This window comes from Streptomyces sp. NPDC050164 (assembly GCF_044459945.1).
Lineage (GTDB): Bacteria > Actinomycetota > Actinomycetes > Streptomycetales > Streptomycetaceae > Streptomyces > Streptomyces coeruleorubidus_A.
Genome location: NZ_JBITJK010000024.1, coordinates 1 through 55,385 on the forward strand (window position 1 = coordinate 1; position 55,385 = coordinate 55,385).

The window sequence follows — 55,385 nt, forward strand, 5'->3', positions numbered from 1 at the left end:
AAACGCCCGGTTACATTCCGAACCCGGAAGCTAAGCCTTACAGCGCCGATGGTACTGCAGGGGGGACCCTGTGGGAGAGTAGGACGCCGCCGAACTCCTTTTAGAGCTCTGGTTCTTGGGCGCACAGCCCGAGAGCCAGAGCTTTTTTGCGTTGAGGTAAGGTCAGGGAGCATCGTTAGAACGTTTCCCACAGGAGGCCCCCGGGTGGAGGTTCAGGAGACTCGCGTCCAGACGGACCGTGTGCTCACCATCCCGAACATCCTCAGCATGGCGCGCCTCGTCGGCGTGCCCCTCTTCCTGTGGCTGATTCTGCGGCCTGAGTTCGGAGGGCCCCAGAGTGACGGCTGGGCCCTTCTGGTACTGGCCCTGAGCGGCATCAGTGACTACCTGGACGGCAAGCTCGCGCGGCGCTGGAACCAGATCAGCAGCCTGGGGCGGCTCCTCGATCCCGCGGCCGACCGGCTCTACATTCTTTCGACTTTGGTCGGCCTCACCTGGCGCGAGATTCTGCCTCTCTGGTTGACCGCTGTACTTCTGGCGCGGGAGCTGGTTCTGCTGGTGATGGTGGGCATCCTCCGCCGGCACGGCTATCCGCCGCCCCAGGTGAACTTCCTCGGCAAGGCCGCCACCTTCAACTTGATGTATGCCTTCCCGCTGCTCCTGCTCAGTGACGGGAGCGGTTGGATCTCGTCACTGGCTGCTATTTTCGGATGGGCGTTCGCCGGGTGGGGTACAACGCTGTACTGGTGGGCAGGAGTCCTCTACGTGGTACAAGTCCGCCGCCTGGTCCGTGCGGACACCATGGCCGATTGAACTCGCGGATTGGTCCCACTGATGCGGCCCGATGGCCCGACGTGGAAAAGTGCGGGACAATCCTGGCGGGGGAAGTCGGCTAGACCGTCGTCTCTTAGAGGAGGACGCTTCCGACATGAAGGCCGTCGTGATGGCCGGAGGCGAAGGCACGCGCCTTCGCCCCATGACCTCAAGCATGCCCAAGCCGCTCCTGCCCGTGGCCAACCGCCCGATCATGGAGCATGTGCTGCGGCTGCTGAAAAGGCATGGGCTCAACGAAACAGTCGTAACTGTCCAGTTCCTGGCCTCGCTCGTCAAGAACTACTTCGGTGACGGCGAAGAGCTCGGTATGGAGCTCACCTATGCCAATGAGGAGAAGCCACTCGGTACCGCCGGAAGCGTCAAGAATGCCGAAGAGGCGTTGAAGGACGATGCCTTCCTTGTCATCTCCGGCGATGCACTGACGGACTTCGACCTCACCGAGCTCATCAATTTCCACAAGGAAAAGGGCGCCCTGGTCACGGTCTGTCTGACGCGTGTGCCCAATCCGTTGGAATTCGGCATCACCATTGTCGACGAGGAAGGCAAGGTGGAGCGCTTCCTCGAGAAGCCCACTTGGGGCCAGGTCTTCTCCGACACCGTGAACACCGGCATCTACGTGATGGAGCCCGAGGTCTTCGACTACGTCGAACCCGACGTGCCCGTCGACTGGTCCGGCGATGTCTTCCCGCAGTTGATGAAGGAAGGCAAGCCGATCTACGGCTACGTCGCCGAGGGGTACTGGGAGGACGTCGGCACCCACGAGAGCTATGTGAAGGCGCAGGCCGACGTCCTGGAGGGCAAGGTCGACGTCGACATCGACGGGTTCGAGATCTCCGCCGGGGTGTGGGTCGCCGAAGGGGCCGAGGTCCATCCCGACGCCGTGCTCCGCGGTCCGCTTTACATCGGGGACTACGCCAAGGTCGAGGCCGGCGCCGAAATCCGTGAGCACACCGTCGTGGGCTCCAACGTGGTCGTCAAGAGCGGCGCTTTTCTGCACAAGGCCGTCGTCCACGACAACGTCTACGTGGGGCCGCAAAGCAATCTGCGCGGCTGCGTCGTCGGAAAGAACACCGACATCATGCGTGCGGCGCGGATCGAGGACGGGGCGGTCATCGGTGATGAGTGCCTGATCGGTGAAGAATCGATCGTTCAGGGCAATGTGCGGGTCTATCCGTTCAAGACCATCGAAGCCGGCGCCTTCGTCAACACCTCGGTCATCTGGGAATCCAGGGGACAGGCGCACCTCTTCGGCGCCCGGGGTGTGTCCGGAATCCTGAATGTGGAGATCACGCCGGAGTTGGCGGTACGGCTGGCCGGTGCCTATGCGACCACCCTGAAAAAGGGTTCGACCGTCACCACGGCCCGCGACCACTCGCGTGGTGCCCGCGCGCTGAAGCGGGCGGTGATCTCCGCGTTGCAGGCCAGCGCCATCGACGTACGGGACCTGGAGAACGTGCCGCTGCCGGTGGCCCGGCAGCAGACGGCGCGTGGCAGTGCCGGCGGGATCATGATCCGTACCACGCCCGGGGTGCAGGATTCCGTCGACATCATGTTCTTCGACGGGCAGGGCGCGGACCTGTCCCAGGGCAGCCAACGGAAGCTGGACCGGGTGTTCGCGCGGCAGGAGTACCGGCGTGCGTTTCCCGGGGAGATCGGTGATCTGCACTTCCCGGCGAGTGTCTTCGACTCGTACACCGGGTCGCTGCTGCGGAACGTCGACACGACCGGGATCGCGGAGTCCGGCCTGAAGGTGGTCGTGGACGCGTCCAACGGAAGTGCGGGACTCGTGCTGCCCAGTCTGCTGGGGAAGCTTGGTGTCGACTCGCTGACGATCAACCCGGGTCTCGACGAGTCCAGGCCGACGGAGACGGCCGACATGCGGCGGTCGGGGATGGTGCGTCTCGGGGAGATCGTGGCGTCCTCGGGGGCCGCGTTCGGCGTGCGGTTCGATCCCGTCGGTGAGCGGCTGTCCCTCGTCGACGAGAAGGGGCGCATCATCGAGGACGACCGGGCGCTGCTCGTGATGCTGGATCTCGTCGCCGCCGAGCGGCGCAGCGGCCGGGTCGCGCTGCCGGTGACCACGACCAGGATCGCCGAGCAGGTGGCGGCGTACCACGGGACCCAGGTCGAGTGGACGACCACGTCTCCCGACGACCTCACGCGCGTTGGTGGTGAGGAAGGGACGATCTTCGGCGGCGACGGCAAGGGCGGCTTCATCGTCCCCGAGTTCAGCAGCGTGTACGACGCCACGGCGGCCTTCGTACGGCTCATCGGGCTCGTGGGGCGGACGCAGCTCACGCTCAGCCAGATCGACGCGCGGATTCCGCGGGCGCACGTACTCAAGCGGGACCTGGCGACTCCGTGGGCCGTCAAGGGGCTCGTGATGCGGCGGGTCGTCGAGGCGGCCGGAGACCGGTTCGTGGACACCACGGACGGCGTGCGTGTGGTGGAGACGGACGGCCGTTGGGTGATGGTGCTGCCCGACCCGGCCGAGGCCGTCACCCACCTGTGGGCGGAGGGGCCGGACGACGCCTCCGCGCAGGCCCTGCTGGACGAGTGGTCGGCGGTCGTGGACAGCGCCGGCCGGTAGAACGGACTGCACGCGTGCGTGCCGGACAAGTGTCCCCAAGGGGGCCTGTCCGGCACGCCGGTGGGGCCGTTCGGAGGTAGTGGCCGCGACGTGCGACGATGTGCGGCATGCCGCAGCAACCCCCCATTCGGAGCACACCGACGCGGCCCAGGCGCCCGGACGCGTCCATGTCGTTGATCACCAACGTCATGGACCACAGCCTCGACGACGGATACGCCGAGGCCGCCGCGCGGAAGAAGGCCGCGGGCGACGGTGGCATGCCGAAGACGCTCAGGGCGAAGTTGGGGCTTGCCGCCGGCCTGGTGCTCGCGGCCCTCGTCGTGACCGTGGGAGCAGCGCAGGCGCGGGTCGCCGCTCCGGTCGTCGCCAAGGAGCGCGAGGAGCTGGTCGACCGGATCGACCGGGAGGCCGAGGCGGCGGACAAGCTGGAGGACTCCGTCGACCGGCTGCGCGAGGACGTGAGCGCGCGACAGCGGGAGGCGCTGAAGCACAGCGGTGGCAGCGCCGAGTCCGAGATCGTGGGCATCCTGTCGGGCGCCACAGCGGTGCACGGCCCCGGTGTGAAGCTCGTGGTGAACGACGCCAAGGACGTCGGCACGGGCGGTGACGGCGACCCGCGCGATACCACCGGCTTCGCCGACACCGGCCGGGTGCGCGACCGGGACATGCAGCGCGTGGTCAACGGGCTGTGGGAGTCGGGAGCCGAGGCCGTCTCGATCAACGGGCAGCGGCTGACCGCACTGTCCGCGATCAGGGCCGCGGGGGACGCGATACTGGTCGACAACAAGCCGCTGGTGCCGCCGTACACGGTGCTCGCGGTGGGGGACGGGCAGGGGCTGAGCACTCGGTTCCAGAACAGCGCGGACGGGCTGTATCTGAACGCGCTCCAGGAGAGCTACGGCATCAGGACAGGCATTTCCGTGGAGGAGGACCTCCGGCTGCCTGCCGCACCGAGTGTGATCGTACGTATAGCACAGCCGAGCATTGACAAGAGCGAGAAGGGCACATCGTGATCGCCGTACTGGGCCTCGTCGTGGGAGTCGTGGCCGGCCTGTTGGTCCGGCCTGAGGTTCCGGCGGTGGTCGAGCCGTATTTGCCGATCGCTGTCGTGGCGGCACTCGACGCCGTCTTCGGCGGCCTGCGGGCCATGCTCGACGGCATCTTCGACGACAAGGTCTTCGTGGTGTCGTTCCTGTCGAACGTGGTGGTGGCCGCGTTGATCGTGTTCCTGGGTGACAAGCTGGGCGTGGGTGCCCAGCTGTCCACCGGTGTGGTGGTCGTCCTCGGTATCCGGATCTTTTCCAACGCCGCGGCGATCCGCCGGCACGTGTTCCGGGCGTGAGGCCGATGAGCGAGCACGACGACAAGCGCCCCGAGGAGAACGGCGACTCGCCCGCGGACCAGCGCGACGGGAGCGGCGAGTCCGGCAGCAGGCTGCGCAAGGAACTGCCCCAAGAGGTGTCCGCGCCGGTGCCCGCCGCCCAGGACACCCCGGAACCGGAACCGGAACCCGAACCGGAGGCGGCCTCCGAGCCTGATCCTGAGGCCGAGCCGCAGCTGACCGGTCGGCAGCGGCTGGTGCAGGGGCTGTGGCCGCCGCGGGTCTCACGGGCCCAACTCATCGTCGCGCTGTTGCTGTTCGGCCTCGGGTTCGGGCTGGCCGTGCAGGTGGCCTCGAACAGCGACAGTGACAGCGCGCTGCGCGGGGCGCGTCAGGAAGATCTTGTCCGCATCCTCGATGAACTGGATGACCGTACGCAGCGTCTTGAGGACGAGAAGCAGGGCCTCGAGAAGCAGCGCGACGAGCTGGAGAACAGCTCGGACCAGGCCGAGGAGGCCCGGAGGCAGACCATCGAGAAGGAGAGGCAACTCGGCATCCTGGCGGGCACCGTGGCCGCGCAGGGGCCCGGCATCACCATGACCATCGAGGACACGAAGGGGACGGTCGAGGCGGACATGCTGCTCGACGCGATCCAGGAGCTGCGCGCGGCGGGTGCCGAGGCGATACAGGTGAACGGCGTGCGGGTCGTCGCAGGCACGTATCTGACGGACTCCGGCAAGGGTGTGAGCGTCGACGGGAACAAGATCAACGCGCCCTATCGTTTCAAGGTCATCGGCAAGCCGCAGGACCTCGAGCCGGCGCTCAACATCCCCGGAGGCGTGGTGCAGACTCTCGAGAAGGAACAGGCCACGGTCACCATCGAGCGGTCGACCAAGATCGTTGTGGACGCCTTGCGGGCGGTGAAGCGGCCTGACTACGCTCGGTCGTCCTCCCAGTGAACCGGGGGTGCATGGGCGGCGTTCGGCGAGGGCATGAGGTTGCGGGGGGTCGGCGCACCGAATGGGTGGTGCGTGGTGGAAACTGTCTGGTGCAGACGGACGTTGTCAGGATGTCCGGGTCGGCCAGAGTGTTCAGTCAGGGTTCGTCCTGCCCCACGGGCGGGTCTGTTTCGGTCAAGGGGAATCGCCCGTGAAGTTGTTTGCGAAGTTGTTCGGCAAGAGCGCGCGAGAGGGTAGCGACAACGCGACCGCTCGCCATCGCGCACAGCCTGACGCGGAGGGCCAGCGGCCGCTGTTCCGGGACCAGGTCGGTGGTCCGGGCGGTGACGTTTCCGGTGGTCAGGGCGCGCCGTCGGTTGACCCTGCGCAGCCCGGCGGCATAGGTTTCGGGCAACCGTCAACCTCAAGTGCGGGTGGAGGGTTTCCCGACCCGTATGCGTCCAATGCCCCCGGTGGGCAGCCGCGGCAGGAGGATCCGATGTCGGCCCTGGTATGTACGAGGTGCGGTAACCGCAACGCGGAGAACAGCCGCTTCTGCTCCAACTGTGGCGCGCCGCTGCGGGCCGGGGCGGCGGCGGAGCGTCCGTCCGAGACGACCTCCACGATCTCCATCTCCGGTCTCGAGGCCTACGACAGCGAGACCACCGGCCAGACGCCGATGCCGACGCTGTCCCCCGAGGCGCAGGCTGCCGTCGACGCGCTGCCGCTGGGCTCCGCGCTCCTGGTCGTGCGCCGCGGGCCGAACTCTGGCAGCCGCTTCCTGCTGGACGGCGATCTGACCACGGCCGGGCGTCATCCGCAGAGCGACATCTTCCTGGACGACGTGACGGTCTCCCGGCGGCATGTGGAGTTCCGTCGCGGCCAGGACGGCTCGTTCACCGTGGCCGACGTGGGCAGCCTGAACGGCACGTACGTGAACCGCGAGCGGATCGACCAGGTCGCCCTGAACAACGGTGACGAGGTGCAGATCGGCAAGTACCGGCTGGTCTTCTACGCCAGCCAGCGGGGCTACTGACCGGAGTCCGTCCGGGGACCCCCGCGCAGGTCCGTCCGTCAGGGAAGGTCCATGCTTCAAACACCGAGCGGCGGTGCCGGGCACGGCGCCGCCGCCACGGACAGGCTGATGAGCATCGGCACGGTGCTGAACGTGCTGCGCGACGAGTTTCCCGAAGTCACCATCTCCAAGATCCGTTTCCTGGAGGCGGAGGGGCTGATCGAGCCGCAGCGGACCCCGTCGGGGTATCGCAAGTTCAGCGCGCACGACGTCGAGCGTCTCGGCCACGTCCTGAGGATGCAGCGAGACCACTATCTGCCCCTGAAGGTGATCCGCGAGCACCTGGAGGCCATGGAGCGCGGCGAGGCAGTCCAACTGCCGGCGCTGAGCCGTCATCGTGACGGCGACACGGTGCCCGAGTCCCCCGAGGCGCCCACGGCGGCCAGGATCGGGCGCGAGGAGCTGCTCGCCGCCGCCGGTGCCGGCGAGGAGGAGCTCAGGGAGTGGGAGTCGTACGGGCTCGTCACCCCACTGGAGGACGGGGTGTACGACGCGGAGGCGGTCACGGTGGCCTCGCTGATCGCCGAGCTGGGGCGGTTCGGGATCGAGCCGCGCCACCTGCGGGTGATGAAGGCCGCCGCCGATCGCGAGGCCGGGCTCGTGGACCAGGTGGTGGCCCCGCTGAAGCGGCACCGGAACCCGCAGACCAGGGCTCATGCACAGGCCCGTACGAAGGAGCTCGCGGGGCTCACCGTGAAGCTGCATGCCGCGCTGGTGCAGACGGCGCTCGGCGTGCGGCTGCCCTGAGACGGGGCCGTTCGCAGGGCCGGATCAGGCGCCCGATCCCGGCCCGACTACCCAAACGTCCCGGGCACGGCCTAGGGTTGCTGTGTGAACGAGCTCGATGTCGTAGGTGTCCGGGTGGAAATGCCCTCCAACCAACCGATCGTGCTACTGCGTGAAGTGGGGGGCGACCGTTACCTCCCGATCTGGATCGGACCGGGGGAGGCGACGGCGATCGCCTTCGCCCAGCAGGGCATGGCTCCTGCGCGGCCGCTGACCCACGACCTGTTCAAGGACGTGCTGGAGGCCGTCGGTCAGGAGCTCACGGAAGTGCGCATCACGGACCTGCGTGAGGGCGTCTTCTACGCGGAGCTGGTCTTCGCCAGCGGCGTCGAGGTGAGCGCCCGCCCGTCCGACGCCATAGCGCTGGCCCTGCGCACCGGGACGCCGATCTACGGCAGTGACACGGTGCTCGACGACGCCGGAATCGCGATCCCGGACGAGCAGGAGGACGAGGTGGAGAAATTCCGCGAGTTCCTCGACCAGATCTCCCCGGAGGACTTCGGCAGCAGCAGCCAGTGAGCCCCGGATTACGGTCAGAGCCGGATGGCCGGGGCATCAGCGGTCGGTGAGGCCTGTGGGCGGCCCGGCGGACGAAGTGGTCCGCGGCAGGGTCGCCCGCCGCATGTGTGACGGGCGAAATGCCCGTATGTGCGGGAGGCGAGTGAGAGCGTCACGCGGCCCGACTCGAAGGCATTCGGCTAGCCTTTCCCCGCGGTGGGGCACGGGAAACCACTCTTAGGGTGATTATCACTCGGCGTGGCGAGTGTGGCGATCGTTGACGCACCCCTGGTGACTGCCTACCGTCGAGAAGGCAGGTCAAGGACGGAGGTCGGCGTGAGAAGCAGCGGCGACGGTACGGCTGGGGGCGGCCCCGAGCGCAGTCTCAGGGCGAGCGGTCCGTACCCTCCCCCGGGCTCACGGCTCCGCGCGAGCGGGGCGTGTCCCCAGCCCGGCGGCGCGGCTGATCACGCTCCGCAGCGACCGACGGCCGTGCCGAGCAGCGGAGGGACGACGTCCATGGCGTCCGAGCAGATCGGCTATCGCGGCCCCACGGCCTGCGCGGCCGCCGGTATCACCTACCGGCAGCTGGACTACTGGGCCCGCACCGGCCTCGTCGAGCCGAGCGTGCGCCCCGCCTACGGGTCGGGGACGCAGCGGCTCTACAGCTTCCGGGACGTCGTCGTCCTGAAGATCGTCAAGCGGTTCCTCGACACCGGGGTGTCGCTCCAGAACATCCGAACGGCCGTCCAGCACCTCAGGGAACGCGGTTTCCGCGACCTGGAGCGGATGACGCTGATGAGCGACGGAGCCACGGTCTACGAGTGCACCTCGCCGGACGAGGTCCACGCCCTGCTCCAGGGGGGCCAGGGGGTCTTCGGGATCGCCGTGGGCGTGGTGTGGCGGGATGTCGAGAGCGCGCTGTCCCAGCTGCACGGGGAGCGGATCGACACCGGCGAGACGCTGGTCGGGTCCAACCCGGCGGACGAGCTGGCGCGACGGCGGAACAGGGCCGTCTGAGTCGTCCGGCAGTGTGGTGCCCCTGTGACCGTTGCAGGCGGGACGTTTCCGCGCCGGGCTGCAAGCGGTTTCTCCCGGGGGCGTCAGGGCGGTTGTCCGAGGCGTTGTCAGTGGCGTAGGGCAGCATCGGAATCGTGAGAACCGCGCCCACGATCCTGCATCTCGACATGGATGCCTTCTTCGCCTCGGTGGAGCAGGCGTCCAAGCCGAGTCTGCGCGGGAAAGCCGTCGTCGTCGGCGGGCTGGGGCCGCGTGGCGTCGTGGCCACGGCGTCGTACGAGGCGAGGGTCTTCGGGGTGCATTCGGCGATGCCCATGGGACAGGCCCGGCGGCTCGCGCCCAACGCCGCGTATCTCGTGCCGCGCTTCGGGTTCTACAAGGCGATCAGCGAGCGGGTGATGGAGCTACTGCAGGCCTTGTCGCCGCTGGTGGAGCCGCTGAGCCTGGACGAGGCGTTCGTGGACCTGGAGGCCGGGGGAGCGGCCTGGGACGAGCAGTCGGCGCGGCTGGTCGGGGCGCAGCTGCGCGCGGACATACGGGCCGTCACCGGACTGACGGGGTCGGTCGGGCTGGCCGCCTCCAAGATGCTCGCGAAGATCGCCTCGGAGCAGGCCAAGCCCGACGGGCTGGTGGTGATCGAGCCGGGCACCGAGCGGGCGCTGCTCGGGCCCATGTCGGTGCGGACACTGCCGGGGGTCGGGCCGGCGACGGGCGACCATCTGCGGCGGGCCGGGATCACCACGATCGAGGAGATCGTCGAGGCGGGCGAGGACGAGATGGTCCGGCTGCTGGGAAAGTCGCACGGGCACGGGCTCTACGCCATGGCGCTGGCGCGGGACGACCGGCCTGTCGTGGCGGAGCGGGAGGCGAAGTCGGTGTCGGTCGAGGACACCTACGACGTGGACATTCACGACCGGGTGCGGGTCGGTCTCGAGGTGCAGCGGCTCGCTGACCGGTGCGTGCGGCGGCTGCGCGGGGCCGGGCTGTCCGGGCGGACCATCGTGCTGAAGGTGCGGCGGTACGACTTCTCGACGCTCACCCGGTCCGAGACGCTGCGCGGGCCGACGGACGATCCCGGGGTGATCCGTGAGGCGGCGGCCCGGTTGCTGGACTCGGTCGACACCACGGGCGGTGTGCGGCTGCTCGGGGTGGGTGTCAGCGGGCTCGCCGACTACACGCAGGAGGATCTCTTCGCGCAGGCGGCGGGGGAGCGGGCGCAGGCGCAGGGGCCGGTCGAGGAGCCTGCCGCGGCGCCCGTCGAGGAGCAGCCGGCGCTCGCCGAGCGGCGGTGGCCCGCCGGGCACGACGTACGGCATGCGGAGTTCGGGCACGGGTGGGTGCAGGGGAGCGGTCTGGGGCGGGTCACGGTGCGGTTCGAGACGCCCGGGTCGGAGCCCGGGCGGGTGCGGACCTTCCGGGTCGACGATCCGGATCTGGAGCCGGCGGATCCGTTGCCGCTGGTGTTAGCGAGACCGGAGGAGAGCCGCGAGCCGGAGGGTGGGTCGGGAGCTGTGGGGCTGCGGTCCGCTGCCCCTTAGACGGCACGACGGCAAGACAGCTGGACGGGTTGTCGGGCTTCAGGCCGTCTCGTCCGTGCCTGCCAGTCTGCCGAGGTCCTGGTCGTCGAGCGGGGGAGGCGCGGCGACGTCCAGGCCGTAGTGGTGGTAGAGCTGGAGTTCCTGTTCCGGGGAGAGGTGGCGGCCCACGCCGAAGTCGGGGGCGTCCTTGATCAGGGCTCGGTCGAAGGGCACGTGGAGGGCGCCGTCGATCAGTTCGCTCGGCTCGAGGGGGACGAAAGCGTCCCTGCTGAACAGGCCGGTCCGTATGGCCGCCCACTCCGGCTCGCCGGTGGCGTCGTCGAGGTAGACCTCGTCGATCGTGCCGATCCTGGTTCCGTTGCGGTCGAACGCCTTGCGGCCGATCAGGTTGCGCGGATCGATATCGGTTCGCACGGGCCCTCCACATGGTCGCAACTCATCCGTAGGCACTACAAAACGGCACAATCGGGGCGGCGGCCACTCGAAGGTTCGTGCGTTGACCGCGCTGGTACGCTGGCAGCGGCTGCTGACCCCGTGCGGGAGAGTCCTCCAGGCACCATCGGAGGCGCCGAAGGAGCAAATCCTCCCCGGAATCTCTCAGGCTCACGTACCGCATGGACGAGGTCACTCTGGAAAGCAGGGCGGGTGTCGACGGCTTCCGCTCTCACCGACGGTGAAAGCCGGAGGCCTTCGGGCGATCCGGTGAAGCTCTCAGGTCGAGATGACAGAGGGGGAGGCCGTTCGGGTACCCGTGCCGTGGTGCCCCTCGAAGGTCGTGTCAGACCAGGAGGCCTCCGCAAATGACCGCCCATCGCATTCCGCTCTCCGAGCTCGAAGAGGCAGTTCCCTTCGAGCAGCGCCACATCGGCCCCGACCACGAGGCCCGCGCAAAGATGCTCGCGCAGGTCGGCTACGGCTCGCTGGACGAGCTCACGGCCGCCGCGGTCCCGGCCGTGATCAAGAGCGCCGAGGCGCTGGACCTGCCGGGCGCCCGCAGCGAGGCCGAGGTGATCGCCGAGCTGCGCTCCCTCGCCGACCGCAACCAGGTCCTCGGCTCCATGATCGGACTCGGGTACTACGGCACGTTCACGCCGCCGGTCATCATGCGCAACGTCATGGAGAACCCGGCCTGGTACACGGCCTACACGCCGTACCAGCCGGAGATCTCGCAGGGGCGGCTCGAGGCGCTGCTCAACTTCCAGACCATGGTCGCCGACCTCACCGGACTGCCGACCTCCGGTGCCTCCCTGCTCGACGAGGGCACCGCGGCCGCCGAGGCCATGGCGCTGTCGCGGCGCCTCGGCAAGAACAAGAAGGGCCTGTTCCTGGTCGATGCGGACGCGTTGCCGCAGACCATCGCCGTCATCCAGACCCGGGCCGAGCCGACCGGCGTCGAGGTCGTCGTCGCCGACCTCGGCGAGGGCATCCCCGCCGAGATCGCCGAGCGCGAGATCAACGGCGTGCTGATCCAGTACCCGGGCGCATCCGGAGCCGTACGGGACATCAAGCCGGTCATCGACCAGGCGCACGAGCTCGGGGCGCTCGTCACCGTCGCAGCCGATCTTCTCGCGCTGACGCTGCTGAAGTCGCCCGGTGAGCTCGGCGCGGACATCGCCGTCGGGACGACGCAGCGCTTCGGTGTGCCGATGGGCTTCGGCGGCCCGCACGCCGGTTACATGGCGGTCAAGGAGAAGATGGCGCGCAGCCTGCCCGGGCGGCTCGTCGGCGTCTCCGTGGACGCCGACGGGAACAAGGCGTACCGGCTGGCGCTCCAGACGCGTGAGCAGCACATCCGCCGTGAGAAGGCCACCAGCAACATCTGCACCGCCCAGGTGCTGCTCGCCGTCATGGCCGGCATGTACGCCGTCTACCACGGACCGGCGGGCCTGAAGGGCATCGCGCGACGCACCCACCGGTACGCCACGGTTCTCGCCGCCGGGCTCGCGAACGGCGGTGTCGAGGTCGTGCACGGCTCCTACTTCGACACGCTGACCGTGCGCGTCGAGGGCCGGGCCGCCGACGTCGTGGCCGCCGCGCAGGAGAACGGGGTCAACCTCCGTCTCGTCGACGCCGACCACGTCTCGATCGCCTGCGACGAGACCACCACGCGGGCCCAGCTGCGTGCCGTATGGGCCGCCTTCGGCGTCGAGGGTGTCGTCGAGGCGCTGGACGCGGCCACCGGGGACGGGCTTCCGGACGCGCTGCTGCGGACCGACGAGTACCTGACACACCCCGTCTTCCACCAGCACCGCTCCGAGACCGCAATGCTGCGCTACCTGCGCCGGCTGGCCGACCGCGACTACGCGCTCGACCGGGGCATGATCCCGCTGGGCTCCTGCACCATGAAGCTCAACGCGACCACGGAGATGGAGCCGGTCACCTGGCCCGAGTTCGGGCAGCTGCACCCCTTCGTGCCCGCCGAGCAGGCCGGGGGCTACCTCACGCTCATCCACGAGCTGGAGGACCGTCTCGCCGAGGTCACCGGGTACGACAAGGTGTCCCTCCAGCCGAACGCCGGGTCGCAGGGCGAGCTGGCCGGTCTGCTCGCCGTACGCGGCTACCACCGGGCCAACGGCGATGAGCAGCGCACCGTGTGCCTGATCCCGTCGTCCGCGCACGGGACCAACGCCGCCAGCGCGGTGATGGCAGGCATGAAGGTCGTCGTCGTGAAGACGGCCGATGACGGTGAGATCGACGTCGAGGACCTGCGGGCGAAGATCGAGCAGTACCGCGACGAGCTGGCGGTACTGATGATCACGTACCCGTCCACCCACGGCGTGTTCGAGGAGCACGTCGCCGACATCTGCGGCCAGGTGCACGAGGCGGGCGGGCAGGTCTACGTCGACGGGGCCAACCTCAACGCGCTCGTCGGGCTCGCCAAGCCGGGGCACTTCGGCGGGGACGTCTCGCATCTGAACCTGCACAAGACCTTCTGCATCCCGCACGGCGGCGGTGGTCCCGGCGTGGGTCCGGTGGCGGTGCGTGAGCACCTCGCGCCGTACCTGCCGAACCACCCGCTCCAGCCCGAGGCGGGGCCGGGGACGGGTGTCGGTCCCATCTCCGCGGCGCCGTGGGGTTCCGCCGGCATCCTGCCGATCTCGTGGGCGTACGTCCGGCTCATGGGCGGCGAGGGGCTGAAGCGGGCCACGCAGGTCGCGGTGCTCAGCGCCAACTACATCGCCAAGCGGCTGGAGCCGCACTACCCGGTGCTCTACACCGGCCCCGGCGGGCTGGTCGCCCACGAGTGCATCATCGACCTGCGGCCGCTGACCAAGGCGACCGGGGTGAGCGTCGACGACGTCGCCAAGCGGCTGATCGACTACGGCTTCCACGCGCCGACGATGTCGTTCCCGGTGGCCGGGACGCTGATGATCGAGCCGACCGAGTCGGAGGACCTGACCGAGCTGGACCGGTTCTGCGAGGCGATGATCGCCATCCGCGCGGAGATCGAGAAGGTCGGATCCGGCGAGTGGCCCGCGGACGACAACCCGCTGCGGGGCGCCCCGCACACCGCCGGGACGCTCGCCGGGGAGTGGGAGCACGCCTACAGCCGTGAGGAGGCCGTCTTCCCGGCCGGTGTCTCGGTCGCCGACAAGTACTGGCCGCCGGTGCGCCGCATCGACCAGGCCTTCGGCGACCGGAACCTGGTCTGCTCCTGCCCGCCGCTGGACGCGTACGAGGACTGATCTGCCGGCCGGGTCGTAGGGAGGGGCTCCGCGGTGCGGGGTCCCTCCCGTCATTCGGCGGCGAGGGACACCTCGGTCGACTTGATCAGGGCGACGACGGGCGTACCGGCCGACAGGGCGAGGTCGTCCGCGGCGTCCCTGGTGATCGCGGCGGTCAGTTCGCCGCCCTCGACGGTGACCTGGACGGACGCCATGGCGTCGCCGGTCGCGATGTGCGTGATCGTGCCGGGGAGCCGGTTGCGGATGGACAGGCCCTCGACGGGTGCTGTGGCCAGCGAGACGTCCGTCGACTTCACTAGGGCGCGCACGGCGGTACCAGGCGCGAGAGATAGGTCGTCCGCCGCCTCGCGGGTGATCGCCGCGGTGAGGGCCTGGCCGCCGGTGAGGCGGACCCTGACCGTTGCCATGGCCTCGCCTGGCGTGACGGCGGTGACGGTGCCGGGGAGCTGGTTGCGGATGCTCAGGCTCATGGGGGCACGGTAGCCCGGTGTGTTTCTTAAGCCGGGTATGCGTGCGTTTGCGTCGCCTTGACGGTCGCCCATACCGGGGCGCCGGGATGCAGGTCGAGTTCGGCCGCGGCGACCGTGGTGAGGTCGGCGGTCAGGGGGAGTTCGCCGGTGAGGTCCGCGCGGATCTGGTCGCCGTGCGTCTCCAGTCCGGCGACCTCGCAGCGCCACAGGTTGCGGGCGCTGGAGCCGGTGGGGCGTTCCCGGTACAGCGTCACGGCGCCGGGCGGGAACGCCACGAAGGCCGGACCGGAGAGCTCTTCCGCGGTCGTGATGGCCGGGCCCGCGTCGAGCCGGACGGTGTGGCCCTCGGCCCGTCCCCGGTAGAGGTTGAGGCCGACGAGCCGGGCGATGTAGTCCGTGCGGGGGTGGCGGGCGATGTGGGAGGGCGTGCCCTCCTGGACGACGTGGCCGTGCTCGACCACGACGAGGCGATCGGCCAGCACCATGGCGTCCAGCGGGTCGTGCGTGACGAGGACGGCCACGGCCTCGAACTCGGCGAGGTGGCGCCGGAGCTGGGCGCGCACTTCCAGACGGGTGCGGGCGTCGAGCGCGGCGAGGGGTTCGTCCAGGAGCAGCAGCCGGGGCCGGGTGGCCAGGGCCCGGGCCACGGCCACGCGCTGGGCCTGGCCACCGGAGAGACGGCGGGGTTTGGCGCCGGCGTGGTCGGCCAGGCCCATACGGTCCAGCCACTCGGCGGCCTGGGCACGGGCCTCGGCCTTGCTCGCACCCCGGCAGCGCGGGCCGAAGGCGACGTTGTCCAGGGCGGTCAGATGCGGGAAGAGCAGGTAGTCCTGGAAGACGACGCCGACCGGGCGGGACTCGGGCGGCATGGCGTCCAGCCGGGTGCCGTCCAGCCGTAGACGACCCGACGTGAGGGGGGTGAGCCCGGCCAGTGCGCGCAGGGCCGTGGTCTTGCCGGCGCCGTTGGGGCCGAGCAGGGCGACGACGTCCCCGGGGGCGACGGTGAGTGTGACGTCCAGGCGGAAGGTGCCGCGGTCGACGACGAGGTGGGCGTCCAGGCCTTCGGGGCGGAGGCCGGGGGGCGCTGCGTCGAGGTCGGTCGTCTCGGTCATGAGAGCCACGTCCTGGGTGTCAGGGAGCCGGTCCGGGACATCACGACGCCGTCATCCAGCGGTCGCGCAGAGCCGCCAGGACCGCGATGGACACCGCCAGCAGGACCAGGCTGAGCGCGATCGCCGCTGCCGGGTCGTTCTGCAGGGCCAGGTAGACCGCGAGCGGCATGGTCTGGGTGCGGCCCGGGAAGTTGCCCGCGAAGGTGATCGTCGCGCCGAACTCGCCGAGGGCCCGGGCCCAGGCCAGTACGGCACCGGCCGCGACGCCGGGCGCGATCAGCGGCAGGGTGACGCGGCGGAACGCGGTGAAGCGGGAGGCGCCCAGGGTGGTGGCCGCCTCCTCGTAGCGCGGGTCGGCGGCTCGCAGGGTGCCCTCCACGCTGATGACGAGGAACGGCATCGCCACGAACGTCTCGGCGAGGACGACACCCGTCGTGGTGAAGGGCAGGGTGATCCCGAACCAGGAGTCGAGCCACTGCCCGACGATGCCGCCCCGCCCGAAGGCGAGCAGCAGGGCCACACCGCCCACTACCGGCGGCAGCACCAACGGCAGCGTCACCAGGGCCCGTACGAAGCCCCGGCCGGGAAACCGCGTGCGGGCCAGCAGCCAGGCCAGGGGCACGCCGACGACCAGGCTCACAACCGTCGCCGCCGTGGCGCACAGGAGCGACAGCCGGAGTGCCTCCCACACCTCGGCGCTCGTCAGCTGCTCCGGGAGGCTGCGCCAGGGCGCCCGTACGAGCAGGGCGATCAGAGGCAGGAGCAGAAACGCCAGGCCGACGAGGGCGGGCATCAGCAGGGGAATCGGCACCAACCGGGTCCTACCGCGGTGGCGAACGCGGCGAGGTCGGCTCTCCGGGGTGTCGGTCACGGCTTGAGGAACCCGGCCCGGGACAGCACCTTCTGGCCCTCGGCCGAGCGCACCAGTGCGACGAACGCCTTCGCCGCCTGGGGGTTGGGGGCGTTCTCGAGCAGGGCGATCGGATAGTCGTTGAGGGCCTCGGCCGACTCGGGGAAGTCCACGCCCTCCACCTTGTCACCCGCCGCCCGCACGTCGGTCTTGTAGACGACGGCGGCGTCGGCCTCCTTCAGCTCGACCTTCGTCAGGGCGCTCTTGACGTCCTGTTCGTACGAGACGGGCGTGAGCTCCAGGCCGCCGGCGTCCAGCGCCTTCTGGGCGGCGGCACCGCACGGCACGGTCCTGTCGCACAGGACGACCTTCAGGCCGGGCTTGGTGAGGTCCTTCAGGGAGGAGATCCGGTCGGGGTTGCCCGGCAGTGTGGCGATCTCCAGCTGGTTGCGGACGAAGGTGGCCGGCCTGCCCGCCGCGTCCTGCTTGTCCGTCACGATCGCCATCGTCTTGGTGCTGGCCGCGGCGAAGACATCGGCCGGGGCGCCGCCGGTGATGCTGGCGGCGAGGGTGTCGCTGCCGCCGAAGTTGAAGGTGACCTTCGTGCCCGGGTGCTCCTTCTCGAACTGCTTGCCCAGGGTCTTGAAGCTCTCCTCGAGGGAGGCGGCGGCGAAGACGGTGACCGTGCCGGAGGGTTTCGCCGACGAGGAGCCCTTGTCCGAGCCGGTGGCGGAGGAGCAGGCGCTCAGAATCAGCAGCGCGGCCGCGGACGCACCGGCGACCTGGAGGATCCGGCGGGTCCGGTGCGCGGAACGGGGCATCTCGGGGCCACTCCCTGTGTGTGCGGGTGGAAGAGCCCGCAGGGCTCCTCCGATACGCCGATCATACTGACGCATGTGCGAGGTGGAAGCCTGCTATGGCATCGCATGAGCCAGGGCGAGCGGACCATTGGGTGGGTATGTGCGTTCCTACTTGAGTCAGGCCCGGTCGATATGCACGTTCGTCGACTTCACACGGGCCGTCGCCTCCATGCCGACCTCCAGGCCCAGTTCCTCGACGGCCTCGCGGGTGAGCAGGGAGACCAGGCGGTGCGGGCCGGCCTGGATCTCCACTTGGGCGGCGACGTCGCCGAGCTTGATCGCGGTGACGATGCCGGGGAAGGCGTTGCGGGCCGAGGTGTACGGGGTGTCCTCCTCGGTGGTGCCGGACCTGGCGAGTTCGACCGAGAACGCGGCCAGGTCCCGTCCGTCGACGAGCCGCCGCCCGGCCTCGTCGCGGTGGGTGGTGATGCGGCCCGCGTCCGCCCAGCGCCGGGCGGTGTCCGGGCTCACGCCGAGCAGTCGTGCTGCCTGGCCGATCGTGTAGGACTGCATGCCGGTCACGATAGGGGCGCGGGAGGGGAACGGCGGATGTGGGGTTGGCCGTTGGGTATAACGCGATATAGCGTTAGTCGTCGAGTGGGTGGGCCGGGTGACCTGCCCGGGGAGATCGGGGAGATGTGATGGCGGGGGACCTCTCGCGTACCGGCGGACCGCCCGAGGTGAGGGCCTCGCACGCGGACCGGGACCGGGTCGTGGACGTGCTGCGCATCGCCGCGGGCGACGGCCGGCTGACCTTGGAGGAGCTCGACGAGCGGCTGGAGGCCGCGCTGTCCGCCCGTACGGTGGGCGAGCTCGCCGTGCTGACCGCCGATCTGCCCGAGGTGGTGGGCGAGGCGCCGGCCGAGGCCCAGGACGTCGTACGGATCGAGCAGGAGGGGTCCTCGACCCGGCGGGGTGACGGCTGGGTGGTGCCGCGGCGGCTGGAGATCCGCTGGGCCTGGGGCGAGGTGACGCTCGACTCCACCGGCGCGGTGATCACCCGGGACACGCTGCACATCGACCTCGGCCTGCGGGCCGGCGCCCTGAAGCTGCTGACCCGGCCGGGGGTCGTGGTGGGACACCGGCGCGCTGGTGACGAACTACTCCCGGATCAAGGCGCGTGGGGCGGCCGACGCCCCGGTCGTGCTGCGCGTACGGATCATCGGCGAGATCAACTACGGGCAGATCGCGGTCCGTCCACCCCGGAGGGGCCTCGGCCGGCGCAGACCGACGGCCTGACTCAGCCCACGTGCACCTTCGGCCGCCGTTTCCGGTCCGGTTCCGCCTCGCGCAGGACCTCGCGGGTCACCGGGGCGACCTCGCCCTGGCCGAACAGGAAGAACCGCAGGAGGTTGGCGAAGGGACCCCCTTCGGTCCACTCGAAGTAGATGTGCGGGGTGCAGCCGGTCATGTCGCGGGCATACAGCAGGAGGGCGGCCAGGGCGTTGGGGACGGAGGAGGACTCCAGGGTCAGGACGCGGTAGCGGCCGTGGAGCACCTCGCCGCGTACGGTCAGCCCCGCCTCGAACTCGGACGGGTCGGTGACCGTCACCTCGACGAAGACGAAGTCCTCCTGTCCGGGCACGTCGTTGTCGTGCCGTATCTGCTCGATCTTGTCGCGGTACTCCGCGATGTCGCGCCGGTCGGGCTCGTTGGCGATGAACCGCATCCGGCGGCTGGCCATGTCCCGGACGAAGCGTTCCGCCATGGGGTCCAGCGTCACGCTGGTCACACGGAGCTCGAACGACCGGGCCAGCCGCGACAGCAGGGAGACCAGGATGATGCCGGCGATGAAGCAGGCGCCGATCTTCACGCCGTCCGGGCGCTCGATGACGTTCGCGACGGTCGTGTAGAGGAACACCGCGGAGATGACCGCGAAGGCGACGGTCCAGTTCCGCTGCCGGGCCTTGCGCGCGGCGATGGTCACCGCGATCGCGGCGGAGCTGATGAGGACCAGCACACCGGTGGCGTAGGCACCGCCCTGCGCGTTGACGTCGGCGTCGAAGATCCAGGTGACCAGGAAGGCGATCAGGGTGAAGACGATGACCATGGGGCGGACGGCCCTGGCCCAGTGCGGGGCCATACCGTAGCGGGGCAGATAGCGCGGCATCAGATTGAGCAGGCCGGCCATCGCGGAGGCGCCGGCGAACCACAGGATGGCGATCGTCGAGACGTCGTAGACGGTGCCGAAGGTGTTGCCCAGGTACTCGTGCGCCAGATAAGCCAGGGCGCGCCCGTTCGCCTGGCCGCCCGCCTCGAACTCCTTCTCGGGGATGAGGAGGGTGGTGATGAAGCTGGTGGTGATCAGAAAGCCGCTCATGACGAGGGCGGCCGTGGTGAGCAGCTTCTTGGCGTCGCGGATGCGGCCGGCCGGCCGTTCCTCCGTGTCGTCCGGGTCGCCCTTGACGTGCGGCATCACGGCCACGCCGGTCTCGAACCCGGAGAGGCCGAGCGCCAGCTTGGGGAAGACCAGCAGGGCCAGACCGATCATGACGAAGACATTGCCGTGCTGGGTGGTGAGCGCACTGGACCAGTCGGTGATCACATGGCCCGCGGTGACCACGTGGTAGAGGCCGACGGCCACCACGACCGCGTTGAGCGCGAGGTAGGCGCCCACCAGGGCGACCGCGACGCCGATCGCCTCCAGGAAGCCCTTGAGGAACACCGCGCCGAGCAGCGCCACGAGGACGAGCGTGACCAGCATCTGCTTGTCGTGCAGGGCGCCGGCCAGATGCGGGTTCTCCACGAGGTGGGTGGAGGCGTCGGCGGCCGACAGGGTGATGGTGATCAGGAAGTCGGTGGCGGCGAAGCCCAGCAGGGTCAGTACGAACAGCTTGCCCTGCCAGAAGGAGAGCAGCCGTTCCAGCATCGCGATCGAGCCCTCGCCGTGCGGGCTCTCCTCGGCCACCCGGCGGTAGACCGGCAGGGCGCCCGCCAGGGTGACGATCACCAGCACGATCGTCGCGACCGGCGAGAGCAGCCCGGCGGCGAGAGCCGCGATGCCGGGCTGGTAGCCGAGCGTGGAGAAGTAGTCGACGCCGGTCAGGCACATCACTCGCCACCAGGCCCGGCCCTTGTGCGGGGGTTCCGGTTCGGCGTGGGGCCCGGTGTGGCCGCCGCCCCTGCCCATGTCGGACAGGCCCTCCAGCACCCAGGCGCGCAGGCGACCGGGCGGAGCGGGCTCCGTAGGGCTCGGTGGCAGGTGCTCAGTGGTGGCCATCGACGTGCTCCCGATGTGCGGTTCAGCGTGGTTTCCGGCCATCACCGGACGGCCCGATCAGCGTAAGCGGAGCGTGATGCGGTGGCCTGTGGATGAGGTCGCTGAGCGAGTCAAGCTTCCGTTAAGACTGGTCGAGGGGGCGGTGGAACGGAGGGGTGGTGCGTCAAAGCGGGAGCTGAGAGCCGGTTGGGCGGCAGTCGAGTCGCGCCTTGCCGTGTGCGGGGAATCGTCTTATGTCGGCCAAGAGTTGAACACCCTGCGTGATTGCGACGGCGTGGACAGCCGGGCATCGGCCTTCTTGTCGCCGGAGTCGGTGAGACCTACAGTGCACCCTCTTAACGTTCGCCAGATAATCCGAATGTTTCGCGAACGCTCGGGCCGACGTGCCGACCTGCCCGGGACCGACCCCGACTCGCCTGGGGCGAGGACGCTGCTGCTCGGCACGCGCCCCCGGGGCTGGTTCCCGCAGTTCGCACGTCCTCGGCAGGGAGACGTTCCCGACCTCCGTGGAGTGGGTGGACGGCGGGCCGCGGGTCGGTCCCGTGCTGGACGCCGCGCGGGATCTCCCCGTACCGCAGGCCGGAGCACTCCTGGTCACTGACCGACCGGCCCGGCCGGCTCGCGCTGACCGCGACGAGTGAAAGCCTGGACAACACCTTCGTCGGGCGGCGCCGGCAGCACCCGGACTGCCGCGCCCGGCGACCCGTGCCGCCGGGGCCGGTCACCCTGGCCGTCGAGATCGCACGGAGTCCGCGGTGCCGCCCACCGTCACCTCCGTGGGCCAGGAGGCACCCGGCATCCGGGCCGGCGCACCCGACACGCTCGTCTTCTCGCTCGGCGACGGCGACCCGCTCGCCGGACTCGACGGCCGATACCTGTCCACGGAGGTCGCCGGAGACTTCACCGGACGGGTGATCGGCATGTACGTCACCGAGGGCAACGCGGCCTTCGACTGGTTCGAGTACGCCTCCGCCTCCGTCTGACCGCTCCTTCCGGAAGGCGGCGGAAACCCACGGCTCGGCCGAGTGTCCCTCAAGACCCGTGCGTCGACGGCAGATTCACCGCGCACAAGGGGTTGCCACCGTTTGGCGCCTGTCTCTAGGGTGCGGCAACAACGAAGCTTTCTGGATCTCTTTCGAAACTTTCGATCCAGTGGACGGACGCGGGAGCGCCGTCCCGTACCCAAGGAGCGCATGATGGGCGACCCGGCACTGTCCCGCCGCGGCTTCCTGGCGGCCTCCGCCGCGGCCGGTCTGGGGATGACGGCACTGACCGCATGCGGCGGGGACTCGGACGGAGGGTCGTCGGGGACGACCACGATCGAATGGTGGAACATCTCCACCACCGAACCGGCCAAGGGCGTCTGGGCCGCCCTCGCCCGGAAGTTCGAAGCCCAGAACCCCAAGGTCAAGATAAAGATCGTCCAGACGGAGAACGACGCCTACAAGTCGAAGATGACGGCCCTGACCTCCTCCGGGAAGCTGCCCGACATCTTCCACACCTGGGGCGGCGGCGTCCTCAAGCAGCAGGTCGACGCCGGACTCGTCGAGGACCTCACGGACAGCACCAAGCCGTGGGGCGACGCCTTGCTCCCGGTTGCCAGGGAGCCGTATCTGATCGACGACAGGGTCTACGGCATCCCGTTCGACATCGGCATGATCGGCTTCTGGTACAACAAGGCGCTCTTCGACCAGGTCGGCATCTCCGAGCCCCCGACCACCTGGAGCGGCTTCCTCGACGCCGTGCGCAAGCTGAAGGCCGAGTCCATCACCCCGCTCGCCCTGGCCGGCAAGGAGAAGTGGCCCGGCATGTACTACTGGGCCTACCTGGCGATGCGCACCGCCGGCGCCGAGGCGCTGCAGAAGGCCTACGACGACAAGGACTTCACCGGCGCCCCCTTCGTCGAGGCGGGACAGCACCTCCAGGAGCTCGTCGACCTCCAGCCGTTCCAGAAGGGCTTCCTCGGCGCCGCCTACTCCACCCCCACCGGCCAGGCCGCCGCCGTCGGCAACGGCAAGGCGGCGATGGAACTCATGGGCCAGTGGGCGCCCGTGGTGCAGGCCGACTCGGGCAAGGGCCTGGGCAAGGACCTCGGGTTCTTCCCGTTCCCCGCGGTCGAGGGCGGCAAGGGCGCCATCACCGAGGTGTTCGGCGGAGGCGGCGGGCACGCCCTGCGCCGGGGCGCCCCGCAGGCGGCCGTCGACTTCCTGAAGTTCTTCGCGTCCGAGGCCACCGACCTGGAACTGGTCAAGAAGACCGGCGTCCTGCCCGTGGTCCCGGCGGCCGAGAGCGCCATCGTCGACCCCAACATCAAGGCCGTACAGGAGCAGTTGAAGAAGGCCACCGGCTTCCAGCTCTACCTCGACCAGGCGTACGCGCCCGCCGTCGGCCAGGAGGTCAACGACAGCGTCGCCGCGCTCATCGCCGGGTCCCGGTCGCCCGAGCAGGTCGCCCAGTCGGTCACGAAGACCGCGAAGGAAGAGCAGTAACCGGCGATGACCTCCACGTTCCTGCCGGACAAACGGACCGGCCGCGACGCCGGCCCACCGCCCCCGGCCACGGACCGGACCCGGAGCCGGGCCCGGCGACGGGCGCTGAACTGGCTGACCGCGGCCGGTTTCCAGCTGCCCGCCCTGGTGCTGTTCACGGGGCTCGTACTGCTGCCGATGCTGTTCGCCCTGTACGCCGCTTTCTTCCGCTGGGGCGGCTTCGGCATGCCCTCCGACTACATCGGCGGCGAGAACTTCACCCGGCTCTTCCAGGACGACGTCTTCCTGGGCGACCTGTGGCGCTGTCTGGTGCTGGTGGTGCTGTCTCTCGTCATCCAACTGCCGTTCGCGCTCGCCATGGCCGTCCTGCTCAACCAGCGGATGCGCGGCCGGGCGGTGTACCGGATGCTGTTCTTCGCCCCGTACGTCCTGTCCGAGGCCATCACCGGAATCCTGTTCGGCATGATCTTCGCCCCGGACGACGGCTTCGCCGACCAGGTCCTCGGCAAGGTCGGACTGGACGGGCTGGGAGGGGAGTGGTTCGCCGATCCGTCCACCGTCATGGCGACCCTGTTCCTCGTCATGACCTGGAAGTACTTCGGCTTCCACATGATGCTGTACCTGGCCGGGCTCCAGGCCGTCCCCAGGGAGCTGACCGAGGCGGCGCTCATCGACGGGGCCGGCCCCTGGCAGCGCTTCCGTAACGTGACGCTGCCGCTGCTCGCGCCCACCCTGCGCATCAGCGTGTTCCTGTCGGTCATCGGGGCGATCCAGCTCTTCGACCTGGTGTGGGTGACCACCGCGGGCGGGCCGGACCACCACTCCGAGACCATGGCCGTGACCATGTTCCAGTACGGGTTCAAGCGCTACCAGGTCGGCTACGCCAGCGCGATCAGCGTGGTCATGTTCGCCATCAGCCTCGTCTTCGCCCTCGCCTACCAGCGGTTCGTGCTCCGGCGCGATCTGGAAGGGGCCACCACGACCATGCGGGGTGACGCAAAGTGACAGCCAGTCAGAAGGCTCGGAGCGGCAGGAACCTCCCGCTGCACCTCGTCCTGATCGTCGTCGGCGCGGTCATGGCCCTCCCTCTGCTCTACGCCGCGCTGTCCGGCTTCAAGTCCACCGACGAGCTCTCCCGCAACCCGGTCGGCCTGCCCGAGTCGTGGGTGACCTCCAACTACACCCAGATCCTCGGCTCGGGGGACTTCTGGCGGCTGATCGGCAACAGCACGCTGATCGCGGTGGGCACGACCGTCCTGGTCGTCGCGGTCTCCGCGCTGTCGGCCTTCTCCTTCGCGCGGTTCGCCTTCCGCGGCCGGGAGGTGCTCTTCACGCTGTTCACGATGGGGCTGATGTTCCCGTTCGCGGTGGCGGCCCTGCCGCTGTTCCTGCTGCTGCGCTCCCTGGGTCTGCTGGACAACCCGCTCGGCGTGATCCTCCCGCAGGCGGCCTTCGGTCTGCCGATGACCATCATCATCCTGCGCGGCTTCTTCCGGCAGATCCCCGGCGAGCTGGAGGAGGCGGCCACGCTCGACGGATGCAGCTCGTTCGGCTTCTTCTGGCGGGTGCTGCTGCCCATGGCGCGGCCCGCGCTCGGCACCGTCTCCGTGCTGGCCGTCGTCACCAGCTGGAACAACTTCTTCCTGCCGCTGCTGGTGTTCACCGACGCGCAATGGTGGACGCTGCCGATCGGCGTCCAGCAGTTCCAGGGGCAGTACTCCGCGCAGTACGCCAAGGTCTTCGCCTATCTGGTGCTGGCCATGGTCCCCGCCCTCGCCTTCTACTCGGTCGCCGAGCGCCAGCTCGTCGGCGGCCTCACCGCGGGTGCCACGAAGGGCTGACGCGCGCCGCGGACGGATCTACGGCTCACCCTCCCCCAAGCTCTCGGCTCCACTCGAGCAAGGGGGACCCACATCCCGATCGTGAGGAGTCGCACCATGCGCAAGACCGCCACACGGCTCAGACTCGCCGGGGCGCTCGCCGCCGCGCTGATGCTCGGAGGTATCGCCACCGGGCCGACGGCACAGGCGGACGAGCGGCACGGCAAGGAACGCATCCTCGCCGACCTCGCCCAGCGGCACGGCAAGGAACGCACCCTCGCCGACCTCGCCCAGCGGCACGGCCGATACTTCGGCAGCGCCACGGACAACCCCGAGCTCGTCGACGAACCGTACAAGGCCCTGCTCGGCAGCGAGTTCGACCAGATCACCCCCGGCAACGGCATGAAGTGGTACGCGACCGAGCCTCAGCAGGGCGTGTTCGACTTCTCCCAGGGCGACGAGATCGTGAACCTCGCCCGCGCCAACCGGCAGAAGGTGCGCGGCCACACCCTGGTCTGGCACAGCCAGCTGCCCGACTGGCTCACCGGGCGGGAGTGGACGGCCCCGGAGCTCAGGGCCGTGCTGAAGAAGCACATCCAGGCCGAGGTACGGCACTACCGGGGCAAGGTGTTCGCCTGGGACGTCGTCAACGAGGCGTTCAACGAGGACGGTACGTACCGCGAGTCGGTCTTCTACAAGACGCTCGGCCCCGGTTACATCGCCGACGCGCTGCGCTGGGCGCACCAGGCCGATCCGCGCGTCAAGCTGTACCTCAACGACTACAACATCGAGGGGATCGGCCCGAAGAGCGACGCGTACCACAAGCTGGCCAAGGAACTGAGGGCCAAGGGGGTCCCGCTGCACGGCATCGGCCTCCAGGCCCATCTGGCCCTCCAGTACGGGTATCCGACGACCCTGGAGGACAACCTCCGCCGCTTCTCCCGGCTCGGCCTCGACACCGCGCTCACCGAGGTCGACATCCGGATGCAGCTGCCCGCGGCCGAGGAGAAGCTGGCCCAGCAGGCCGAGTGGTACCGGGACCTGACCGAGGCGTGCCTGGCGGTGCGCCGCTGCGTCGGCATCACCCTCTGGGATTACACGGACAAGTACTCGTGGATCCCGGCGTTCTTCCCGGGCGAGGGCGCGGCCCTGCCGTGGGACGAGCAACTGCGGCGGAAGCCGGCGTACTTCGCGATTCGTGAGGCGCTCGGGGGGAGGTAGGGGGACGTAGGGGCGCCCCGCCCCGCCCCGGTGCAGGGGGCGGGTAGGGGTGCCATCCAGACGGTGCCGGGGCGAGTCGGCCTGGCGGGGGCCGCACCGCGCTGCTTCGGGGGCCGCGCGGCCGTCTCAGGCGACGCCAGGCGGGAAGGCCGGGCAGCGCTCGGCCGACCAGTGGGGGAGGGCGACGCGCAGTGCCGCGGGAGGGAGGCTGGGCGCTATGGGAGGCCGGGCGCCGTGGGGAGCCTCGGGTCGGCAGAGCTGCCCGCGGCCCCGCCTGCGGCGTGCGGGGTGGCTTCGTCCCGCCGTGTTTCGCGGGCTGGGTGGCTCCGCCCCGCCGGAGGCGCGGTGCTTGCTCGTACCACCCAGGTCCGGCTGCGGCACCCGCAGCCCGCGTCGGCGCAGTGCCTCGATCGCGCCGAGTGCCATCTGGTCACTGCCCGCGGCCTCGCCCGCGGCGTGAGGGGTGGCTCCGTCCCGCCGTGCGGTGCCGGCTTGAGCCCCGTCGGGTGAGTTCGTCAGGTCCGCCCCGTCGGAGGCGCGGTGCTTGCTCGTACCACCAGGTCCGTGCCCAGCTCCACCCGAGGTGAGTCGGGCTGTTCGTCGCGGGTGAGCTGGAGGACCGTGCGGACGGCCAGTTTGCCCATGTCGGCCAGGGGCTGGCGGACGGTGGTCAGGGGCGGGGCCGACCAGCGGACTTCCGGAAGGTCGTCGAAGCCGACCACGCTCATGTCCTGCGGCACCCGCAGCCCGCGTCGGCGCAGTGCCTCGATCGCGCCGAGTGCCATCTGGTCACTGGCCGCGAACACGGCGGTCGGCGGCTCGGGCAGGCAGAGCAGGGTGTCGCAGGCGGTGAAGCCGGACTCGGGGCGGAAGTCGCCGGGGACGACGAGAGAGTCGTCCAGCGCGATCCCGGCGCCCTCCAGAGCGGCGCGGTAGCCGTCCAGCCGGGCCCGGGAGCACAGCAGCCGCGGCGGCCCGGCGATCAGGCCGATCCGGCGGTGGCCGAGGGACAGCAGGTGCTCGGTGGCCGCCATGCCGCCCGACCAGTTGGCGGCACCGATGGTGGGTGCCTCCAGGGCGGGCGAACCCGCCGGGTCGACGACGACCAGCGGGACGCCGAGAATGCGCAGTTCCTCGTGGAGCGTCGGCTCCAGGGCCGAGGTGACGAGGATGACGCCGTCGGAGGCTCGGGCCCGGAGGTTGCGCATCCACTCGCGGGCGTCGCCCGAACGCCCGTGGATGGCCGACACCACCGTGCCGACCCCGGCCGCGTGCGCGACCTCCTCGACCCCGCGGATGATCTCCACGGCCCAGGGGCTGTCGAGATTGTTGAAGACCAGGTCGAGCAGGGCGGCACGGGTGCCCGGGGCCGCGGGGCGCTTGCGGTAGCCGTGCCGGCGAAGCAGGTCCTCGACGCGGGCCCGGGTCTGCGGCGACACGTCGGACCGGCCGTTTACCACCCGGGAGACGGTCGGTACGGACACGCCGGCCTGCCGGGCGATCTCCGTGATCGTGACCCTGCCCCCGGCCTCGGCCTCACGTGCTGCCACTTGCCCCACCTCCGTCGACGGGTGACCCCGAAACTTCCAGGAGTCTTCCGGAAGACGGGCATCCGTGGGAAGGCGTACGAGCCATGAACGGGACATCGCGGGGGGCGACGGAAAGTGACGGGGAGTGGCGGCATCCGGACACGCGTCGGGGCCGGTTCGCAGAGTGTCCTGCGGCCGGCCCCTCATGTCTGCGGGCGGTACGTCTCGCCGCCCGGCGGCCTCAGGCGGCCGTCATCACCTGGCTGGACGCCAGCGGACGGTGCGGGGCGATGACCCGGCCGTCCGGCAGGAGCTCGCCGGTGTCCTCGAAGAGCACCACGCCGTTGCACAGCAGGCTCCAACCCTGCTCCGGGTGGTGCGCCACGAGACGGGCGGATTCCCGGTCGGCGGATTCGGCTGAAGGGCACGGAGTCTGGTGCTGGCACATGGGTGGGATCTTTCGCTGTGTCGTGGTGGATGAGATCAGTGAGTCGGACGAGTCGGCTGTCGTGTCTGTTCCGCGGCTGGATGTGTCGTTCATGGCCGCCCCCCGTGGTGATAAGTCGTCGGAACCCAGTGTTGCCCTACGGGCGTCGATCCGCAGGGATTTCGCGGCACGGCTTCTCACAGGTTCATGACGCATCACCCGCGCGGACGGTTCATCCCAACTGGGCTGTCACTTCGGATGGTTCGTGGTGGCCGAATGGGGCTAGTCCGGCCGGGTGGGCGGTTCATTCCGGCTCGTACGAGCTATTGGGTGCTCGTACGAGCGAAACTAATGGGTGTTCGTCCGAGCCGGGAAAGGGGCGACCCCGCCGCCGAGGAATTCGGCGGCGGGGCGCGGAGAGCTTCGGGGCGCGGCGTTTCAGGCGGGTGAGCCGAGCAGTCGCGTGGGAGTCACCCGGTGGGTCAGCACCGGGAGCAGTTCGGCGACGCGGTGCGGGCGATGGGCCGCGATGCCGGGAGGTGCGGGGGCCAGTGGGACGAGCAGGTCGGTGGCGGCGGGGTGGCCGGTGGCGCCGTCGGCGGTGCAGTCCTCGTGCAGCCACAGCGTCAGCATGTACAGGCTGGGCACGGACAGCAGGCGGGGCTGGTACGGCTGCGGCATCGTCTCGGCCTGACGCAGGGCGCGCTCGGTGGAGGTGATGTACGGGCCCTCGAAGAAGCGTGAGAAGGCCCAGCCGTCGGGCGTCAGCATGGTCTCGGCCGCGGCCACCGCACGGTCGCCGCAGCGGATCAGGAAGCGCCACCCGGCGAGCCGGGTGGCCGACACGCCCTCGGTCGTGACCCGGTCGAGTACGTGCACTGGCAGGGGGAGCTCGGGAGTGGCGGGTCCCTGGGCGCGGAGCAGGGAGGGAGTTCGGGCCTCGCGGACCGCCGTGGGAGAGGAGAGTGCGGTCAGGACGGAACGGAGTGCGGGCGCGGGAGCCGGGGGGACATGCAGCGGCATGGTGGGTCGCCTCTCATTCAAAGGCACGGCGGCACGAGGGCGGGGGCGGACGGCGCTGTCAGCTCACGGGGGTCAGACAGGCAGGGGCCGGGGTCTCAAGAACGAGAGGGGGTGGGGTCCGCCGAATATCGCCTCGACGGCATGACCCATCGACCGTGGGCGCCAACCTTCTGCCTTGTTCGCGGAGTTTATACGACACGGGTTCAGACTGTGTTTCGTCTAGTCGTTTCCGGTGAGTAGAACAAGAGTACATTCGGTCGGCGATACGCGAGAATTATCCCGATTCCATGCGGGGGTCTGCGGCGATGACCTCGGCGAATGCCCGCGCGGCGGTCGGCCCATTCTCGTCGGCGTTTTTCACGAGGTCGCGGTTACCCGAAACCCGGATCTCTGTGTCATGCCGAGTGAATGTGCCACCGGTCATACGTGACCAGCGTAGCGGTCGGCGGACCCAGCCGGGACGTTATCGATCGCTTTCGCTGGGCATCCTCCACGTGACCGGGACCCCGGCGGCCGGATCTTCGGCCCCGCATCATCCGAGGAGGGACGCTTCGATGGGGGAGAAGGTCGTGGCAGGCCGGTTCGACCTGTCCGATCGCCAGCGCTACCGCGACAAGCTGCGTCGGTGTCTGACGAGCTTGGAGCGACTCCTGGCGGAGAAGCGGTTCGATCGCCCCAAGAACCTCATGGGGCTGGAGATCGAGTTGAATCTCGCGGGCGTCGACGGCATGCCGAAAATGTTGAACGCGCAAGTCCTCGAACGTATCGCGAGTCGTGATTTCCAAACAGAACTCGCCATGTTCAATCTGGAAGTCAACATTCCCCCACATCGTCTGGGTGGCCGGGTATTCGATCGACTCGCGGAGGAACTCCGTACGTCACTGGCATATGCCGACCGGAAAGCCGGCGAGGTCGACGCGGGAATCGTGATGATCGGCATTCTGCCGACCCTCGACCGGGACGACCTCGTGTCGTCGAACCTCTCCGACGTCGACCGCTACACCCTCCTCAACGATCAGATCGTGGCCGCCCGCGGCGAGGAGTTCACCCTCGACATCGCCGGCGTGGAGCACCTCAGCTGCACGTCCAAGTCCATCGCGCCGGAAGCCGCCTGCACCTCCGTGCAACTGCACCTCCAGGTCACCCCCGCCCGCTTCGCCGACGTGTGGAACGCGGCCCAGGCCGTCGCCGCCGCGCAGATCGCCATCGGCGCCAACTCCCCCTTCCTCTTCGGCCGTGAGCTGTGGCGCGAGTCGCGGCCCCCGCTGTTCCAGCAGTCCACCGACACCCGCCCGCCCGAACTCCAGGCCCAGGGCGTCCGGCCGCGCACCTGGTTCGGAGAGCGCTGGATCACCTCGGCGCACGACCTGTTCGAGGAGAACCTGCGCTACTACCCCGCGCTGCTGCCGATCTGCGACGACGAGGACCCGCTGGAGGTGCTCGACCAGGGCGGCGTGCCGACGCTCGCCGAGCTCGTCCTGCACAACGGCACGATCTACCGCTGGAACCGCCCGGTCTACGGCATCGCCGACGGCGTCCCCCACCTGCGCGTGGAGAACCGCGTCCTGCCCGCCGGGCCCACCGTCATCGACGTCGTCGCCAACGCGGCGTTCTACTACGGCGTCGTCCGCGCCCTCGCCGAGGAGGCCCGGCCGGTGTGGACCCGGCTGCCGTTCGAGGCGGCCGCCGCCAACTTCGACGCCGCGTGCAAGGACGGCATCGACGCCCGCTTCACCTGGCCCCGGCGCGGCCGCTACGGCGGCACCGCGCAGGTCGACGCGGTGAGCCTGGTCCGCGACGAACTGCTGCCGCTCGCCGAGGCCGGGCTGGACGCGTGGGGCGTGGAGCCGGCCGACCGCGATCTGTACCTGGGCGTGATCGAGGAGCGGTGCCGGCGCAGGGTGAACGGGGCGAGCTGGCAGGCCGCGACCTTCCACAAGGCGCTGGACGCGGGCCACTCGCGCGAGGCCGCGTTGGCCGCCACGACGCGGCGGTATCGCGAGCTGATGCATAAGGGGGATCCGGTGCATATGTGGCCGGTGGGGTTGCCGGAGCCGGTGCCGTTGGGTTGATGGCCTCTGCGGGGACACCCGGCCGGTGGGGTTGTTGGAGCTGGTGCCGGCCGGGTTGAAACGCCGGTGGGCACACTTTGCCGCTGGCCCGCTGGAGCCGGTGCCGTTGGGCTGTCAGGCGCAGCCGGCCCGTGCGTCAGCCGGCGCCCGTGCCGTGGGGCTGATGCGCCGCCCGGCTGACATCCTGCTGGCCTCATACTGATCCGACAGGTCGGTGAAGTGGAGGCAGGTGTGCAGGCGGAGGCGAGCCCGGTGGCCGACGATTCCATTCCCCAGCAGCGGCTCTCGCGGCGGATGCTCCGCAACGAGACGCTGCTCGTGCTGGCACTTTCGCTGGGTGCCAGCGGAGTCTCCGCCCTGATCAGCTTCATCGGCTCGGTCACCAAGCCCGGCGGGCTGAAGGACCAGGCGGCCACGATGAACGCCTCGGCCGCGCCCGGCCGTCCCTGGCTCGACCTGGCCTGGCAGCTCTTCGGGATCACGACGGCGCTCGTGCCCGTCGTACTCGTCGCGCACTTCCTGCTGCGCGAGGGCGCGGGCCTGCGCACCCTCGGCTTCGACCGCACGCGGCCCTGGCCCGACCTCGGCCGCGGGGCGGCGATCGCGGCGGTCATCGGCAGTACCGGAATCGCCTTCTACCTGGCCGCCCGCGGCCTCGGCTTCAACCTCACCGTGGTGCCCGAGGCGCTGCCCGACGTGTGGTGGAAGTACCCCGTGCTGATCCTCTCGGCGATCCAGAACGCGGTGCTGGAGGAAGTGATCGTGGTCGGCTACCTGCTGCGCCGCCTCGGCCGGCTGGGCTGGACCCCGACGGCCGCGCTGGTGGGCAGCTCGGTCCTGCGCGGCTCGTACCACCTCTACCAGGGCATCGGCGGCTTCATCGGCAACATGGTCATGGGCGTGGTGTTCGTCTACCTGTACCGACGCTGGGGCCGGGTGGGCCCGCTGGTGGTGGCCCACTCGCTGCTCGACATCGGTGCCTTCGTGGGGTACGCCCTGCTGGCGGGCAAGGTCGGGTGGCTGCCGACGGCGTGAGAGACCCGGGGGAGGATCGTCTCAGGCCAGCAGCTCGCCCTCGATGACGGTGACCGCCCTGCCGGTCAGCAAGGTGCGGTCGCCGCGCAGTTCCGTGCGGACGCGGCCGGAGCGGGGCGAGGCCTGCAGGCCGGTGAGGCGCGTGCTGCCGAGGCGCTCGGACCAGAACGGGGCGAGCGCGGTGTGGGCGCTGCCGGTCACCGGGTCCTCGTCGATGCCGACGTTCGGGAAGAAGCAGCGCGAGACGAAGTCGTAGCCCCGGTCGGGGTCTTCCGCGCGGGCCGTGGCGATGACGCCGCGCTCGGAGTGGGCGGCGAGGGCCCTGAGGTCGGGGCCGAGGCCGTGCAACGTCTTCTCGTCGGCGACCTCGACCAGCAGGTCGCCGACGTTCGGGCCGGTGTCGAGGACGGTGAGCGGCTCGGTGCCCAGGGCCTCGGCGAGGCCGACCGGCGGGTCGACCGGGGTGAGCGGAGCCGTCGGGAAGTCCAGCGTGACGGAGCCGTCTTCGGCGGGCGTGGCGATGAGGACGCCGCTGCGGGTGGCGAAACGTACCGGGCCCTCCTGGGTGCCGGTGGTGTGCAGGACGTGGGCGGTGGCCAGGGTCGCGTGACCGCACATCGCCACCTCGGCGGCCGGCGTGAACCAGCGCAGCGCCCAGTCGGCCTCGCCGCCCTCGGGCAGGGGATGGGCGAAGGCCGTCTCGGCGTGGTTGACCTCCAGGGCGACGTTCTGGAGCCAGGTGTCGTCCGGGAAGGCGTCCGCGTCGTTCAGAAGAACGACCCCGGCCGGGTTGCCGGAGAAGGGGCGATCGGTGAAGGCGTCGACGATTCGAATCCGCATGCCCCGACGCTAGAGGCTCGCCGAGGCGGCAGACCAAGGCCAATTCGCGAGTCCTGGCCCCGTTCACCCGAGGTCCGCCGCGCGGGCAAAGCGCGTTGTGGTCGAGGGCGGTTGGAGCCGCGGCGGTTGGCTGAGCTCAGCATCGACGAGCAGGTGTTCTGCGAGTGACACCGCTACGGCGCCGGTGAGAACAGGGATGCCGAGCTGGATTCGCACGGGAGGCTCGCGCTACCCCGGGGTCGTCGTCTGTCGGTCGCCCAGACGGTCAACGCGCAGGCCGCGAATCCGGCTCCGAGGAGACTGGGGCCCGCCCAGCCGTAGGCGGTGAAGAGGGCGGTGGTCGCGGCCGCGCCGAGGGCGGAGCCGAGTGAGTAGAAGGCCATGTAGCCGCCGATGACGCTGCTGACGCGATCCGGATACGCGGCGGTGAGCAGGTGCTGGTTGCTCACATGCACGGCCTGGACCGCGAAGTCGAGAACCACGATTCCGGCGATGAGGAGCCACAGTGACCACGGCAACTGCGCGATGGCTGCCCACGAGAGGATGAGCAGGGCGAGTGCGAGACCGGTGACCGGGGCCGCCCGCCCCGCGTCCGCCCACCGTCCCGCGCGTGCCGCGCCGAGTGCGCCGGCGAGTCCGGCGATGCCGAACAGTCCGATCTGGCTCTCGCTCAGCTGCCACGGCGTGTCCGCCAGTGGCAGGGACAGTCCGCTCCACAGGGTTCCGAACGATGCGAACAAGAAGAACGCGATGAGTCCGCGCGTCAGGAAGACGCGCTGCCCGCACAGTCCGCCGAGTGAGACGACGACCTGCCTGTACTCCGCAGGCGGGTTGAGGCGCTCCTCTGACGGCAGTGCGACGAGGACGAGGGATGCGAGCCCGAGTGACAGCAGTGCGAGCACGGCATAGACGCTGCGCCAGCCCCACACCTCGGCGAGCGTGCCGGTGACGACCCGCGCGCCCAGGATGCCGACCACGACGCCCGAGGTCACGACACCGATGCTGCGTCCGCGCTCGCCGGGCGGCGAGACCGACGCGGCGTAGGCCACCGTGGTCTGCACCACGACCGCGAACACTCCAGCCGCCGCGAGCCCCACGAACGCCACCCATGCGGCTGACGCCGAGGCCGTCAGGATCAGGCCCGTTGCGGTGATCGCCAGATGTACGGCGATGAGCCGGCGCCTGTCGACCACATCGCCGAGCGGCACCAGCAGCAATAGCCCTGCCAGATAGCCGAACTGGCCGGTCGCGACGATCCACCCGGTGAGTTCCGGCGGCACACCGAGATCGCGTCCCATTGGCTCCAGAACCGGCTGCGCGGCATAAATGCTCGCCACGGCGACACCACACACCACCGCGAGCAGTAAGCGCCGCCATGCGTTCATTGCGCCCCCCTCGAAATCAGTAGCAAACTGAAACCGATTGGACCGTACGGCATGATGGTTTCAATCCGCAACTCATTGAGAGGTGTCATGTCCTGGACCGACCCCGACTGCCCCGTCGCTCGCACGCTCGACCTCGTCGGCGACAGGTGGAGCCTTCTCGTCATCCGTGACGCGATGGACGGGGCGCGATCGTTCACCGAGTTCCAGCGACGGACGGGGATCGCCCGCAACATCCTCACGGACCGCCTCCGCAAGCTCACCGCTCATGGGCTCCTCGCTCAGCGCACCGCACCATCGGGCCGCCGTCAGGAGTACGTGCTCACCGACGCCGGCCGCGATCTCTTCCCCGTCATCGTCACCCTGCGGCAGTGGGGGGAACGCCATGCCTTCGCTCCCGGCGAGGCTCACTCCGCTCTTGTCGACGAGCACGGCATCCCTGTGCCGGAAGTCGTGCCGACCGGTGTCGACGGCGCTCACCTCGGGGTCGACACCACCCGCGTGCAGAAGACCTGATAGGCGGCAGGACCCGATCCGGGTCTTGCCATGCGGACGGTACCGATATATCGTTGAAGTATCGCGACAGATCAACGATGGAATGGAGAGTGTTTGCGATGCGTACTCACGGATTCGAGCATGGGCATGGTCACGGCGGACCCCGTCACGGCCGGGGCGGTTTCGAGGGGCTGCGTGCGACCTTCGGGCCCTTCGGGCCGGGTGGTCCCGGCTGGGGCGGGCCCGGTGGTCCGGGGTTCGGTCCCGGGCCCTGGGGCGGGCGAGGGCGTGGCGGGCCGAGGGGGAGGGCGCGGCGCGGTGACGTACGGGCCTCGATCCTCGCCCTGCTGAAGGACCGGCCGATGCACGGCTACGAGATGATCCAGGAGATCGCCGAGCGCAGCGGCGGGGCGTGGAAGCCCAGCCCCGGCTCGGTGTACCCGACCCTCCAACTGCTGGAGGACGAGGGGCTGATCGTGAGTGAGTCCGAGGGCGGCAAGAAGCTGTTCTCGCTCACCGAGGCGGGCCGTGCCGCGGCCGAAGAGGGGCCCGAGGTGCCCTGGGAGGAAGCCTCCCGCGGGGTCGACTGGGAGGCTCTCGGTGAGATCCGCCAGGCCGGCTTCGGTCTCATGGAGGCCTTCGGTCAGGTCTGGAAGACCGGCAGCAAGGAGCAGCGCGAGAAGGCGCTCGGCGTCATCAACGAAGCCCGCAAGAAGCTGTATCTGATCCTCGCCGACGAGGACTGACGAGGACTGGCGAGGACTGACGAGCAGGCGTCCCGTGGAGTGATCCACGGGACGCCTCGGCTTGTGCCGGGAACGTGTCGTCTACGACGCCCGGGGTGTCAGGCCATCAGGCCGTCCAGCCTGCGCAGCGACTCGTTCAGGGCGGCCGTGGCCGAGTCCTTGAGCTTGCCCGCCATCAGCGACACCGTCGCGCCCGTGAACTCGCCGTCGATACGCACCGTCGTCGCGTCGCCGTCGGGCGTGAGGGTGTAGCGCGTCGCGACGGTCACGCCCATCGGGCCCTTGCCGCGGATGGCGAGCAGCCGGGCCGGTTCCAGTGTCTCGACGGTCCAGTCCACCTCGGCCGGGAAGTTCATGAGCCGCATGTTCTCCTGGAACGTCGCGCCCACTTCGAGGGGTTCGGGGCCACCCGCCGGGAAGCTCGTGTGAGTCGCGTTCCACTCGCCGTACGCGGGCCAGTCCGTGAGTCTGGCCCACACCTTCTCGGCCGGTGCCCCGATGCGTGCCTCCGCGCTGACTTCGGCCATGCGACCACCTCTTCACGTCGGGCTGGTTGTCGCGGAACGTAGCCGTGACGGCTCCAATGTTCAATACTGACGAACTGTCAGCCGTGCCGGATCGCCGGGTGAAACAGCCTGATGTCCTCCGTAAGGAGGAGATTCCGGCCGGCGATGTCCACTTCCTGTGGGACGCGAAGATGCTTCCCGCCGAGGATGCCCCGCGCTCCCGGGGCTGATGGGGTAGAGGGTGTGCAACCCCGTATCCCCCGCCAGTCGGCCCATGAGCAGGGCATCCACCGCGTGGAGAACGATGCCAGGCTCAGTGCCGAGCTGGCATCGGCGGTCACCGGTGCCCGCCGCAGGGCGGTCAGGGACGGGGACCGGCAGATCGACACGGCCCATCTGCTCCACTCGCTGCTGGAGACCGACCCCGAGGCGCGTGCCGTCGTCGGCGACGGGCCGCAGATCGCGCGGCTGCTCGGCTATCTCGTGCAGCGCAGCATCGGCTACGGCCTGCGCTGGCAGAGCGGCGTCGAGGACTCCGGGGCCGTCCCCGTCGTGACGGAGACCGCGGGCTTCTCGCCGCTGGCCGCGGCCTCGATGGAGTACGCCTGTGAACGCGCCGCCCGGCACGGCGGACCGGCCCGCGGCGTCGACCTGCTCGCGGCCATCGTCGTCGACTCGCAGGCGCGCGCGGTCGAGGTGCTCCACCGCGCCGGGATCGACTCGCACGAGGTGCTCGCCCGGCTCGACGGCTGGTCCGACCGGCCTCAGGGGCGCGCCGACTGGCATCAGGAGCGCGTCGACCGGCCCCAGGAGTGTGCCAGAGGCGGCGAATCCGCTTACTGACCGGTCCGTTGCGGAGCCGCTCGTCGCGTCCAGGCAGTGAGACAGGTGTCATAAGGGATGACGCTCCTGTCATGGCCTGTCATCATGTGCCGGTGCGTACGTCTGACAGCAGCCCCGGCAGGCACGGCAAGGGCGTGGGCCTCGGCCTCGCGATCCTGTCCGCGGTCGCCTTCGGCGGATCCGGTGTCGCGGCCAAGCCGCTGATCGAGGCGGGCCTGGACCCGCTGCACGTGGTGTGGCTGCGCGTCGCCGGGGCGGCCCTGGTGATGCTGCCGCTCGCCGTGCGCCACCGCGCGCTGCTGCGCCGCCGCCCCGGACTGCTCGCAGGGTTCGGGCTGCTGGCCGTCGCCGGCGTCCAGGCCTGCTACTTCGCCGCGCTCTCCCGCATCCCCGTCGGGGTGGCGCTGCTCATCGAGTACCTGGCGCCCGCCCTCGTGCTGGGCTGGGTGCGGTTCGTGCAGCGGCGGCCCGTGACGCGTGCCGCAGCGGTCGGTGTCGTCCTCGCGGTCGGCGGGCTCGCGTGTGTCGTCGAGGTGTGGTCGGGGCTCGGTTTCGACGCCCTGGGGCTGCTGCTCGCACTCGGCGCGGCCTGCTGCCAGGTCGGCTACTTCGTCCTGTCCGACCAGGGCAGCGACGCCGGGGACGAGGCGCCCGACCCGCTCGGTGTCATCGCATACGGCCTGCTCGTCGGCGCGGCCGTGCTGACCGTGGTCGCCCGGCCCTGGGGCATGGACTGGTCCGTGCTCACGGGCACCGCGCGCCTGGACGGCACACCGGTCGCCGCGGTCGTCCTGCTGGCCTGGATCGTCCTCGTCGCCACGGTCGTCGCGTACGTCACCGGAGTGCTCGCCGTGCGCCGGCTCTCCCCGCAGGTCGCAGGTGTCGTGGCCTGCCTCGAAGCGGTCATCGCCACCGTCCTGGCCTGGATCCTGCTGGGCGAGCACCTGTCGGCGCCGCAGCTCGCCGGAGGTGTGATCGTGCTGGTGGGCGCGTTCATCGCACAGTCCTCGACGCCCGCGAGGGGCTCCGGACAGCCGGTGGCGAGCGGCGGCCCGGAAAGGAAGTTGTCCCGGCCCGGAAGGGCCGCATAGGGTGCCGATCATGCCTTCGAACGCGCTCGTTCTTCCGCCTCCGGCCGCCTGAGGCGGGCCCTCCGGAAACCGCGCCCGGCGTGTCACCGACGGGCCGAACGGTGCTGCCCGCAGACGAAGTCCGCGGACCCCGCTGATCCGACGTGATCCGGGGCCCTTCCCGAACTTCCGCGCACCAGCCGCCGCCGATCCCGCGCGGCGCGCCGTGCGCATCTGCGGAGAGAACACGTGTCGAACACTGTCTCCGGCCTGCCCGTAGGGCGAGGCCTCCTCTATCTGATCGTCGCCGGTGTCGCCTGGGGCACCGCGGGCGCGGCCGCCTCACTGGTCTACCAGGCCAGTGACATGGGGCCCGTCGCCCTCTCCTTCTGGCGCTGCGCCGCCGGACTCGTGCTGCTGCTCGCCGTCCGTCTCGTCCGGCCGCGCGCCCGGGCCGCCGTACGCGAGCCGCTGGGCCGCCGGGCGCTGCGGGCCGGGGTCACCGGACTCGGGCTCGCGGTGTTCCAGACGGCCTACTTCGCGGCCGTCTCCGCCACCGGTCTCGCCGTCGCCACGGTCGTCACCCTGGGCGCCGGGCCCGTGCTCATCGCGCTCGGCGCCCGGCTGACGCTCGCCGAGCGCCTCGGCCGGGGCGGAACCGCCGCCGTCACGGGTGCCCTCGCCGGGCTCGCCGTCCTCGTCCTCGGCGGCGGGGGCACGACCGTGCGCCCGTGGGGTGTGCTGCTCGCGCTGCTGTCCGCGGCCGGGTACAGCGTGATGACGCTGCTCATCCGCCGGTGGGGCCGCGACGGCGAGGCCGACGCCTCCTGGACGACCGTCTGGGCCTTCGCCGTCACGAGCCTGTGCCTGTTGCCGTTCGCCCTGGCCGAGGGGCTGCTGCCGCACACCGAGGAACCCGGCCGGGTCCTGGTCCTGCTGGCGTACGTCGCCGCCGTCCCCACGGCCCTCGCCTACGGCCTCTACTTCGCGGGCGCGGCCGTCATACGGTCGGCCACCGTCTCGGTGATCATGCTGCTGGAGCCGGTGAGCGCGGCGGTGCTCGCCGTCGTCCTGCTCGGTGAGCACCTCACGGTGGCGACGCTGGCCGGCACGTTGCTGATGCTGGGCTCGGTCGCGGGGCTTGCGGTGGGGGAGGTGCGTGGTTCGAGGGCGTCCAAGGAGCCGGTGATGCTCGTGTGACGACGGGGCGGGGAGCCGTGGTTCGCCGGCGGCTGCGGGCCGTCTGTGGCTGGTCGCTCCCCCAAGTTCTCGGCTTCGCTCGAACAGGGGGGACCCCCATCGCGGCGGAGCCGCATATCAGCACAGCCCCGCGCCCCTTAGGCCGCCGCGGTTTCACAGGGACTTCAGATACCGCGGCAGGTCGGTGCCGGGGGTCAGGCCGGGGTCGGCGATCGGAGCGCCGTAGGTCTTGCGCACCGGGACCACACCGGCCCAGTGCGGAAGGCCGAGGTCCTCCGGTTCGTCGTTCACGCCGCCGGTGCGGAGCTTGGCGGAGACCTCGTTCAGGTCCAGGCGGATCACCGCGGTGGCGGCCAGCTCCTTCTTGTTGGCCGGCCGCGAGTCGGCGGAGCGGCCCGGCACGACGTGGTCGACCAGCGCGTCCAGGGCCTGCCGCTTCTCCTCGGGGTCCGTCACGTCGTGGGCGACGCCGTGCACCACCACGGAGCGGTAGTTGATCGAGTGGTGGAAGGCCGAGCGGGCCAGGACCAGTCCGTCGACGTGCGTGACGGTCAGGCAGACCGGCAGACCCGGGTCTGCCTGGCCGGTCGCCCGCAGCGGGCGCGAGCCCGTCGAGCCGTGCACATAGAGCCGCTCGCCGAGCCGGGCGTACAGCGTGGGCAGCACCACCGGCGCGCCGTCGCGGACGAAGCCCAGATGGCAGACGTAGGCCTCGTCGAGTATCGAGTGCACCAGTTCCTTGTCATACGAGGCCCGGTCCGCCGAGCGGGTGGGGACGGTGCGGTCGGTGGGGGCGTAGGCGGCGGGTTGCGACGGCGTCGGCGTGGTCCCCTGCATGGCGCTCTCCATTGCACTAGTGCATAATTGGGTTTGTGCTAGGAGAGTATCGGATCAGCGGGCGTCGTGCAGCGGACATCTCCGCGAGCATCGAGGGGGCGGTGGGGAGCGGTGAGCTGCGACCTGGCCAACTGCTGCCGCCCATGCGGGAGTTGGCGGAGCGGCTAGGGGTGAATCCCAACACGGTCGCGGCCGCGTACCGGACGCTGCGCGAGCGCGGGGTCATCGAGACCGCGGGCCGGCGCGGCAGCCGGGTGCGGCCCGCGCCGGCCACGACCGGGCGGGACCACATCAGGGTCGACGTCCCCGAAGGCGTGCGCGACGTGTCCAGCGGCAATCCGGACCCGGCACTGCTGCCGGCCCTCGCGGAGGCGTTCGCGGCGGCGGCCGCCGAGGGCGACCGTGCTCCGGTCCTGTACGGCGAGGAGCCCGTGGATCCCGAGCTGGCCCGGATCGCCCGGGACGGGTTCGATGCCGACGGGGTGCCGGAAGGGCCGCTCGTCGTGGTCTCCGGAGCGCTCGACGCCGTGGAGCGGGTCCTGGCGGCCCACCTCAAGCCCGGCGACACCGTCGCCGTCGAGGACCCCGGCTGGGGCAGGACCCTCGACCTCGTCCCGGCGCTCGGGCTGCGGACCGTCCCCGTCGGCCTCGACGACGAGGGGCCGTACGCCGACGACGTACGCCGTGCCCTGGCGGCCGGGGCGCGTGCCCTGATCGTCACGGACCGGGCGCAGAACCCGACCGGCGCCGCGGTGAGCGCCACGCGCGCGCGTGCCCTGCGGTCCGTGCTCCGGGAGCACCCGGAGACCCTGCTCATCGAGGACGACCACGGGCACGGCATCGTCGACGTGCCCCTGAATCCCCTGGCCGGCGCCACCCGGCACTGGGCGTTCGTGCGTTCGGTCGCCAAGGCCTACGGACCCGATCTGCGCCTCGCCCTGCTCACCGGGGACGCCGTCACCGTCGACCGGGTCCGTGGCCGGCAGCGGCTCGGGCCCGGCTGGGTGAGCCGGCTGATGCAGCGGGCGCTGGTGCGACTGTGGGTCGACGGGGCGGTGGACACGCGCGCGGTGGCGGCGGCGTACGGGAAGCGCCGGGACGCGCTGGTCGACGCGCTCCGCCGGCGCGGTGTGGTGGCGCACGGGCGCAGCGGTATGAACGTGTGGGTTCCCGTGCCGGACGAGACCGGCGCCGTCGCGCGGCTGCTGCACGCCGGCTGGGCCGTCGTCCCCGGCGCCCGCTTCCGGCTGAGCGCACCGCCCGGCATCCGGGTCACCATCTCGACACTCGCCGAGGACGAGACCGAGGCGCTCGCCGACGCGATCGCCTCGGCCCTTGGGCCGGCTCCGGCGCGGAGTTACGTCTGAGGCTTTCGGGGTGGGGTCGCGGTGTCCGTGAACTGGCTGTGTCCGAGGGGGTGTCCTCGAACCGGGTTTGTCCGCGGCTTTCGTGAGGCTGGGGCGGCGGCGTCCTCGAACCGGCTTCGTCCGCGGGCGTCCGTGAGCCGGCTGGGGCGGCGTCCTCGAACCGGCTGTCTCCGCGACGTCCGCCGAACCTCCCAGACTCGAGGTTCGGCGGAGCCGCGACGTCGGAGGCGTCCGCCGGAGCCTGCGTCCGAGGCGTCTGCCGAACCGGTCCGGGCGGGGTGTCGGGCGGGGAGGTTCGGTCGGGGGCATCAGGCGTAGAGGGGCCGCCAGGGGCTCGGGCGTAGAGGTCCGGCCGGGCCATCACGCGTAGAAGACCTCTACGCCCGAGCCTTCGGCCGTACCTGCGTAAGTGCCGCGCCGATCAGGACGATCACCGCCCCGACCGGGGTCGACCAGGTGAGCGACTCGCCGAGGAGTGCGACGCCCGCGGCCGTGGCGATGACCGGGATGAAGTACGTGACCATCTGGGCGGTCGTCGGTCCGACCTCGGCGACCAGGCCGTACTGGAGGAGGACGGCGAGGCCCGTGCCCAGTGCGCCCAGGGCGGCGATCGCCAGCAGCGGGCCGACGGACAGGCTGGTGGGCAGGGTGGTGAACATCGGGGTGACGACGGCCAGTTGGACCGTGGCGAGGAGCAACTGCGCGCCGGTCATCGACAGGTGCGAGTGGCTGGTGCCGGCCAGGGTGCGGCGGACGTAGATCCAGCCGATCGGGTAGCTGAGGGAGGCCAGCAGGGCCAGCGCCGTGCCGGTGGCGTCCAGGCCGTGGAAGCCCTGCCAGGCACCGAGCACCGTGAGCACCCCGAGGAAGCCGAGCCCGAGCCCGGCGACCCGCACCCTGGTCGGGCGGTCCTCCGACAGGGCGACCAGCGACAGCGCCATGCCCCACAGCGGCGAAGTCGCGTTGCAGATGCCCGCCAGTGTGGACGGGATGGTCAGCTCGGCGTACGCGAACAGCGAGAACGGCAGGGCGTTGAGCAGGAACGCGGCGACCGTCAGATGCCCCCAGGTACGCGCCCCGCGCGGCAGCCGCTCGCGGCGCACCGCCATCGCGGCGGCCAGCACCGCCGTACCGAACACCAGTCGGCCGAGCGTGACTTGGAACGGCGCGTACCCTTCGGTGCCCACCTTGATGAGGAGGAAGCTGAAGCCCCAGATCAGGGACAGGGCGGCGAAGCGGAGACGCCAGTCGAGGCGGCGGCGGGGGCGGTCGTCCGAGGGGATGGTGACCCGGTTGGGAGTGGTGACGGTGGTCATGGCAGTCACGATGCCGGGCGAGAACCTCGTAGGACAACCGAGATTTCGCACCCGGTATTGCGTAGCATTGCTTACGTGTTGAACCTGGAGCGCCTGCGCACTCTCGACGCCCTCGCCCGGCACGGCTCGGTCAGCGGCGCGGCCGAGGGGCTGCACATCACGACGTCCGCCGTCTCCCAGCAGCTGTCCAAGCTGGAGCGGGAGGTCGGGCAGCAGCTCCTCGCCAAGAACGGCCGGGGCGTGCGGCTCACCGACGCGGGCAGGCTGCTCGCCGAGCACGCCGCGCGCATCCTGTCCCAGGTCGAACTCGCCCAGTCCGACCTGGAGGCACAGCGTGGGCAGGTCGTCGGCGAGCTGAGACTGTCGGCGTTCCCGACGGCCGCCCGTGGCCTGTTGCCGCTCGCGCTGTCCGCGCTGCGCGAGCGGCATCCGGCGCTCCGGCTGCGCTCCTGCGAGCTGGAACCGGAGGCCGCCCTCGCCGGGGTGGTGCGCGGCGACCTCGACCTCGCCGTGGTGCTCGACTGGTACAACAAGCCGATGGCGCTGCCCGACGGCCTGGTCAAGGCGCCGATCATGGACGACCCCGCCGATGTGGCCATGCCCGCGGACCACCGGCTCGCCGGGCGGGACGAGGTGGACCTCGCGGAGTTCGCCGACGACGAGTGGATCACCTGGGGCGAGGGCGAGTTCTGCCACGAGTGGCTGATGTTCACGCTCCGCTCGAAGGGCATCGAGCCGCTCGTGGGTCACCGCGCCGCCGAGACCCACACCCAGCTCGCGCTGGTCGCCGCGGGCCTCGGTGTGTGCGTCGCCCCGCTGCTCGGCCGCCGCCCCGTGCCCGCCGGGGTCGTGACCGTCCCCGTCAGGCAGCGGGTCCGGCGGCACGTGTACGTGGTCTGGCGGGCGGACGCCGACCGCCGCCCGTCGATCCGGGCCGCGGTGAAGGCCCTTCAGGCGGCGGGGGAGAGCCTCGACTGAGCGCGGGCCGCGGCGAGTGCCGGGGCCGCCCGGCGCAGCGCCTCGGCGCGGGGCGGGGCCGGGGGTGTCTCACCTACTGCGCCGCCAGCTTGCGGAAGTCCCAGGAGACGATCTTCTGCGGCGTCAGACGCAGCCAGGCGTGCCGCCCGTCGTGCGGCATCTCCTCCAGGCCGAAGTTCTTCCGGGCGAACAACGTCTCCGGGACGTCGAGTTCGGCGCGCAGCTCGCCGGTGCGCGGGATCTCGCCCACGAACTCGACGGCGCCCGAGAGCTCCACGCCGCGCAGCTCGTCGTACTCCTCGCCGGTGTCGACGACGATCGCCACCCGCGGGTCGCGCCGCAGGTCGGTCCACCGTTTGCTGCGCACGACCGAGTACAGCCACATCGAGGTGCCGTCCCAGGCGAACCACAGTGTGCTCACGTGCGGGGCGCCGTCGGCCGACACCGTGGCGACCCGGCAGGTGCGCTGTGTGACGAGGAATTCGTCCAGCTCGCCAGGTGTCATCATGATCTTCCGGCCCCGGCGCTGCTGAGTGACGGTCATGCTCCCCCTCTTTCTTCTCTCACGTCGTGTCAGAGGAGATCCTCTGACATCACGTCAGAAAAGGATGGGTTCTCTTCCGTCCCTGCGCAATGGTGGCTACGCTCGCGCGCCCAGCCGCCGGCGCCCAGGGGGAACCGTGCCCGCGTACGCAGAGCTCAGCGAACTCCTCGATCCGCGGACCACCGTGCTGCTCACCGTCGAGTGCCAGGAGGGCGTCGTCGGAGCGGACAGCGCACTGCCCGAACTCGCCGCGGAGGCCCGCGCCGGCGGGATGCTCGCCAACGTCGCCCGACTGGTGGCCGCCGCGCACGCGGGTGGCGTCCAGGTCGTCCACGCCATCGCCGAGCGCCGCCCCGACGGCCGCGGGGCCAGCCGCAACGCCCGCCTGTTCCGGGCCGCCGAACGCCTGCCCGTCCAGCAGTTGTCCGGCACACCGGCGGTGCGGGTCGCGGCCCCGATCGAGGTCGCCGACGAGGACCTCGTCGTACGGCGCCTGCACGGGCTGTCACCCCTCCAGGGAACCGATGTCGACCCGCTGCTGCGCAACCTCGGCTGCCGCACGCTGATCGTCACCGGGGTCTCGGCCAACGTGGCCGTTCCCAACGCCGTGTTCGACGCCGTGAACCGCGGCTACACCGCCGTCGTCCCGGCGGACGCCATCGCGGGAGTGCCCTCGGACTACACCCCCGCGATGATCCGCCACACCCTCGCGTTGGTCGCCACGGTCGCGACCACGCACGAGGTGCTGGCGTGTCTGGAGCGCCCGCGCGGGATCAGGCGAGCGTGATGGAGTCGCCGTTCACGGTGATCTGCTTCGGCTCCAGCGGTTTGACCGCGGGTTTTTTCTTCACGCTGCCGTCGAGGATGGAGAACTGACTGCCGTGGCAGGTGCAGGAGATGATGTCGTCCTTGAGGTCCACCATCGGACAGTCCTGGTGGGTGCAAACCGTCGAGAACGCCTTGTACTCGCCCGCGGTCGGCTGCGAGACCACGACCTTCTCGTCCTTGAAGATCTTGCCGCCTCCCTCGGGGATGTCGGCGGTCTTCGCGAGCACCGCACCGCCGGCTCCCGCTCCGGTGGACGAGCCGCCCCCCTCGTTCGTCGCGCCGCCGCCCTGTTCGGTGGACGGATCGGACGCCTTGTCCTCCGATCCGCACGCCGTCAGCGCCGCGGTGAGCCCTGCCGCGCCCACCGCCGCCACGAGGGCACGGCGGCTCGGTCCCGACATCGGCTGAACTGATTCGCTGGTCATGCTGACGTTCCTTCCGGGGATTCGTGATCTGCCGAGAGGTACGGCCCCTGTGGACCGGCTGTTCAGGCAACGTCGAAATCCTGACTGCTTCGCGCAAGGACATGGGTAAAGCGGGGCTGTCGGTTCGCTGTCGGGTTCCGGGGCGCCGCGGCGAGGCAGCGCGGTCGGCTTATTGAAAATGATTTCGTACTCGCGCTCGGCGGCCGGTACGCGGCGTTCTGGGGCGAGCGGGAGCGGACGAGTGGGTGGCGTCTGGCGGCGCGCTCCTAGAAACGCGGGGAAACCCGGCGACGGGCGGCACGGTGGGGAACCGTGCCGCCCGTCGCCGTATGTCGGTGCGTTCCCGGCCGCCGAAGAGCACCAGGAGCCGGAGGTCCATCGCGGCGGCCACGTCGGCGCGGCGGCCCTCGGTGACCAGGTTCTCGACAATGAGGGTCTCCCCGCTGCAGGCCGCCGCCTCGGCGCAGGATGCGCAGGGCTTCGTCGTCGTTCCAGTCGTGCAGCACCCAGGTGAGCAGATACAGGTCGGCCCCGGCCGGCAACGGGTCGAAGAAGCTGCCGGGGCGTACGGATGCGCGCTCCCCGAGCCCGGCGGCGGCCAGCGCGCGGCCTGCCTCCTCGGCCGCCTCCGGCAGGTCGAGCAGTGTGCCGCGCAGCCCGGGGCGCGCCGTCAACAGCCGGGTGAGCAGGACCCGGGGTCGCCGCCGACGTCGACCACGTGCCCGCGCTCGGGCCAGGCGTGGGCCGCGACGACGTCCGGTGCCGCGAACCTCGTGCCTGGTCAGTGCGCCCGCCCATGCCGTCCGGGTCGAACCAGGCCCGCAGGCCGAACGCCCCGCTGTCCTTGAGGAGTTCGGCCGCGGGCGTCAGGGCGTAGACGTCCTCCTCCGGCTCGGCGAAGACACCGCGACCGGTCAGGACACGCATCATGCGGCGCAGGGCGTCCGCGGCCCGGGCGAGGTCGGGCAGTGCGGTGTGGCCCGCGGCGATGTACTCGGCGGTCAGGGGAAGTACGGGATGGGCGCAGGAGAATGGGAGGAGACCTGCGAAAAGCTCCGCAGCGTGGCCCCGCACCTGCGCCGCAGCCCGGACGCCCCGCCCGCGCAGCCGCGATGAGGGGCCGGACGCCCGCGGCGGCCCTGGTCCTGGTGCACGGCGGCTGCCTGCGCGCTCGACGGCTTCCCTGCTCTCGTCCGCGCGGCGATGCGCAGGCGCCTGCCGCTCCGGTCTGTCACCGCGCCCGGCTGGCGCCGTCGCCCGCTGGAGCTACTGCCGCGACCTGCCGCCCGGCACGGCCGACCACGTCCTGTCCCCGAACGGAAGGAGTGCGTGCGCGAGTTCAGAGACTGAGGCTCATCAGGATGTCGTCACGGTCGTCGCCAGGGGCCACACGCAGCGCACCTGGCCAGCGGCCCACCTCCGTCCATCCCAGGCTCCGGTAGAAGTGCTCCAGGCCGAGTCCTTCTCGCGCACTGAGCTGCAGCCGTTCCAGTTTCATGTCCTCGACGGCGATCTCCCGGACGCGGGTCATGAGGGCAGTGCCGATTCCCCTTCGACGGCAGTGAGGGTGCGTCTGGACGTGGTTGACCACCCCGCAGTGCGCGACCAGGGGATGAAGGTCCCGACGAATGATCAGCCAGCCCGCGAGCGATCCGTCCACGGTGGCGACGAGCAGCCTGCCGCGCTCCGGATCGAGTCCGGCGATGAGCCGTTCCGCCGCCGGAGCGACGTCACGCACGCTGACCGGAGGCAGGGGAATCCCGGGCGCGATCACCGCGCCGCCCGCGTTGATGACGGCTTCCCAGCAGCCGACCAGCTGTCTTCTCAAGTCCGGCGTGATCTCGTGCGGCCGGGTTATCTGCAGGAACTCGGGGGAGTTTGGCACCGTCATGGGATCAGCCTTCCAGACGAGCCGGCGGACCAGGACGGCGGTGCCGTCGTCGAGGCCCGGCAGGGTGCCCGCCTCTGTTTCAGCCCGCGCAGCCGTGGGCGGTGGGCTGACAGCCGGTGCAGACGCCGGTGAGTTCGACGGTGTGCTCCACCGCGGCGAACCCGGAGTCGGCGGCGATTTTCCCGGCCCACTCCTCGACGGTCAGTCCGACGGTCAGTTCGCGAGAGCATCCAGAAGGGCCGACCGCCGGCGGGTGGGCCGCTGTTGGGTCATCGGGTCGTTCACACCGGGATTCACCCCCAGAGCGCGAAGATGGATGTGCTGGTCAGCCGGGGTCCCGCACACCGAGCCGTAGATGCTCGATGTGGTGGACCGCCTGGTCGAGGAGCTGCGCCACGTGGTCGTCGTAGAGGCGGTAGACGATACGGCGGCCGTCACGCTGCCCGGTGACCAGGCCCAGGGCGCAGCAGCCGCAGCTGGTGGGAGACCGCGGACTGCTCCATTCCCACGGCGGTGGCGAGTTCGGTGACCGAGTACGCGGACCGGCGCAGGGCGGTGAGGATCAGCAGTCGGGAGGGCGTGGCCAGCGCCTGGAGTGTGGCAGCGACCGAGACGGCGGTCGACTCGTCGAGGCGGGCGGCCGCGATGACGTCGCGGCCGCCCACGGCGTCGCCGGGAGGCACCGGATCACCGGCGTGCACGGAGCCGTGCCTCGCGCGGTGGGCGGATGAACTGCAGTTCCAGTGTGGCCGGGGGCTGCGCCGTCCCGGGACCGCCGTCGGCGGCCCAGCGCAGGACGTCGTCCGTGACGTCGTCGTCCATGGCGAAGCCGATCCAGGTCGCCCGGCCGCCGGCCCGGCGCCCGGCGGCGGAGGGCTGGACCACGATGACGTTGGCCTGGTCGCAGGGGCCGAGGCAGTCCGTCGTGCGAACCTGGAAGCCATGCTCGGCCGCTGCGGCGCGCAGCCGGTCCAGCTGCCAGGAGTGGTCGGTGTCAGGATGCTTGCGCGGGTTGCCGCAGCAGCAGCCCCGGCAGACGACGAGCGTGCACGGGCGTGCGCGCGCAGCGCCGACGGTCACCGAACGCGGGCTCACAGGGCGGTCCTGGAGGGCACCCCGTACGCCCGGATCCGGTCGTCCCGGTAGGCGGCGATCAGCAGGTGCGATCCGGCGCAGGCCAGCGCCGCGACGGCCGCGTTCATGAAAATAAAATCCATATCCATATGAACGATAGCTCATGTGTAGGTGGGTTTGCGAGACCGAGGTGGGTGGAGGTGCCCGGCCGCGCGGTCGGCGTCAGCGCACGCGCCGTTCCTCCAGCGGCGCGGCCCGCAGACGTCCGGCGGCATCACTCGGCAGGTGTGGGGTGGGAACGGGCCGTACCCACCTGGGCGTTCACGGCGGAGGGCGTCTACCGGCTCACTCTCACCGTGACCGTCGGCGGCGCCAGGGACACCGAGGCCCTCGCCGTGGTCGTCGGGGACGACATCGACCCGGCCGAGGTACTGCCGGGCGACGGCACGAGCCCGGCGCCCGGCCACCCGACGGGCTCGGCCACGCCGTCGAACAGCACGACCCCGACCGCCACCGCACCCACCGCGCACGTCATCGACAACGGCCACATCGACCTTCGGCAAGGAACTGGTCGCCGTCAGCCTCGACCGCGAAACGGCACGCGCCGCGGTCCTGCCGGTGTTCCGCCTCGACCTGGCGCTCTACCTCGTCGTGACCACGACGATCGTGATGTCCCTGGAGGCGGTCGGCAACATCCTCGTCCTCGCCCTGCTCATCACCCCGGCCGCCACCGCCCGCATGCTCACCGAACGACTGTGGGCGATGACCCTGCTGGCCTCGCTCATCGGCTGCGCGGGCAGCGTCGCGGGCCTGTACGTCTCGTACACGTACGACCTGGCCGCCGGCGGCTTCGTCGTCGTGGTCCTCACCGGCCTGTTCGCCCTCACGTGGTGCCTGGCTCCCCGCCACGGGCTCCTCGCGAGGCTCGTCGGGCGAACGGGCAGGGCCGCCCCCGTACCCGCCGGACGATGACACCGCCCCGCCGGCCCCCGCTCTGACGACGGGCCCGTTGCCGCTACCGCTCCGAACGGCGGGACGGTCGTACGGCCAGCAGACGGCGCGGAGGGCGGCGCCCTTGGCGCAGGCCCTCCGTCAGCCAGTCGGCCAGTGCCTGCGACTGGTCCGGTTCCGTGAGCGGGCCGAAGGCCAGGGCGGGTCCGAGCGGCGTACGGTCCCGGGTGCACGGCTGGACCACCACACGGTGCCCGGCGCGCGGCACCTGGTTGCCCTCGTGGTGCGGGCAGTGCAGGTGCCGGCCCAGACAGCCGGTGGCGACCAGCAGCCCGCCCGGCACCTGCCGGGTAGCGGTGCGCAGTGCTTCGAGGACGCGGCCGTCCGCCGCGCCGCAACCGCCCTCGGCCCGGCAGATCGCGGCCGTGAAGCCCTCGGCCTGCCGAGCGGCGGTGTGAGAGGGCCGCTGGGTCATGCCACGGCCGTCCCGGTCAGGATCCGTACGTCCAGGTCCGTCACGCCGGATGCCTCCAGCGCGGCGGTGAAGTGGGCGCGCACGCGTTCCACCGCGGCGGGCGCGAGCCCGTTGAGCAGGGCGCGGGTGCCGCTGCCCACCGCCAGGTCCCAGGCGGTCGCGGGCGTCAGAGGCACGGCCAGATCCCGGCGTACGACCCGGGCGCCGCTCAGCCCGAGGCCCTCCAGCCAGGCGGCGAGCGTGTCGGAGGTGTCGATCCGGGCCAGTTGGGGCGACTGCGACGAACCCGGCCATTCACGCTCCGTCTCGACGGCGCTCTTGAACGCCTGCCCCCAGCCGCCGAGCGCCCCCTTCTCCCACACGGTCACCGCGAGCCGCCCACCCGGTCGCAGAAGCCCGGCGAGCTTGGCGGTGTCGCCGTCCATGTCGGGGAAGAAGAACACGCCGAGGGCGCACTGCACCAGGTCGTAGCCGCCCTCGGGCGCCGCCCATGACGTCACGTCGTGCTGGTGGAACCGCAGGCCGGCCAGGCCTTCCTGCCGTGCGCGCCGCTCGCCGAGCGCGACGAGGGCACCGGAGAGGTCGACCGCGTCGACCAGTCCGCCGGCGCCGACCGCACGGGCGGCGGGCAGCGCCGACGCCCCGGCCCCGCAGCAGGCATCGAGCACCCGTTCGCCGAGGGCCGGGGCCGACACCTCCGCCGTGGCCCGCCCCACCCGGTCCCACAGCAGCGGCGACCAGCGGTGGAACTCCTCGGCACCCGCGCTGAACACCTCACCGATCGTGGCCTGTTGAGCGGTCACGGGCACCCCCGGAGAGTAAAACGATTGTCGTTGTCGTCAACCTAACTTCCCGTAGTGCTCGCTGAACACCCTGGGGTGGGGTCCGAGGGGCGTTTCGCGCGTGGCGGGACTGATGTCAGTGGAGTTGCGGTGATCTGCGTGTGAAACGTAGGTGGCGGCTCAGCGGGCCATGCAGGAGTCGCTATATGTTGATGTCGCAATTCGTCGTCCGGGGCAGGTCCGCGGGCGGCCGGAAAGGCAAGCGAGGAGTCCCCCATGTCCACCGCCACCGACCACCGCACGCACGATGGGCACACGCACACCCACGGTGAGGGCTGCGGTCACGTCGCCTTCCCGCACGGCGATCACACCGACTACGCGCACGACGGCCACATCCACCGGGTCCACGGCGACCACGTCGACGAGTGCGCCCCTGCCGGTCATGCCGCCCATGACGACCACGACCACCAGCACGGTGAGGGATGCGGCCATGTCGCCGTGCCGCACGAGGATCACACCGACTACCTGCATGACGGTCACCGCCACGCCGCTCATGAAGGGCACTGGGACGACCACTGACGGATCGGCCTCGCCTCCGTAGGGTCGTCTTGCAGAGGCTCGTCCTCGCACGGTGTGCGGGCGCGGCCGGCGGGCATCAATGGAGTGTGAGCCCGTGGATGCGTCGTGTCGGCCTGGCCGTCTGGTTGGTGGCGGCCGTGATCGTCGTGCTGGTCGCTGCCTTCTGGGGCGTTCAGAGGCTCTGAGCGGGTCGGCAGGCGGGAGGCCGTCGCGCCGCACGGCGACCGAACGTGATCAAGCCGTGGCCCCCTTGCTGTTACTGCTGGGCGCCTGCCCGACGGCGTACGACGTAGGCGGTACCGCCCGCCACGATCAGGACCGCGGCGCCGATGCCGATCCATGCGCCCGCCGAGAGGCCGCCGTCGTCGTTCTTCTCCTCGGCCCGGGTCGCGGGAGAGGACTCGGGCTCCGTCTCGGTCTCCGTGGCAGTGGGGGAGGGGGACGCCGGCCGGGTCTCGCTCGGGGACGGGTCGGCGGGCTTCGCGCCGGGTGCTGCTGCCTTGAGTTCGAGGACCGGGGCTTCGTGCCCGTGGCCGTCGCCGCTGGGTTCGCCCAGTTGGATCCAGCGGTCGATCCGTCCGTCGCTGTAGGTCTGCAGCGTCTTGAACGCCAGTTCCTTCGCGTCGGGCAGCTGCTTGACGACGACCGAGTGCTCGGCGTCCCCGCCGACCTTCACGGCCGGGCCCTTGATGACGTAACCGTCGTCGCGGGCCGTGAACTTCCAGCCCTCGGGGCCCTCGTCGTAGGTCACGTCGGCGGGTGCGATGCCCTCCGGCAGGACCACGCGCAGCTCGGTGACCCCCGCGTCGGCGGATTCCGACTCGGCGATGAACGTGAGCCTGACGTTCTCGGCGAGGGCTTGGGCGTTGTCGGCCTCGACCTCCACATGGGCGGCCGCCGGACCGGCGGTGAGGAGGACGGCGGTGGCTGTCGCGGCGGTCAGCAGGGTCAGGCGCCGGGCGGTGCCGTTCTTCTTCGTGGCATGGAACATGGGTGTCTCCAGGCAGGGACGAGCGCGGGACGGCCGGACGGACGTCCCGCAGAGGTCAGATGGCGAGAAGGGTCCCTGCTCGGGGCGGCCCCCTGCGCACCACGACGTTCCTGAGCACCGCCCCCTTCAGGGGCGGGCGGGCCAGCCACGCCTGGACGACCGTGGGCAAGCGGTGCCCTGCCGGCGCCGGATGACCGCTCAGGAGCGTCCAGACCGTGGCCATCCGGGCGCGGACCGCGTCGACCGCGGTCGTCAGACCGTGTGCCAGTGACCAGCAGACGGTGTCCGCCTGGTGCAGCATCACGGCCACCAGCATCGCCGAGGCCGCGTGTACGGCGGTCATCGCGGGCGAGTCGGGCAGCCGCTCGTGCCAGGACGTGTGAACGTCCACCGGGTGATGGGCGTGTGGGGGCATGACTGCGGCCGGTGCGGGGTGTGGGTGTGCCGTCGCCAGCCATACGTGCAGTGCGGACTGCGCCGCACCGCACGCCACCACCACGGCGGTGAGCGAGCGGGGGCGTCGCGCCCCGACCAGTCCCACGGCGAACAGCGCGGCCGCGGCCGCGGTGCTCTGCCGCCAGGGCGCCGGCCCTTCGGCGACCAGATGGTGCGCGGACGCACCGAGCACCGTACCGACGAGCGCGAACACGGCGGCCCGGAGAACGGGCAGCGGTGCGCGGTGCGTCGTCGTACGGAGCTCGGTCATGGCCCGCTCATCATCGGGCACGACCGGCGGAGGCGGGGGCGGGATCCCCAAAGAGACGGCTCGTCCGGATTGCGCTTCACCGGCTGGTCAGGATCCGGCGCTTCAGTCGAGTGCCGTCACCCGGCGACGTCCAGGGTGCTCGTGCCGATGAACGCGGCGACGATGCCGGTGTCACCCTGCACGATCGGGGGCGTCGTGTCTGCCTCCGCCTTCTTCTCCTCCTCTGTCACGGCGCGCGCCCACGGCGGCGATGAGCGCTCGGCGTCCAGCCCGCCGTCACGGCCGGCCCGGCAAGGTGCCTGGATCGCAGACCAGTTGGAGGACGCTCCCGGTTGGTTGTCGAGGCGGCCGCCCGGCCTGACCCCCGGGGGGCAGGTCCGGTGGCGCTGCTTCCGTGCGTGTCAGACGTTGACGCCGAAGTCGGTGGCGATACCGGCCAGTCCGGAGGCGTAGCCCTGGCCGACGGCTCGGAACTTCCACTCGGTGCCGTGCCGGTAGAGCTCGCCGAAGACCATCGCCGTCTCGCTGGAGGCGTCCTCGGACAGGTCGTAGCGGGCGATCTCCTGGTTGTTCGCCTGGTTGACGACCCGGATGAAGGCGTTGCGGACCTGCCCGAAGCTCTGCCCGCGGTTCTCGGCGTCGTGGATGGACACCGGGAACACGATCTTGTCGATCTCGGCGGGCACGGCGGCGAGGTTCACCTTGACCGACTCGTCGTCGCCCTCGCCCTCACCGGTGAGGTTGTCGCCGGTGTGCTCGACCGAACCGTCCGGGCTCTTCAGGTTGTTGTAGAAGACGAAGTGCTGGTCCGAGGGGACCTTGCCGGAGGCGTCGAGGAGCAGTGCGGAGGCGTCGAGGTCGTAGTCGGTGCCGGTGGTCGTGCGCACGTCCCAGCCCAGGCCGACCAGGACGGCGGTGAGACCCGGCGCCTCCTTGCTGAGCGAGACGTTGCCGCCCTTGGACAGGGAAACTCCCACTGCGTACTCCTTCTTGGCGTGTGCGGTCGAGGCCCGATGCGGGTCCCGGGTTGAAAATCTACATCACTGTAGAGAAAGTCGGGCGGGTTCCGGGGCGGTAGAGCTTCTACGATTTTGTAGAGGTTGTGTCGGTCGGTGGACGCGTGGAGTTCGTCGGTGACGTGGGCGTGGCGAGGGCGTCTATACGATGTCCGACCGGGCAACAGACGGCGACGGAACGGAGGCAGGGCGTGGCGGAGCAGCGACGGAGTCCCCGGCGGCGGGGGCAGGGTGAGCTGGAGGCGCTGGTCCTGTCGGTACTGCGGGGGGCGGACGGCCCGGTGACGGCCGGCTGGGTGCAGGAACGCCTCGGCGGTGACCTCGCGTACACGACGGTGATCACGATCCTGACCCGGCTGCTGGCCAAGGGCGCGGTCACCCGGGGGCGCGGGACGGTCCTTCGCCTGGACACCCTCCTCGGACCATGCGGGCCTGGCCGCCGGGAAGATGCGCAAGGTGCTGGACGCCGAGAACGACCGGGGGGCGGTGCTGGCCCGCTTCGTCACCGGCCTCGACCCGGACGACGAGCGGCTGTTGCGTGACCTGCTGGGGCAGTCCGGGGGTGAAGGGGACGGCTGAAGCCTCATGGGGGTGCGGCACGGCCGGGTACGTCGCCGGGCCCACCGGGAGCCGGACGGGCTGCGGGAGACGGAGGTGGCGGCACTTCCGGATGCTTCCGGAGGACGTCCCCTACGCCTACGCGCTCCACGGCCGCCGACGGGATCGCGTGGTGGTGACCACGGCCCTGCTGAACTGCCTCGAACCCGCCGAGGGCCGGGCGCTGTTCGCCCACGGGCGGGCCCACCTCGCCGCCCGCCACCACCGCTTCCTTCTCGCGGTCCGACTCGCGGCCCGCGCCGATCCGTTCCCGCGTCCCCTGCGTACGGCGGTGTCGTACACGGTGGAGCGGTGGGCGGACGAGGACGCCGCCCGGGCGGTCGGCAGCCGCCGGACCGTGGGCGCGGCCGCGGGGACCGTCTCAGCCCTCACCCTGTGAGGTGTTTTGCGCCTCCTTTACAGTTGGTGTAGAGGCAGGCAATCCTGTCTCCACCCCCTGTCTGCATGCGTTTCGAGAAGGAGCGACGTTCCCCCGATGGGTGAGCCTCCCAGTACCAGCCGTGCCATCCCG

Annotated in this window: 53 protein-coding genes, 1 rRNA gene, 6 pseudogenes and 1 riboswitch; of the genes and pseudogenes, 33 read left to right on the plus strand and 27 right to left on the minus strand. The window is 70.8% G+C overall.

What is annotated here, in order from left to right; translation table 11 throughout:
• The 11 genes from rrf to ACIBNA_RS27555 form a co-directional block, all read left to right on the plus strand.
• Positions 1–95 (plus strand): 5S ribosomal RNA (gene rrf / locus ACIBNA_RS27505); the annotation flags it as partial.
• A gap of 109 nt (positions 96–204) precedes the next feature.
• Positions 205–813 (plus strand): CDP-alcohol phosphatidyltransferase family protein, encoded by a 609-nt coding sequence (locus ACIBNA_RS27510; RefSeq protein ID WP_399167881.1) that lies wholly within the window; start codon positions 205–207, stop codon positions 811–813.
• A 115-nt stretch (positions 814–928) separates the two neighbouring features.
• Positions 929–3,424, plus strand: a complete 2,496-nt coding sequence (locus tag ACIBNA_RS27515) for a sugar phosphate nucleotidyltransferase (protein WP_399167882.1) — start codon at positions 929–931, stop codon at positions 3,422–3,424.
• Between the two features lie 98 nt (positions 3,425–3,522).
• Positions 3,523–4,437 carry a DUF881 domain-containing protein gene (locus ACIBNA_RS27520; RefSeq protein WP_399167884.1) on the plus strand — a complete coding sequence of 305 codons (915 nt, stop codon included), beginning with the start codon at positions 3,523–3,525 and terminating at the stop codon, positions 4,435–4,437.
• Positions 4,434–4,766 carry a small basic family protein gene (locus ACIBNA_RS27525; RefSeq protein WP_003988855.1) on the plus strand — a complete coding sequence of 111 codons (333 nt, stop codon included), beginning with the start codon at positions 4,434–4,436 and terminating at the stop codon, positions 4,764–4,766. The genes ACIBNA_RS27520 and ACIBNA_RS27525 overlap by 4 nt, the downstream gene beginning before the upstream one ends.
• Positions 4,767–4,771: 5 nt before the next feature.
• A complete protein-coding gene (locus tag ACIBNA_RS27530; protein ID WP_399167885.1) occupies positions 4,772–5,704 on the plus strand; it encodes a DUF881 domain-containing protein in 933 nt (310 codons plus the stop codon).
• Between the two features lie 61 nt (positions 5,705–5,765).
• Positions 5,766–6,719 (plus strand): FHA domain-containing protein, encoded by a 954-nt coding sequence (locus tag ACIBNA_RS27535; protein WP_399167886.1) that lies wholly within the window; start codon positions 5,766–5,768, stop codon positions 6,717–6,719.
• A gap of 51 nt (positions 6,720–6,770) precedes the next feature.
• Positions 6,771–7,505, plus strand: coding sequence for a MerR family transcriptional regulator (locus ACIBNA_RS27540; protein WP_399167887.1), 735 nt, complete (start codon positions 6,771–6,773; stop codon positions 7,503–7,505).
• 84 nt (positions 7,506–7,589) lie between these two features.
• A complete protein-coding gene (locus tag ACIBNA_RS27545; RefSeq protein ID WP_003988851.1) occupies positions 7,590–8,063 on the plus strand; it encodes a bifunctional nuclease family protein in 474 nt (157 codons plus the stop codon).
• A gap of 315 nt (positions 8,064–8,378) precedes the next feature.
• Positions 8,379–9,062: a MerR family transcriptional regulator gene (locus tag ACIBNA_RS27550; RefSeq protein ID WP_399167888.1), complete on the plus strand. Its 684-nt coding sequence runs from the start codon at positions 8,379–8,381 to the stop codon at positions 9,060–9,062.
• 134 nt (positions 9,063–9,196) lie between these two features.
• A complete protein-coding gene (locus tag ACIBNA_RS27555; RefSeq protein WP_399167889.1) occupies positions 9,197–10,600 on the plus strand; it encodes a DNA polymerase IV in 1,404 nt (467 codons plus the stop codon).
• Between the two features lie 39 nt (positions 10,601–10,639).
• On the opposite strand, the gene ACIBNA_RS27560 is transcribed toward ACIBNA_RS27555, so the two are convergent.
• Positions 10,640–11,014 carry a PRC-barrel domain-containing protein gene (locus tag ACIBNA_RS27560; protein ID WP_399167890.1) on the minus strand — a complete coding sequence of 125 codons (375 nt, stop codon included), beginning with the start codon at positions 11,012–11,014 and terminating at the stop codon, positions 10,640–10,642.
• A 113-nt stretch (positions 11,015–11,127) separates the two neighbouring features.
• Positions 11,128–11,223: riboswitch (glycine riboswitch) on the plus strand.
• Between the two features lie 177 nt (positions 11,224–11,400).
• Here ACIBNA_RS27560 and gcvP point away from each other — a divergent pair.
• A complete protein-coding gene (gene gcvP / locus ACIBNA_RS27565; protein ID WP_399167891.1) occupies positions 11,401–14,286 on the plus strand; it encodes an aminomethyl-transferring glycine dehydrogenase in 2,886 nt (961 codons plus the stop codon).
• Between the two features lie 50 nt (positions 14,287–14,336).
• Here gcvP and ACIBNA_RS27570 read toward each other — a convergent pair whose 3' ends face one another.
• The 5 genes from ACIBNA_RS27570 to ACIBNA_RS27590 all read right to left on the minus strand — a co-directional run bounded on the left by ACIBNA_RS27570 (position 14,337) and on the right by ACIBNA_RS27590 (position 18,091).
• Positions 14,337–14,756 carry a TOBE domain-containing protein gene (locus tag ACIBNA_RS27570; protein WP_399167892.1) on the minus strand — a complete coding sequence of 140 codons (420 nt, stop codon included), beginning with the start codon at positions 14,754–14,756 and terminating at the stop codon, positions 14,337–14,339.
• Between the two features lie 26 nt (positions 14,757–14,782).
• Entirely contained in the window at positions 14,783–15,868 is a 1,086-nt protein-coding gene (locus ACIBNA_RS27575) for an ABC transporter ATP-binding protein (protein WP_399167893.1), read from the minus strand.
• Between the two features lie 40 nt (positions 15,869–15,908).
• Positions 15,909–16,661 (minus strand): ABC transporter permease, encoded by a 753-nt coding sequence (locus ACIBNA_RS27580; RefSeq protein WP_399167995.1) that lies wholly within the window; start codon positions 16,659–16,661, stop codon positions 15,909–15,911.
• A gap of 74 nt (positions 16,662–16,735) precedes the next feature.
• Positions 16,736–17,539 carry a molybdate ABC transporter substrate-binding protein gene (modA, locus tag ACIBNA_RS27585; RefSeq protein WP_399167894.1) on the minus strand — a complete coding sequence of 268 codons (804 nt, stop codon included), beginning with the start codon at positions 17,537–17,539 and terminating at the stop codon, positions 16,736–16,738.
• A gap of 156 nt (positions 17,540–17,695) precedes the next feature.
• Positions 17,696–18,091, minus strand: coding sequence for a molybdopterin-binding protein (locus ACIBNA_RS27590; protein WP_274814896.1), 396 nt, complete (start codon positions 18,089–18,091; stop codon positions 17,696–17,698).
• A 128-nt stretch (positions 18,092–18,219) separates the two neighbouring features.
• Between ACIBNA_RS27590 and ACIBNA_RS27595 the strand changes: the two are divergent.
• A pseudogene (locus ACIBNA_RS27595) lies at positions 18,220–18,357 on the plus strand (DUF1707 domain-containing protein); the annotation flags it as partial.
• Positions 18,358–18,818: 461 nt separating this feature from the next.
• On the opposite strand, the gene ACIBNA_RS27600 reads toward ACIBNA_RS27595, so the two are convergent.
• Positions 18,819–20,798: an amino acid transporter gene (locus ACIBNA_RS27600; RefSeq protein WP_399167895.1), complete on the minus strand. Its 1,980-nt coding sequence runs from the start codon at positions 20,796–20,798 to the stop codon at positions 18,819–18,821.
• Positions 20,799–21,228: 430 nt separating this feature from the next.
• Between ACIBNA_RS27600 and ACIBNA_RS27605 the strand changes: the two are divergent.
• From ACIBNA_RS27605 to ACIBNA_RS27625, 5 genes and pseudogenes are all read left to right on the plus strand, one after another.
• Positions 21,229–21,781, plus strand: a pseudogene (locus ACIBNA_RS27605) (glycoside hydrolase family 43 protein); the annotation flags it as partial.
• Positions 21,782–21,994: 213 nt separating this feature from the next.
• On the plus strand, positions 21,995–23,287 hold the full coding sequence (locus tag ACIBNA_RS27610; RefSeq protein WP_399167896.1) for an extracellular solute-binding protein: 1,293 nt from the start codon (positions 21,995–21,997) through the stop codon (positions 23,285–23,287).
• Positions 23,288–23,293: 6 nt separating this feature from the next.
• Complete coding sequence (locus ACIBNA_RS27615) at positions 23,294–24,292, plus strand: carbohydrate ABC transporter permease (RefSeq protein WP_399167897.1); 999 nt, start codon at positions 23,294–23,296, stop codon at positions 24,290–24,292.
• A gap of 71 nt (positions 24,293–24,363) precedes the next feature.
• A complete protein-coding gene (locus ACIBNA_RS27620; protein ID WP_399167996.1) occupies positions 24,364–25,128 on the plus strand; it encodes a carbohydrate ABC transporter permease in 765 nt (254 codons plus the stop codon).
• 96 nt (positions 25,129–25,224) lie between these two features.
• A complete protein-coding gene (locus ACIBNA_RS27625; RefSeq protein WP_399167898.1) occupies positions 25,225–26,328 on the plus strand; it encodes an endo-1,4-beta-xylanase in 1,104 nt (367 codons plus the stop codon).
• Between the two features lie 515 nt (positions 26,329–26,843).
• Here ACIBNA_RS27625 and ACIBNA_RS27630 read toward each other — a convergent pair.
• From ACIBNA_RS27630 to ACIBNA_RS27640, 3 genes are all read right to left on the minus strand, one after another.
• Entirely contained in the window at positions 26,844–27,878 is a 1,035-nt protein-coding gene (locus ACIBNA_RS27630) for a LacI family DNA-binding transcriptional regulator (RefSeq protein WP_399167899.1), read from the minus strand.
• Positions 27,879–28,098: 220 nt separating this feature from the next.
• On the minus strand, positions 28,099–28,305 hold the full coding sequence (locus ACIBNA_RS27635) for a DUF5999 family protein (protein WP_059416771.1): 207 nt from the start codon (positions 28,303–28,305) through the stop codon (positions 28,099–28,101).
• 417 nt (positions 28,306–28,722) lie between these two features.
• Positions 28,723–29,307: a hypothetical protein gene (locus tag ACIBNA_RS27640; protein WP_399167900.1), complete on the minus strand. Its 585-nt coding sequence runs from the start codon at positions 29,305–29,307 to the stop codon at positions 28,723–28,725.
• 554 nt (positions 29,308–29,861) lie between these two features.
• On the opposite strand from ACIBNA_RS27640, the gene ACIBNA_RS27645 reads away from it, so the two are divergent.
• The gene (locus ACIBNA_RS27645; protein ID WP_399167901.1) at positions 29,862–31,379 is read left to right on the plus strand and encodes a glutamate-cysteine ligase family protein; all 1,518 of its coding nucleotides are present in this window, start codon (positions 29,862–29,864) and stop codon (positions 31,377–31,379) included.
• Positions 31,380–31,610: 231 nt separating this feature from the next.
• On the plus strand, positions 31,611–32,414 hold the full coding sequence (locus ACIBNA_RS27650; RefSeq protein ID WP_399167902.1) for a CPBP family intramembrane glutamic endopeptidase: 804 nt from the start codon (positions 31,611–31,613) through the stop codon (positions 32,412–32,414).
• Between the two features lie 21 nt (positions 32,415–32,435).
• Here the strand turns inward: ACIBNA_RS27650 and ACIBNA_RS27655 are convergent, their stop codons facing one another.
• Together ACIBNA_RS27655 and ACIBNA_RS27660 are read right to left on the minus strand one after the other, a co-directional pair.
• Positions 32,436–33,254, minus strand: coding sequence for a PhzF family phenazine biosynthesis protein (locus ACIBNA_RS27655; RefSeq protein WP_399167903.1), 819 nt, complete (start codon positions 33,252–33,254; stop codon positions 32,436–32,438).
• Positions 33,255–33,427: 173 nt separating this feature from the next.
• Entirely contained in the window at positions 33,428–34,639 is a 1,212-nt protein-coding gene (locus tag ACIBNA_RS27660) for an MFS transporter (protein ID WP_399167904.1), read from the minus strand.
• A gap of 87 nt (positions 34,640–34,726) precedes the next feature.
• On the opposite strand from ACIBNA_RS27660, the gene ACIBNA_RS27665 reads away from it, so the two are divergent.
• Together ACIBNA_RS27665 and ACIBNA_RS27670 are read left to right on the plus strand one after the other, a co-directional pair.
• Positions 34,727–35,152 (plus strand): winged helix-turn-helix transcriptional regulator, encoded by a 426-nt coding sequence (locus ACIBNA_RS27665; RefSeq protein WP_399167905.1) that lies wholly within the window; start codon positions 34,727–34,729, stop codon positions 35,150–35,152.
• 98 nt (positions 35,153–35,250) lie between these two features.
• The gene (locus ACIBNA_RS27670) at positions 35,251–35,877 is read left to right on the plus strand and encodes a PadR family transcriptional regulator (RefSeq protein WP_399167906.1); all 627 of its coding nucleotides are present in this window, start codon (positions 35,251–35,253) and stop codon (positions 35,875–35,877) included.
• Between the two features lie 98 nt (positions 35,878–35,975).
• Here ACIBNA_RS27670 and ACIBNA_RS27675 read toward each other — a convergent pair whose 3' ends face one another.
• A complete protein-coding gene (locus ACIBNA_RS27675; protein ID WP_399167907.1) occupies positions 35,976–36,404 on the minus strand; it encodes an SRPBCC family protein in 429 nt (142 codons plus the stop codon).
• Between the two features lie 222 nt (positions 36,405–36,626).
• Here ACIBNA_RS27675 and ACIBNA_RS27680 point away from each other — a divergent pair, with 222 nt between their 5' ends.
• The 3 genes from ACIBNA_RS27680 (at position 36,627) to ACIBNA_RS27690 (ending at position 39,496) form a co-directional block, all read left to right on the plus strand.
• On the plus strand, positions 36,627–37,226 hold the full coding sequence (locus ACIBNA_RS27680) for a Clp protease N-terminal domain-containing protein (RefSeq protein WP_399167908.1): 600 nt from the start codon (positions 36,627–36,629) through the stop codon (positions 37,224–37,226).
• 86 nt (positions 37,227–37,312) lie between these two features.
• Positions 37,313–38,317 (plus strand): EamA family transporter, encoded by a 1,005-nt coding sequence (locus ACIBNA_RS27685; RefSeq protein WP_399167997.1) that lies wholly within the window; start codon positions 37,313–37,315, stop codon positions 38,315–38,317.
• A 228-nt stretch (positions 38,318–38,545) separates the two neighbouring features.
• The gene (locus ACIBNA_RS27690) at positions 38,546–39,496 is read left to right on the plus strand and encodes a DMT family transporter (protein ID WP_399167909.1); all 951 of its coding nucleotides are present in this window, start codon (positions 38,546–38,548) and stop codon (positions 39,494–39,496) included.
• 153 nt (positions 39,497–39,649) lie between these two features.
• On the opposite strand, the gene ACIBNA_RS27695 is transcribed toward ACIBNA_RS27690, so the two are convergent.
• Entirely contained in the window at positions 39,650–40,333 is a 684-nt protein-coding gene (locus tag ACIBNA_RS27695; protein ID WP_399167910.1) for a pyridoxamine 5'-phosphate oxidase family protein, read from the minus strand.
• Positions 40,334–40,368: 35 nt separating this feature from the next.
• Between ACIBNA_RS27695 and ACIBNA_RS27700 the strand changes: the two genes are divergently transcribed.
• On the plus strand, positions 40,369–41,700 hold the full coding sequence (locus ACIBNA_RS27700) for an aminotransferase class I/II-fold pyridoxal phosphate-dependent enzyme (RefSeq protein WP_399167911.1): 1,332 nt from the start codon (positions 40,369–40,371) through the stop codon (positions 41,698–41,700).
• Positions 41,701–42,077: 377 nt separating this feature from the next.
• Here ACIBNA_RS27700 and ACIBNA_RS27705 read toward each other — a convergent pair whose 3' ends face one another.
• Complete coding sequence (locus ACIBNA_RS27705; protein ID WP_399167912.1) at positions 42,078–43,016, minus strand: DMT family transporter; 939 nt, start codon at positions 43,014–43,016, stop codon at positions 42,078–42,080.
• A 75-nt stretch (positions 43,017–43,091) separates the two neighbouring features.
• Here ACIBNA_RS27705 and ACIBNA_RS27710 point away from each other — a divergent pair, with 75 nt between their 5' ends.
• Positions 43,092–43,994 (plus strand): LysR family transcriptional regulator, encoded by a 903-nt coding sequence (locus ACIBNA_RS27710; RefSeq protein WP_399167914.1) that lies wholly within the window; start codon positions 43,092–43,094, stop codon positions 43,992–43,994.
• Positions 43,995–44,067: 73 nt separating this feature from the next.
• Here ACIBNA_RS27710 and ACIBNA_RS27715 read toward each other — a convergent pair whose 3' ends face one another.
• A complete protein-coding gene (locus tag ACIBNA_RS27715) occupies positions 44,068–44,538 on the minus strand; it encodes a pyridoxamine 5'-phosphate oxidase family protein (RefSeq protein ID WP_399167915.1) in 471 nt (156 codons plus the stop codon).
• Between the two features lie 136 nt (positions 44,539–44,674).
• Between ACIBNA_RS27715 and ACIBNA_RS27720 the strand changes: the two genes are divergently transcribed.
• Complete coding sequence (locus ACIBNA_RS27720; RefSeq protein ID WP_399167916.1) at positions 44,675–45,325, plus strand: cysteine hydrolase family protein; 651 nt, start codon at positions 44,675–44,677, stop codon at positions 45,323–45,325.
• On the opposite strand, the gene ACIBNA_RS27725 is transcribed toward ACIBNA_RS27720, so the two are convergent.
• Positions 45,312–45,791 carry a Rieske (2Fe-2S) protein gene (locus tag ACIBNA_RS27725; RefSeq protein WP_399167917.1) on the minus strand — a complete coding sequence of 160 codons (480 nt, stop codon included), beginning with the start codon at positions 45,789–45,791 and terminating at the stop codon, positions 45,312–45,314. The genes ACIBNA_RS27720 and ACIBNA_RS27725 overlap by 14 nt on opposite strands.
• Positions 45,792–46,057: 266 nt before the next feature.
• On the minus strand, positions 46,058–46,465 hold the full coding sequence (locus ACIBNA_RS27730) for a methyltransferase (protein WP_399167918.1): 408 nt from the start codon (positions 46,463–46,465) through the stop codon (positions 46,058–46,060).
• Between the two features lie 85 nt (positions 46,466–46,550).
• Between ACIBNA_RS27730 and ACIBNA_RS27735 the strand changes: the two genes are divergently transcribed.
• Complete coding sequence (locus ACIBNA_RS27735) at positions 46,551–46,907, plus strand: hypothetical protein (RefSeq protein ID WP_399167919.1); 357 nt, start codon at positions 46,551–46,553, stop codon at positions 46,905–46,907.
• 223 nt (positions 46,908–47,130) lie between these two features.
• On the opposite strand, the gene ACIBNA_RS27740 is transcribed toward ACIBNA_RS27735, so the two are convergent.
• The 4 genes and pseudogenes from ACIBNA_RS27740 to ACIBNA_RS27755 all read right to left on the minus strand — a co-directional run bounded on the left by ACIBNA_RS27740 (position 47,131) and on the right by ACIBNA_RS27755 (position 49,291).
• Positions 47,131–47,682, minus strand: coding sequence for a GNAT family N-acetyltransferase (locus ACIBNA_RS27740; RefSeq protein WP_399167920.1), 552 nt, complete (start codon positions 47,680–47,682; stop codon positions 47,131–47,133).
• Positions 47,683–48,007: 325 nt separating this feature from the next.
• Positions 48,008–48,347 (minus strand): annotated as a pseudogene (locus ACIBNA_RS27745) (ArsR/SmtB family transcription factor).
• 22 nt (positions 48,348–48,369) lie between these two features.
• Positions 48,370–48,777, minus strand: coding sequence for a (2Fe-2S) ferredoxin domain-containing protein (locus ACIBNA_RS27750; protein ID WP_399167921.1), 408 nt, complete (start codon positions 48,775–48,777; stop codon positions 48,370–48,372).
• A gap of 316 nt (positions 48,778–49,093) precedes the next feature.
• Complete coding sequence (locus ACIBNA_RS27755; RefSeq protein WP_399167922.1) at positions 49,094–49,291, minus strand: hypothetical protein; 198 nt, start codon at positions 49,289–49,291, stop codon at positions 49,094–49,096.
• A gap of 23 nt (positions 49,292–49,314) precedes the next feature.
• On the opposite strand from ACIBNA_RS27755, the pseudogene ACIBNA_RS27760 reads away from it, so the two are divergent.
• A pseudogene (locus tag ACIBNA_RS27760) lies at positions 49,315–49,728 on the plus strand (metal ABC transporter permease); the annotation flags it as partial.
• Between the two features lie 43 nt (positions 49,729–49,771).
• On the opposite strand, the gene ACIBNA_RS27765 reads toward ACIBNA_RS27760, so the two are convergent.
• A complete protein-coding gene (locus ACIBNA_RS27765; protein ID WP_399167923.1) occupies positions 49,772–50,182 on the minus strand; it encodes a hypothetical protein in 411 nt (136 codons plus the stop codon).
• Positions 50,179–50,985 carry a class I SAM-dependent methyltransferase gene (locus ACIBNA_RS27770; protein ID WP_399167924.1) on the minus strand — a complete coding sequence of 269 codons (807 nt, stop codon included), beginning with the start codon at positions 50,983–50,985 and terminating at the stop codon, positions 50,179–50,181. The genes ACIBNA_RS27765 and ACIBNA_RS27770 overlap by 4 nt, the downstream gene beginning before the upstream one ends.
• A 255-nt stretch (positions 50,986–51,240) precedes the next feature.
• On the opposite strand from ACIBNA_RS27770, the gene ACIBNA_RS27775 reads away from it, so the two are divergent.
• Positions 51,241–51,543 (plus strand): hypothetical protein, encoded by a 303-nt coding sequence (locus ACIBNA_RS27775; RefSeq protein ID WP_399167925.1) that lies wholly within the window; start codon positions 51,241–51,243, stop codon positions 51,541–51,543.
• 256 nt (positions 51,544–51,799) lie between these two features.
• On the opposite strand, the gene ACIBNA_RS27780 is transcribed toward ACIBNA_RS27775, so the two are convergent.
• The 3 genes from ACIBNA_RS27780 to ACIBNA_RS27790 form a co-directional block, all read right to left on the minus strand.
• Entirely contained in the window at positions 51,800–52,534 is a 735-nt protein-coding gene (locus tag ACIBNA_RS27780) for a DUF1775 domain-containing protein (protein ID WP_399167926.1), read from the minus strand.
• Between the two features lie 55 nt (positions 52,535–52,589).
• A complete protein-coding gene (locus tag ACIBNA_RS27785) occupies positions 52,590–53,240 on the minus strand; it encodes a hypothetical protein (RefSeq protein ID WP_399167927.1) in 651 nt (216 codons plus the stop codon).
• Positions 53,241–53,641: 401 nt separating this feature from the next.
• Positions 53,642–54,217, minus strand: a complete 576-nt coding sequence (locus tag ACIBNA_RS27790) for a TerD family protein (protein WP_399167928.1) — start codon at positions 54,215–54,217, stop codon at positions 53,642–53,644.
• 230 nt (positions 54,218–54,447) lie between these two features.
• On the opposite strand from ACIBNA_RS27790, the pseudogene ACIBNA_RS27795 reads away from it, so the two are divergent.
• Positions 54,448–54,835: pseudogene (locus ACIBNA_RS27795) on the plus strand (BlaI/MecI/CopY family transcriptional regulator).
• 15 nt (positions 54,836–54,850) lie between these two features.
• Positions 54,851–55,247, plus strand: a pseudogene (locus tag ACIBNA_RS27800) (M48 family metalloprotease); the annotation flags it as partial.
• Positions 55,248–55,385 lie beyond the last annotated feature (138 nt).

Coding starts and splice junctions, on each gene's coding strand:
- gcvP (WP_399167891.1), top strand. CDS start 11,401: ATGACCGCCCATCGCATTCCGCTCTCCGAGCTCGAAGAGGCAGTTCCC.
- ACIBNA_RS27715 (WP_399167915.1), bottom strand. CDS start 44,538: ATGACCGTCACTCAGCAGCGCCGGGGCCGGAAGATCATGATGACACCT.
- modA (WP_399167894.1), bottom strand. CDS start 17,539: ATGCCCCGTTCCGCGCACCGGACCCGCCGGATCCTCCAGGTCGCCGGT.
- ACIBNA_RS27625 (WP_399167898.1), top strand. CDS start 25,225: ATGCGCAAGACCGCCACACGGCTCAGACTCGCCGGGGCGCTCGCCGCC.
- ACIBNA_RS27580 (WP_399167995.1), bottom strand. CDS start 16,661: ATGCCCGCCCTCGTCGGCCTGGCGTTTCTGCTCCTGCCTCTGATCGCC.
- ACIBNA_RS27640 (WP_399167900.1), bottom strand. CDS start 29,307: ATGCCGCTGCATGTCCCCCCGGCTCCCGCGCCCGCACTCCGTTCCGTC.
- ACIBNA_RS27725 (WP_399167917.1), bottom strand. CDS start 45,791: ATGACCAGCGAATCAGTTCAGCCGATGTCGGGACCGAGCCGCCGTGCC.
- ACIBNA_RS27590 (WP_274814896.1), bottom strand. CDS start 18,091: ATGCAGTCCTACACGATCGGCCAGGCAGCACGACTGCTCGGCGTGAGC.
- ACIBNA_RS27530 (WP_399167885.1), top strand. CDS start 4,772: ATGAGCGAGCACGACGACAAGCGCCCCGAGGAGAACGGCGACTCGCCC.
- ACIBNA_RS27670 (WP_399167906.1), top strand. CDS start 35,251: ATGCGTACTCACGGATTCGAGCATGGGCATGGTCACGGCGGACCCCGT.
- ACIBNA_RS27515 (WP_399167882.1), top strand. CDS start 929: ATGAAGGCCGTCGTGATGGCCGGAGGCGAAGGCACGCGCCTTCGCCCC.
- ACIBNA_RS27610 (WP_399167896.1), top strand. CDS start 21,995: ATGGGCGACCCGGCACTGTCCCGCCGCGGCTTCCTGGCGGCCTCCGCC.
- ACIBNA_RS27675 (WP_399167907.1), bottom strand. CDS start 36,404: ATGGCCGAAGTCAGCGCGGAGGCACGCATCGGGGCACCGGCCGAGAAG.
- ACIBNA_RS27740 (WP_399167920.1), bottom strand. CDS start 47,682: ATGACGGTGCCAAACTCCCCCGAGTTCCTGCAGATAACCCGGCCGCAC.
- ACIBNA_RS27620 (WP_399167996.1), top strand. CDS start 24,364: ATGGCCCTCCCTCTGCTCTACGCCGCGCTGTCCGGCTTCAAGTCCACC.
- ACIBNA_RS27520 (WP_399167884.1), top strand. CDS start 3,523: ATGTGCGGCATGCCGCAGCAACCCCCCATTCGGAGCACACCGACGCGG.
- ACIBNA_RS27660 (WP_399167904.1), bottom strand. CDS start 34,639: ATGAACGCATGGCGGCGCTTACTGCTCGCGGTGGTGTGTGGTGTCGCC.
- ACIBNA_RS27575 (WP_399167893.1), bottom strand. CDS start 15,868: ATGACCGAGACGACCGACCTCGACGCAGCGCCCCCCGGCCTCCGCCCC.
- ACIBNA_RS27645 (WP_399167901.1), top strand. CDS start 29,862: ATGGGGGAGAAGGTCGTGGCAGGCCGGTTCGACCTGTCCGATCGCCAG.
- ACIBNA_RS27755 (WP_399167922.1), bottom strand. CDS start 49,291: ATGACGTGCGCGGTGGGTGCGGTGGCGGTCGGGGTCGTGCTGTTCGAC.
- ACIBNA_RS27655 (WP_399167903.1), bottom strand. CDS start 33,254: ATGCGGATTCGAATCGTCGACGCCTTCACCGATCGCCCCTTCTCCGGC.
- ACIBNA_RS27705 (WP_399167912.1), bottom strand. CDS start 43,016: ATGACCACCGTCACCACTCCCAACCGGGTCACCATCCCCTCGGACGAC.
- ACIBNA_RS27775 (WP_399167925.1), top strand. CDS start 51,241: ATGTCCACCGCCACCGACCACCGCACGCACGATGGGCACACGCACACC.
- ACIBNA_RS27765 (WP_399167923.1), bottom strand. CDS start 50,182: ATGACCCAGCGGCCCTCTCACACCGCCGCTCGGCAGGCCGAGGGCTTC.
- ACIBNA_RS27780 (WP_399167926.1), bottom strand. CDS start 52,534: ATGTTCCATGCCACGAAGAAGAACGGCACCGCCCGGCGCCTGACCCTG.
- ACIBNA_RS27600 (WP_399167895.1), bottom strand. CDS start 20,798: ATGGCCACCACTGAGCACCTGCCACCGAGCCCTACGGAGCCCGCTCCG.
- ACIBNA_RS27635 (WP_059416771.1), bottom strand. CDS start 28,305: ATGTGCCAGCACCAGACTCCGTGCCCTTCAGCCGAATCCGCCGACCGG.
- ACIBNA_RS27695 (WP_399167910.1), bottom strand. CDS start 40,333: ATGCAGGGGACCACGCCGACGCCGTCGCAACCCGCCGCCTACGCCCCC.
- ACIBNA_RS27535 (WP_399167886.1), top strand. CDS start 5,766: ATGGGTGGTGCGTGGTGGAAACTGTCTGGTGCAGACGGACGTTGTCAG.
- ACIBNA_RS27665 (WP_399167905.1), top strand. CDS start 34,727: ATGTCCTGGACCGACCCCGACTGCCCCGTCGCTCGCACGCTCGACCTC.
- ACIBNA_RS27570 (WP_399167892.1), bottom strand. CDS start 14,756: ATGAGCCTGAGCATCCGCAACCAGCTCCCCGGCACCGTCACCGCCGTC.
- ACIBNA_RS27615 (WP_399167897.1), top strand. CDS start 23,294: ATGACCTCCACGTTCCTGCCGGACAAACGGACCGGCCGCGACGCCGGC.
- ACIBNA_RS27785 (WP_399167927.1), bottom strand. CDS start 53,240: ATGACCGAGCTCCGTACGACGACGCACCGCGCACCGCTGCCCGTTCTC.
- ACIBNA_RS27540 (WP_399167887.1), top strand. CDS start 6,771: ATGCTTCAAACACCGAGCGGCGGTGCCGGGCACGGCGCCGCCGCCACG.